Source organism: Flavobacterium sp. LC2016-23 (genome assembly GCF_009674775.1).
Taxonomy (GTDB): Bacteria; Bacteroidota; Bacteroidia; order Flavobacteriales; family Flavobacteriaceae; genus Flavobacterium.
Map to the genome: position 1 here is coordinate 115,343 of NZ_WKKE01000001.1, position 57,671 is coordinate 173,013.

Genomic DNA, 57,671 nt, shown 5'->3' on the forward strand with positions numbered 1-57,671 from the left:
TGGTTGAAGTAAATTATTGTTACTTTCACGAACTTATAAATATAACCAAACGCATTTATGAATAATTTCGACTGGACTCAATTAATTAACCCTGAATTTTATATTACGTTAAGTGTCGGAGGATTTCAGATTGGGTTATATATTGTTTTGTTTATCGTATTCGCTGAGACAGGACTTTTTGCAGGGTTTTTTCTGCCCGGAGATAGTTTGCTTTTTTTAGCGGGTATTTATAGTCGTGATTTGATTCAGAATGTGGTTTCTATTCCAAGCGATTTTATAAACGTATTTTTGCTTTCAACTTTGGTTGCAGTGATGGGCGTTTTGGGTAATATGACAGGATATTGGTTTGGAGCCAAGAGTGGATATTATTTGTTTAAAAAAGAAGACTCCTTCTGGTTTAAAAAGAAATATTTATTGCAGTCAAAAGATTTCTTTGAGAAATATGGGGGTAAGGCTATTATCTATGCTCGTTTTCTTCCGATTTTCAGGACTTTCGCGCCAATCATCGCCGGAATAGTTTCTATGGATAAAAAGAAATTTATGTTTTATAATATTCTGAGTTCATTTCTCTGGTCATTTTTATTGATCTTTTCAGGACACTACTTATATGGCGTTTTTCTAAAAGAAGGAATAGATTTAAAAGAACATATCGAATACATTATTATTATCATTATAATCATCTCTACATTTCCGGTTTTACTTAAATTATTAAAGAAAAGACCAAGCGAAAAAATATAAACATAAAAATATACAAACATAAAAAAAGTCCGAAGCTAAAACTTCGGACTTTTTTTATGTGATACAGTCAGTGATAAAAATACGAATCAGCTACTATATTATTTTGATACTATTTACGTGCTAATTGGGATTTGGAATTTCAGTATTGGAATTTAAAATTACACCCTAGCTTCAGTATTGGAATTTGGAATTTATCCCCATGCTGCGCAATTTGAATTTAACTTGTAAAGTTTACCATTCATTAACCTTATTAGCATCCATTTTTAAGAAGATGAACAATAAGATAGTGAAGCCCCAGAGTCCGGAACCACCGTAGGAGAAGAAAGGCAATGGCACTCCAATAGTTGGAAAAATTCCTGCCACCATGGCAATGTTTACAAAAAAGTGGGTGAATAAAATTCCGGCCACACAATACCCGTAAACCCGGCTGAATTTTGTCTTCTGCCTTTCGGCTAAATAAATGACTCTTAATAACAATCCGACAAAAAGGGCGATAACCACTAAGGATCCGAGGAATCCCCACTCTTCACCAACAGTTGTAAAGATATAATCCGTATGCTGTTCGGGTACAAAGCCACCTTTGGTTTGAGTTCCTTCCAGAAAACCCTTTCCCATCCAGCCACCGGACCCAATGGCAATCTCAGATTGATTGGTGTTGTATCCGATCCCTTTCATATCGACAGTTTTTCCTAAAAGAATATTGAAACGGTCTCTATGGTGTTGTTTGAAAACATTGTCAAATACATAATCAACAGAAAGAACAAAGCCTGAAATTATAGCCAGCAAGATCGCACTTAAAAGAAGGTTTCGATCGACGACTCTTCCCTTGAAATAGATAATGGTTAAGACGGCCAGAGAGATTAAAATTACGACATAAGGCTCCAGGACCAGCGTTAAAACAAACAGTAATATCGCTAAAAAGCCCGTCCATACGTACCATGCCGGTAATCCTTCGCGAAACAAAACGACGATAAAAATACTATAGATTAGCGCACTTCCCGGGTCGGGTTGTGGTAATATCAGAAGAACCGGTAAAAACACAATCGCTAAAGCCTGAATTTGCCTGTTGGTTTCTTTTAAATTAATCTGACTGTCACTCAGGTATTTTGCCAGTGCCAGTGAAGTTGCAGCTTTGGCAAACTCTGAAGGTTGTATCGTGAAACTTCCAATGGCATACCAGCATCTCTGACCGGCAATTGTTTTTCCAAAAAGGAATAAACCTGCCAATGACAGTAAGGACACGCCAAAAATAATACTGGCGTATTTTTCATAAAATTTACCATCTACAAAGAGAACAATAAAAATTAAAGGAATGGTACAGGCAATAAAAATTAATTGCTTTTCATACGTACCATCAGTAGATAATAATGAAGAAGAATAGATGTTTAGCCACCCCAATACCACAAGTACAGCGTAGATAATAACACTTATCCAGTCAATATTATTTTTTACACTTTGATTTCTCATTTGAAATGATCTTTTAATTTTCTTTTGTTGTGTCTACTGTAGTTTTTTTAATCTCTGTTTTTGGGGTTACCGTTTTTGGAACAATAATCTTAGCTTTTAAAACGGAATCTTTTGGTGTAGATTCAATTAAGCTCGCCGGATTTATTCCTCCAACTTTGGCATATTCGCTAACTAAGCTTTTGTTTAAAACCCGAATTTCCAGATCGGTTCTTGAGATTTTTTTTCTTAGGTATTTTTCCACCATCAAACTGGCAATTGGCCCCGCAACCGTTGCTCCAAAACCTCCATTTTCAATCATAATCGCGATTGCGATTTTAGGATTGTCTTTTGGTGCAAAAGCCACAAAAATAGAGTGGTCTTTTAGTTTTGTTCTCACACCATCGATTTTTGCATAGTTTTCAGCCGTTCCCGTTTTTCCGCAAATATCGATTCCTTCCACTCTTAAAGCGTAAGCAGTTCCCTTGTTGTATACATCAAACAAACCACTGATAACCGGAGGAAAATACTTTTTGTCAATTGTAGTCTCGTGTTTCGTGGTAAATTTTGCATCAATTTTTTTGCCTTCAATTTTTTTAATAATATGAGGCGTATAGTAATATCCCTGATTGGCAACAGTCGCCATCATATTGGCTAATTGAATTGGGGTCATTAAAACTTCTCCCTGTCCAATCGCGTTTGATACAATAGTAGTACTTCTCCAGCCGCCATTAGGGTATATTTTTTTGTAAGTTTTCGAGGTTGGAATATTTCCTTTTTTACCGGTTGGTAAATCGTATCCCATAAATTGGCCTAAACCGAAACTTTTTACGTGATTACTCCATACATCTACCGCTTTCGCAGGGTCACCATATTTATTAATCGTCAGCATATACGACTGGGCAAAATAGGTATTACACGAATTGTAAATTCCATTATGCAACTGGTGTGGTCCAAAACCGTGGCATTTCATAAAACGGCCTCTACCATAACTAAAACCATGATGGCACATAAAAGTAGTTTGTTCGTTAATGACACCTTCCTGTAGGGCAACCAGTCCGGTTAAGATTTTAAACGGAGATCCCGGAGGATATTCCGCTAAAAGACCTCTGTCGTACAATGGTTTTGCGATAGAATCGTGATACAAAAGCGTATAGTTTTTAGATCTTTGACGCCCAACCAAAATACCCGGATCATAAGACGGAGCCGTAACCAGTGCAAGGATTTCACCTGTTTTAGGTTCAATTGCCACAATTCCCCCTCTTTTATTAATCATCAATTCTTCCCCATACTTTTGAAGTTCGGCATCTATAGTAAGGTTAATATCTTCTCCTGCTACTGCAATCGTATCGTATTTTCCTTCTTTATAAGAACCAATTTCCCGGTTGTATTTGTCTTTCTGAATGTATTTTACACCTTTTATTCCGCGTAAAATTTCCTCGTAGCTTTCTTCAACGCCTTGTTTTCCAATTAAATCTCCACTATTGTAGTATGGATTTTTGGCAATTAATCGTTCGTTTACCTGCGTGATGAAACCAAAAATATTGGCACCATAATCCACTTCGTAATCACGAAGTGATCTTTTTTGGAAATAAAAGCCTTCATATTTCCTGATTTTCTCCTGAAAAGCAGCAAATTCGGCTTTATTTAATTGAGATAGAAAAACGGAAGGCAATCTCGGACTGTATACCCGGGCCTTGGCAATTCTTTTCTGGTACTCGTCTTTTGTGATATTCAATAACGTACAGAATTCATCCACGTTCAGGTCTTCCTTGATTTCGCGCGGAATAACCATGATGTCATAAGAGGCCTGGTTGGCTACTAATAATTTACCGTTTCGGTCATAGATGTATCCTCTTTCGGGATAATCATAGACTTTCTTAATTGCGTTATTTTCTGATTTTAATTTGAAAGAATCATCAATAATCTGCAAATAAAATATCCTGATCACTAGCAAAGATGCTGCAATAATAATTAAAGAGGGCAGCAGAACTTTTCTCATCTTTTATTGGGCTTAATAAGATATATTATTATAATGGAAACGATTATGGTAAAAATAGAACTGAATAAAGTTCGGAGTAAAATGTCACCAATAAATTTAAACTGGAAAGCTTCAAGCGTAAACAGGATAATGTGGTGCAGTATCACGGAAACTAAAATAAAGGAAAACCTTTCCGGCGTAAGTGATTCGTTTAGTTTTATAGTCTGATATTCGTAACTCAGTCCAAATGAAAATTTGAAAATATAAGGCCTGTAATATGCTAAAATAACACAGGCTGTCGCATGAATTCCGCCTGAATTACAAAACATGTCCATCGTTAATCCCAGCAAAAAACTGGAGATAATTAAACCCGATTTATTACTGTTTACAGGATAGAGAATAATGTATAATATATAAGGAAAAGGACTTATGTATCCTAAGAAATTCATATTATTGAAAATAACAACCTGAATTGCCAGTAACATAATAAATCGAAAAATATTGACTAACAATGCGCTATTCATCTTTCTCCTTTTTTTCTAAATTAATAAGTTCTTCTCTGTCTTTACTTTTAATAATGTAAACATGTCCCAGATTGGTCATGTCATTAAACAGTTTTACGTTGATCACATAGAAACTGGTTTTATCCTTAATGTATATTTTATCTACCGTTCCGATGTTAATTCCTTCCGGGAAAATTACAGATTGGCCACCGGTCACAATCGTATCTCCTTTTCTGATCGAAGCTAATCTTGGAACGTCTTCCAGCTGTACAAATCCGGTACTTTTACCATTCCAGGTCAAAGAACCAAAGTGATTTGATTTCTTGATTTTGGCATTGATCTGCGATTTCATATTCAGAATACTAACCACAGTAGAATAGTTTTTTGAAGTATTGTCTACAACACCAATAATTCCTAGACTATTGATAACCCCCATATCCGGTTTCACCCCTTCTTTTGCACCGGAGTTTAAAGTGATATAGTTTTCATGTGTATTGTAGGAGTTGTGAATCACCTTTGAAACAATAATATCCGCAGGTTTAACACCTTTGATGCTGTCTGCTAAAGGTACCTTTGTGGTATCTTCCTTATTGAATAAAAGACTTTTTAATCTTGCGTTTTCAAGTACCAGTTCGTCGTTTTGTGTTCTTAGATTCAAATATTCGTTTACGCGATTAATTCTTTCATAAACACCTCCGCTTAAAAAATTCGCTGAACTGATTACTCTGCTTCTATGGTACGAATGAGATTGAATTGTGAGAGCCAACGAAATACCTAAAAGCAGCAAAAACAGCAATCGATTACTGTTTCTTATAATGAAATTAAAAATTTGCTGCATTTCTTGTTCGGTTATTTTGTTTCAGGATATGCTATTGGGTTCAAATTTTATTAGAGTCAGATGATTCAATCTGACTCTGATAAAAATATAGGAATTGTTTATTTTGAATCTTATTTTATTAAGATGCTTTTGAATTTTGCAATATTTTTAAGGGCCATTCCTGTTCCGCGAACAACAGCTCTTAACGGGTCTTCAGCAATATAAACCGGTAAATCTGTTTTTTGTGAAATACGTTTGTCAAGACCTCTTAACATCGATCCTCCACCAGCTAAATAAATACCGGTGTTGTAAATATCGGCTGCTAATTCAGGAGGAGTTTGTGATAAGGTTTCCATTACGGCATCTTCAATACGCTGAATCGATTTGTCTAATGCTTTCGCGATTTCACGGTAAGAAACATCTACTTGTTTTGGTTTACCGGTAAGTAAATCTCTACCCTGAACCGACATATCTTCAGGAGGACCGTCTAAATCTTCGATAGCAGCTCCAATCTGAATTTTTATTTTCTCAGCAGTACTTTCTCCAACAAAAAGGTTGTGTTGTGTACGCATGTAATATACAATATCATTTGTGAAAACGTCCCCTGCAATTTTTACAGATTTGTCACATACAATTCCGCCTAAGGCAATAACCGCAATTTCAGTTGTTCCACCACCAATATCAACAATCATGTTTCCTTTTGGCTGCATGATATCGATACCGATACCAATTGCTGCTGCCATTGGCTCATGAATCAGATACACTTCTTTTCCGTTTACTCGTTCACACGATTCTTTTACGGCACGCATTTCAACCTCAGTAATTCCGGAAGGAATACATACTACCATTCTTAAAGCGGGAGTAAACATTCTCTTTTTCAATGCCGGAATACTTTTAATGAACATATTGATCATTTTTTCCGAAGCATCAAAATCGGCAATTACACCGTCCTTCAAAGGCCTTATGGTCTTGATGTTTTCATGCGTTTTACCTTGCATCATGTTGGCTTCCTTACCAACTGCAATGATTTTGCCTGATATTCTGTCACGTGCAACGATTGACGGACTATCAATAACAACTTTATCATTATGTATGATTAAAGTGTTTGCGGTACCAAGGTCTATCGCAATATCCTCGGTCATGAAATCAAAAAATCCCATAAGTTTTTTAGGGGTTTAAAATGTTATAAATTATTTTGAACAAAGTTAAACAAATTAATGTTTAAAATGACGTGTTCCTGTAAATACCATTGCAAGATTATTTTCGTTGCAATAATTTATGCTTAATTCGTCTTTTATTGATCCTCCTGGCTGAATAACAGCGGTTATTCCTGCTTTTTTGGCTAATTCCACACAATCCGGAAAAGGGAAAAAGGCATCGCTTGCCATTGAAGCTCCTGTCAGATCAAAACCGAAAGCTTTAGCCTTGTCAATAGCCTGCATTAAAGCATCAACTCTTGAAGTCTGACCCGTTCCGGATGAGATTAAAGTTCCGTTTTTAGCAAAAACAATCGTATTTGATTTGGTGTTCTTGCAGATTTTCGAAGCAAATATTAAATCTTCTACTTCCTGAGCGGTCGGCGCTGTAGTAGTAACGGTTTTTAAATGCTCTTTAGTATCCGTAATATTGTTTCTGTCCTGAATTAACAAACCGTTAAGACATGTTCTCACTTGTCTTGAAGGTAATTCCACTTCATTCTGAACCAATATAATTCTGTTTTTCTTTTCCTGTAAAACCGTAATGGCTTCCTCATCATAACTTGGGGCGATTACCACTTCACAGAATAATTTGTTGATTTCCTGGGCTGTAGCCAGATCAATTTTAGTGTTTGCAATCAAAACTCCGCCAAACGCAGAAGTAGGATCACAAGCCAAAGCGGCTAAGTAAGCCTCGCTGATCGTTTTTCTTGAAGCTAAACCACAAGCATTGTTATGTTTTAAGATGGCGAAAGTTGGCCCGTCAGTTTTAAACTCATTAATTAAGTTGACCGCAGCATCTACATCCAGCAGGTTGTTGTATGATAACTCTTTTCCGTGCACTTTTTTAAACATCGCGTCAAAATCGCCGAAGAAGAATCCTTTTTGGTGCGGATTTTCGCCGTAACGTAAAATCTGACCGTTATCAATACTTTCTTTATAAATGGTTTCATCTGTATTGAAGTAATTAAAAATCGCACCATCATAATGAGAGGAAACATGGAATGCTTTTGTCGCAAACAACCTTCTGTTTTCAAGCGTTGTTGCTCCGTTTTGTGCTGTAATCAAATCCAGAAGCAAACTGTATTCATTTACCGAAGCTACAATCACAGTGTCTTTGAAGTTTTTGGCACCGGCACGGATTAAGGAGATTCCGCCAATATCAATTTTTTCAATAATATCCTGTTCGCTGGCACCTGAAGCAACTGTTTTTTCAAACGGATACAAATCAACAATCACTAAGTCAATCTGAGGGATATCAAACTCCTTCATTTGCTGAACGTCACTTTCGTTATCCTGACGGTTTAAGATTCCGCCAAAAATTTTCGGGTGTAACGTTTTTACTCTTCCGCCAAGAATTTCCGGAAAAGAAGTGATGTCCTCAACCGGAACTACAGGAATACCTAAATTTTTGATAAAATCTTCAGTTCCTCCGGTTGAATAAAGTGTTACGTTTTGTTCGTGTAATTTTCTAACGATTGGCTCCAGTCCATCTTTCGAAAAAACAGATATTAACGCCGATTGTATTGTTTTAGTTGTGCTCATTGTGTAGTTATGATTTTCAGACTGCAAAAGTAGTTTTTTTAAATATTATTTTAAAGAAAATTAATGTAACATTATGGTAAAAAAATCTACTGATGAGTAACTTAACTTTTGTTAGGTTTTTGATTTTAAATTATTGAATTTTACTTTATTGAAAAATTACGAAATATGATTGTTTATCTAAGGTTACTAAAAGAAAGTTTAAGCTTTGCCATAAATGCTTTACGGAATAATAAATTACGTACTTTATTGTCATTACTTGGTGTAACAATCGGTATTTTTTCGATTATTGCGGTACTTGCTGCAGTAGATTCTTTAGACCGTAAAATTTCCAAGGATTTGAGCAGTTTAGATAAAAATACAATTTATTTGATGAAATATTGTTTTGGGCCTTCTGAAATTCCGCAATGGAAAAGAGAGCAGTTCCCAAACGTGAAGTATGATGAATACATTGCTTTAAAAAATTCGCTTAACAATACACAACAGGTCGGCTATCAGCTTTTTGTCAATCACGAAAGTTTAAAATACGATTCTAAAACCGTTGCCGACGTCAATATTGTGCCGTCTTCTTTTGAAATGGTCGATATTGACGGATTGAGTTTTGATAAAGGAAGGTTCTACAACGAATCGGAATCGAATTCAGGAACCGCCGTTATTGTTTTGGGATATGAAATTGCACAGGGTCTTTTTGGTACAATGGATCCCATCGGGAAAAACATCAGGCTTTACGGACAGCGTTTTACCGTAATTGGGGTGATAACCAAACAAGGGGCAGGTTTTTTTGGCGATAGTAATGATACCTCTGTCTATTTACCGGCCAATTTTTTACGCCGAATGTATGGCGACAGCGATTCGATGACACCGGTAATTGTATTAAAACCCGTTAAAGGAGTTGATATGGATGCTTATAAGGCCGAAATAGCACAAAAAATAAGAGGAATCCGCGGGATGAAGGCGGGTGAAATGGACAACTTTTTTATTAATGTACTTTCCGGTTTTACCGATTTTATTGACGGAATTCTAGGTCAGATGAATGTGGTAGGCTGGATTATCAGTGGCTTTTCGCTGTTGGTTGGTGGTTTCGGTATTGCTAATATTATGTTTGTTTCCGTAAAAGAACGTACCAATCTTATCGGAATCCAGAAATCGTTAGGAGCCAAAAACAGGTTTATTTTATTCCAGTTTTTGTTCGAAGCTATTATTTTATCGGTCATCGGAGGAATCATCGGCTTGCTGATGGTTTGGGGAATTTCGGTTATATTGACCAAAGCACTGGATTTTGAATTCGTTTTAAGCTTCGGAAATATAATTTTAGGAACCAGTCTGGCCGCACTTATCGGATTGATTTCGGGAATTTTACCGGCAATTTCTGCTGCAAATCTGGATCCCGTTGAGGCCATCAGGACCGGAATGTAAATTCAAACCCTAAAAAAAATCATCTTTTTTAAAGCTTCAAATTTTATTTTGATGGAGAATTTATTGTAATTTTAATAGCTTAATTAAAATATGATAACATGATACCAGTAAAAGCTTATGCAGCATACGATGCAGAAAATCCGTTAAAACCTTATACGTTTGAAAGAAAAGAAGTTGGTGCTCATCAGGTTCAGATAGAAATCCTGTATAGTGGTGTTTGCCATTCTGATATTCACACTGCAAAAGGAGAATGGGGTCCGGTAAATTATCCATTAGTTCCGGGACACGAAATCGTAGGCCGAATTGTTGCTGTTGGAAGTGAGGTTTCTAAATTTAAAGTTGGCGAACTGGCCGGAGTAGGGTGTTTTGTGGATTCCTGCAGAACGTGTCCGAGCTGTCAGGCAGGTGAGGAACAATTTTGTGATGAAGGAATGACAGGGACTTACAATAGTGTGGAACGAGGAACTGATATTCCGACAAGGGGCGGTTATTCGACCAGTATTATTGTCGATGAAAATTACACCCTTCACGTTTCTGAAAAATTAGATTTAAAAGGAGTAGCACCTTTATTGTGTGCCGGAATCACTACCTATTCTCCATTACGCTATTTAAAAGTAGGTAAGGGGCATAAAGTAGGTGTTTTAGGCTTAGGCGGCTTAGGGCATATGGCTGTAAAATTTGCGGTTTCCTTTGGTGCCGAAGTGACGATGTTAAGCCATTCTCCGTCTAAGGAAGCAGATGCTAAAAAACTAGGAGCGCATCATTTTGCCCTGACCTCAAATCCGCAAACCATGGAATCATTGGCGAACAGCTTCGATTTTATTTTAAATACCGTTTCGGCTAAACACGATCATAATGCTTATCTGAATTTGCTGAAAACAAACGGAACAATGATTGTAGTAGGAGCACCTCCTGCACCAGCAGAAATCCCTGTTTTTACGTTAATCATGAAAAGAAGAAGTATCATGGGAAGTTTGATTGGCGGCATCAAAGAGACGCAGGAAATGTTAGATTACTGTGCTGAACACAATATTACGTCAGAAGTCGAAATCATCGACATGTCGTACATTAATGAAGCTTATGAGCGTATGAACAAAAGCGATGTCAAATATCGTTTTGTGATTGATATGGCTTCTTTGAAGTAGGTACAAAGGTGCAGAGTGGCAAAGGCACAAAGGTTCTGGGGGACTAAGCTGCTAAGAAGCTAAGGTTTCTGCCTCTTTGTTAGATTTAATTTCAGGACTATATCAAAAGAACCGGAGAATATTTCTTCGGTTCTTTTGATTTAAATGGCCTGGTTCTGAAATATAAGGCCTGGAAAACTTGATGCTTTTGAAAGTAAAAGTTGCTCCTGTTGAAGCGATTCGGGCAGGAAAACAAACTGTTTTTCTTTGGTACTATTTTACAACAAATGTTACGGGATAAAAAAAAATAGATAATTTTGAGAAACGGACAATTTAAATTAGGGAAAAAATGAGCTTTATACTAAAACCTGTCGATGTTGTTGAGTCTATTTCCAGAGAAGATTTTAAGAAGAACTATTTAGATAAAAAAAAGCCTTTAATCATAAAAGGATTAACAAAAGACTGGCCGGCAAGAGAAAAATGGTCAACCGATTATTTTAAGGAAATTGCAGGGGATATTGAGGTCAAATTAGTAGATAACTCCAAAGCAGATCCCAAAAAAGTGATCAATGCCTCTATTGCTTCTATGAAATTTGGGGATTATCTGGATCTGATAAAGAGAGAGCCCACACAACTGCGTATTTTTTTCTTCAATCTTTTTAAACACAAACCTGAGTTGGTTGAGGATGTTAAAATTCCAAAAGAATTAATGGGAGGCTTTATAGAAAGTATGCCTGCCATGTTTTTTGGAGGCTCTCAGGCCGTCACATTTTTACATTATGACATCGATTTGCCTCATCTTTTTCACACGCATTTCGGTGGGAGAAAACATATTATCCTGTTTGACTACAAATGGAAAAAAAGGCTCTATTGTGTGCCCAATACGACCTACGCTTTAGAGGATTATGACGTTTCCAATCCGGACTTCGAGAAATTTCCCGCACTGAAAGGCGTTGAAGGGTATGAAGTTTTCCTGGAACACGGAGATACCTTGTTTATGCCTACCGGTATGTGGCACTGGATGCGGTATATTGACGGTTCTTTTTCGCTGAGTCTTCGCGCATGGGACAGCTCGATAACCCGAAAAATGGCCAGTGTCTGGAGTTTGTTCCTGCACGGCGCAGTAGATAGTGCTGTAAAAATAGTTTTTAGGGAACGTTATGCGATATGGCGTGAGAAATTAGCTTTCAAAATAGCCGAAAAAGAATTAAGAAGGGGAAGACCTAAAAAATAGTACAGCTTTAGCGATATCATTTTTGGACAGGCCAAAGTAAAAAATCCCGGGGAAAAATTTCCTCGGGATTTTTTATTAAAATGCATGGGTTTCGAAAAAGCTTATTTTGCTTTTAGCAGTTTTTCCAAATATTCATTCTTTTCTTTTTCTGACTGTATCAGACGTTCGTACAATTTTCTGTTTTCATCTGCCATTTCCATTATTTTATCTAATGCGTTAAATGTGCAGTGACTTGGGTTAGCGATAAAGCTATTGACAGCACTACTGTTGTCATAAAAATTATTGAAATAACTAATCATATTTTCTTCTTTAAAGTTTTTTACCGCTTCAACACTTACACCAAGTGCTTTCGCTACTTCTTTAAGTTTTTCCTCGTCTATAGTTTCGCTGTTCTCGATAATCGAAATGGCCTGTTGGTCGGTTCCTAAAGCTTTTGCCAGGGCTTCCTGTTTCATGTCTTTCCGTTCACGAATACGGCTAATTTTTCGCCCGATATGATTTGGTTTTGTCGCTGTGCTCATACTTCAAAGATATTTATATTGCTTTAAAAAAAAATGCTTTTGGTAAAAAACAGCTTAGATTTTGTAAGTTACTTTTTTAGCGTTTTTTCGGGGTGAAATGGTTGCTTAAAATTTATAAAGTAAAAATGTAATTTTTTAGGGATTAATAATGAAGTAGTATGTATTGCGTTTTATTGCTGTTGAAAGTTTAGTTGTAATTTTAATTTTTCAACACTTTTGTTGTAAACTAATTGTTGTATTTTTTTTCACAACAGAAATTTTACAACAAAAGTGTTGTAAATAAATTGTTGTAATTTTTTTTACGACAAAAAAATTACAACAGAAATTTTGAAACAGAAAGTCTGACAAACTTAATTGTGATTTTTGTTTTGTCACGGGAATTATTTAATTATTCAATGGATATAAGACTGCTTCTGTCAACCATTTTTACTTCTGCTACTCTTACTTTATGATGAGAAAGATATTCATAATCGATCAAGTATATTTTCTTCTTTTCTAAAAGCAGTTTTTCACTTTCACGAAACCCTAATGTTTTAAGAAAATTATAATTGACCGTAATGTCTTTTCTTTTTCTCAGAAATGAGTGTTTGACAAACTTCACTTCCGGAGTAATTGTGTAATGATTAACCAGTGTTAAATCCTGTCTTATTTTTGTGTTGTCAGCATCAAAAACAAAAGAGTAATTGTAATTATCTCTGTTTACAATGTTGTTTGACTCTTTCATTTGATTCATATTATCGTATTTGAAATAAACATATAAAGTGTCTGATTCTTTTATCTTTTTAATATCCTGCCCATTTGATTTAAAAGGAAGACAGCATAAAACACTTAAAACGAAATAGAAGAAAGTGCTGTTTTGAACGGTAGAGGCTGATATAATTTTAGTATGCTGCATTTTACTTATTCGATAGGATTATTATTATAGTCATTTACCTTAACTTCTTTAAGCTTTATTGAAAACCATCCGGTATCATTGTCATCTATGACATAAATCTTTTTTTTGCTCAATAGCAGCTTTTTAGCATCCTGATAACTGAGCATGTTAATTAGAAAATCGTAATTAATCATAATACTTTTATGTTTTTTTAGAAATGATTTTTTTTCTTTTTTCTCCTCAGCAATATACGGATTATGGTACAGCATTATCTGGGTATGTTTGTAGTATTCATTAAAAACAAAAATATAGTCGCCATATCCCTTCGATTGAGGCATATATATTTGCTTGTACTGATTTTGCTTAAAAAAAACATAAACGGTATCTGATTTTTTTAAAGTAGCATAATCCTGACTATAAATCGTTCCGGATATAGTTATCATAAGTAATACAATTATTGCTTTCATGGCATATGATTTTTATTAAGTTAACTTCTCCAATACGTATAGTTTTTTGAACAATTGGAAGTAATCATTCCCCAATCGGACAGTAATTCAATAGAAACACACTATATAAAACAACTTTCCTTTTTTTCTTTTCGGTGAGATCAATAATATAGAACGTTTGTGATCGGGATAATAATTCGCAAACAATATATTCTTCTGTAAAATTTTTGAGAAAGTCTAAATCAATTATATCTCTTTGATGTTTTTTTAAAAAGGATTTTTTTTCAATTCTCGTATCAATTCTTAAAGAACCTTTTTCTGTCATTGAATTTTTACGATCGGGTTTACTAAATAGTAATTGTTCTGTCCGATTTTCTTTTTTCGAGTTTAAAGACAAGGTATATTCTCTGAAATTGTCAGAATACACCTTTTTTTCCTGATTTTTTCCTTTTGTAAACGCAACGTAAACGGTGTCAAGCGTTTTTATGTGATTAATATCCTCGCAAAAAGCAAAAGTGGAAACAAAAAACAAGACAATTATAGTTTTCATATGGTTTGTAAATAGTTAGTCTTCTTTCGTGCAAGATCTTGATGCCCCGGATGCCTGATATAAAATAACTTTACCTTTTTTTCTCTCGTCCAGGTCAATAATATAAATTGTTTTGGGCTTTCTTGGACTCCTGTAAAGAGAATCGCAAACACCAAATTTTCTGAAATACTTAATTCCTATAATTGCCTTTTTATGCTTCCTTAAAAACTTTTTATTTACGGTTATAATTTGAGATTTCACGAGATCATTTTTAGTGTCAATCCCTAAATATTCGTTGTGATAAAAGGTAAAATTAGTTTCTTCATTATGTGTAAACAAGAAATTGTATTGCCTAAATAGGTAATTGCTCTTAGAAGAACCTTCGTAAATATTTTTTATTTGAAATTTATTTGATTTGAACAATACGTATAAAGTATCTGCCGATGTGATAGCATGCGGCTGACTGTAAGCCTCATTGACAAATAAAAGAATTACGACTATAATTATTTTTTTCATATTTGCTTATATCTGTTTGCGGATACAACCAGTGGTTTGGTTATTAAGATTTAACCATCTCCATTACACACTGTTGTGTTCATTTTAACTTCATACAACTTAATTTTTGTATTCTTTTTTTCAGTGTAATCAATAATATAAATTGTTTTACTATTATTTAAAATTTCAGCAACAATCTTACACAGGCTATTATTCTTTATGAATTTTGGTGTAATAATTTTGGCCTTATTTTTTTTGATGAAACTTTTATCTACTATTTTAACATCAGAGACTATATTGGCTATTTTTCTTTCATATCCAAGATATTTATAATGGAAAAAATATAATGGTTCATCAAAATCAAAAAAATCATAAGACCTATCAACATGATCAGCAGAAACGCCTTTATTCTCCTTTTTTTTACCTTTAAATAGAACGTAAATAGTATCCGATTTTTTTAAAGTGGCATAATCCTGACTATAAATAGTACCTGATATTGATAGTAGAAGTAATACTATTATTGCTTTCATGTTCTAGATTTATAATTTCAGATTTATAAAAGGTATTAGAATTGATAAGATAATATTTTGAATTAACTATGACTACTAGGATTAACCATCTCCACGGCATATTGTGCCGACTTCGACTTCATATAGCTTAATTTTGTTCTCTTTTTTTTCAGTACAATCAATGATGTAGATAACTCTGTGATGATTTAAAATTTCAGCAACGATTTTACAGAGGTTCTTCTTCTTTATGAATTTTGGTGTTATAATTTTGGCTTTGTTTTTTTTAATAAAACTTTTGTTTACCACTTTTACATCAGATACGATATTGGCAACACTATTTTCATAACTTGAATATTTACGATGATAAAGGTCTAATGATTCCTGATCAAAAATAAAAAAAGAATACACTCTGTCGTCATAATTATATTTTGTTTGTGGCTGAATCGATTTTCGTTCGTTTTTTTTACCTTTAAAAAGAACATAAATAGTATCAGATTTTTTTAAACTAACATAATCCTGACTATAAGTCGTTGATGTGATAAGTATTGCTATTATGTATAAAATGTTTTTCATTTAAACTCATTTTATTTTGTCACTCATGCACGGGACAAAAATCTAACAAATAGACTCTGTAAAGAATAATTTTCTTTTTCTTTTTTTCGGTGTAATCTATTATATAAAGTACTTTCGGAGCACGTAACAGTTTGCATGCAATGTATTCTCGATCTAAGTCTTTAAGAAAATCAATCCCAATAATATCCTTTTTATGTTTTTGTAAAAAAGATTGATTTTTAATTTTTGTATAGCTGTTGGAATCACCTTCATTAACTAAAGAATCTTTTACATCAGGTTTCTCAAATACAATTTGTTTGGTTTTATCCTCTTCTGTTTTTAACAAAAAACTATAGCGTCTGAAATTTGCAGCATAAACCTCTTTTTTTTCATTGGCATGTTTTTTAAATGCGATATAGATGGTGTCCAGCTTTTTAATACTATCGACATCCTGACAAAAAGCAAAACTGGAAATAAAAAATAAAACAATTATGGTTTTCATATTAATTTATTATAGCTTATACTCAATATGTTTTTCAGTAAATTATTTTTTTTAATTATCGCCAGTTTTATGTTTGTATCAAGTTTATCAAGCTTTAACCATCTTTACAACATATTATGTATTATTCATTTTTTAAATGTTCTTTGTAAGCAGATTTTGCAATAGAGTCTAATTCTCTGCTTGCATAATAATGTAAACAATTTGACATATAATAATTTTCACCTTCTTTACAATTCTCACACATTTTAGGTTTTGGCATGTTCTTAACAATGTTCTGTCCCATTTTTCTAGTTTCATTCAAGGCTTTAAGACTTAAACCATCGTATGGATTTAATGCATCTTTCTGCTCTATTAGTTCATAAATAGAATCGTTTTTATAGCTTTCCTTAAGACAAGCGAAAAAAACATTATCCTTATAGGCTGTTATCCATGGGTTATTACTTTTGGTATAACTAAACTTTTCATATGAGTTTTTGCTGCAAGAGCAGAAACATAGTAGTATTAAAATGTATTTCATAATTTTTAATTTAAAATCCATATATCTAATCTATAAATAGGGGCGTCATAAAAATGACATTCATTTCCGCAAGTAGCATCACTTTTTAGTAAATCAGCATGTCCTGTTGCCCAGTTAAAATTACTTGAGTAAATAGAGTATATTCCTTTTTTTCCTAATAATAATCTGGGCAAATTTACACCATTAGTACCAGCATCTGCTTCTGAATATTGAGAATGATTGGGATTGTAAGGTGTTTTAGGATTTATCGTTGAGGCAGGGTTAGTGCCAAAAGTTGCTCTCATCCATAAATTAATTTCATAAGCAGCTTTAAAATAAAATTTATTATCTGCTCCCTTAAAAGTTTTACCAGGTAAATTGGGTATTATTACACCAGAATAATTTAATGCTTTTGATAAACGTATAGCACAGGTATTAGTTTTAGGTCCTGAATATAAAGAGGCAACATCACCTCCTATTGAATTATACATTTTTTGAGGAGTATCGTATTTGGGATCAGAATCATAGGGAAAATTTGAGCTAAAATCAGACCATTTAGGTAGATTTTGTTTTGGAAAAGTCAAATTAGGGTTCTCCCAAAATACAGGATCATATGTTCCATCATTTCCTTCTGAACTACCCATGAATTGATTTTTAAATTGTTCGAATGTTACAGATGGATTGTTAATGAAATAATTAATTGCCCAAATACCAAATTTTTTAGCCGCAGCATTAGTATTCTGATCCAGGTAATTTTTTACTTCATTAGCAATGTTATCGTTATTGAATAAAAAGGTCAATTGCTCAAAATTAAGCGTGTTTCCCAATAACACGTTGATGTCGTTGGCCAGTATCGGCACCTCACAATCTACAGACTGACAGGAAGGAGGCAAAGAAATCCCCGTATCTACAGGACCGCTGCCGCCGCTTCCCGGAGTGCTGCTGCTACCACCTCCGGTACCACTTTGGTCTCCGCCCATGCCACCGCCTCCCATGCTTTCTCCGCAAGAGGCAATTTGGTAGGCGACAATCTGATAGGTCGAATAAGGCAAAGAACCTTTACCCTCACAATTGGCTGCTTCGGAAGATCCGGAATGGGCTCCGCTGTAGCACTTATGCGCAGTTTCGATTACAGTATACTCGTATGTATTTTCACAGGCCGATTTAGAAGTCAGGTTGTTAAACGAAAAGGTTTCGCTGTTTACGGCTTTAAACCCTGTTACCTTAAAGTTTTTATGCTCACTCGCGATCCCGTCAGGAAAGAAATAGATAATAATGTACGCTTTGTATTGATCCTCGTTAAAGCGTTTGGTCAGGATGAGGTTCTCAATCGTGTTGTTGGCGGGTGAATAATTATTTCGCTCGATGTAAAAGGTAAACGACTCTTTGGCTTGTTCGTCATTTTTTACATAGGTCAGTTTGTCGGTAAAAATTTTAAAATCCAAAGCCTGAACGGTTCTTTTGGAGCTTGTTTTTTGGGTGCCTGAATTCGTTATGGCATTAAAAAGCGATTCTTTCGATTTAAGGAACTAATAATTTTTATGCAGCATTAATATACTTTTCTTGTCGGAGTTTTCTATTATTTCTGACTCGCTGCTGCAGCCTGAAAGACTTAATACAATGGCAAACACCACTGTTTTAATAAACGGGATGAAGTTTTTGGTTGGCATATAAATGGTTTTATAAATTACAAATTTGGCTTACAGGGGGTATATAGGCGGCTAATTTATAAAAAAAAAGCTACAAAAAAAATGCAGCTGTAATTTTTTTTATAAAAAAGAAACCCGACAGTTTTTAAGGCTGTCGGGTTTGGTATTTTAAAAGTTTTTATAAACTATCTGATGTTATTGTTTTGAATTAAATCAATATATAAGTTGATCTTATCCTTTAAATCTTTTCTTGGCGTAATAAAGTCAAGGAAACCGTGTTCTAAAAGAAATTCGGCAGTCTGGAAACCTTCCGGTAAATCTTTTCCTGTCGTATCACGAACCACACGCGGACCTGCAAAACCAATTAAAGCACCCGGCTCAGAAATATTAATATCTCCCAACATGGCGTAAGAGGCAGTAGTTCCTCCGGTGGTAGGATCTGTACATAAAGAAATGTACGGTAATCCTGCTTCTGCAAGCTGTGCCAGTTTAACAGAGGTTTTAGCCAGCTGCATTAACGAATAAGCGGCTTCCATCATACGGGCTCCACCAGATTTTGAAATCATTACAAAAGGCATGTTGTTTTTGATCGCGTGATCAATTCCTCTTGCGATTTTCTCTCCTACAACAGCTCCCATAGAACCACCGATAAAGGCAAAATCCATACAGCAGATTACCAGTTCTTTTCCTTTCGATTTTCCCACTCCGGTACGTACAGCGTCCTTAAGGTGGGTTTTTTCCATTACATCTTTCAGTCTTTCTGCATATTTTTTTGTATCCACAAAATGCAGAGGATCTTTAGAAGTCATGTTTTTATCTAATTCAACAAACTCATTGTTGTCGAATAAAATCTCAAAATAGGTTGCGCTTCCAATTCTAACGTGAAAATCATCTTCAGGACTCACAAATAAGTTTCGGGCTAATTCGTCAGCATCAATAATTTTTCCTGTTGGAGATTTGTACCACAATCCTTTCGGAACGTCCATCTTATCTTCTGTAGCGGTCGTAATCCCTTTTTCCTGTCTTTTAAACCAAGCCATTTTTTTAGATTTTAGATCTTAGACTTTAGATTTTAGATTTTAGACTTCGAGAAATCTAAAATCTAAAATCATAAATCTAAAATTTATAGTGTATTTACGTTATTCAAGTCTGCAAAAGCCTGCTCCAGTCTTGTATTGAATGTCACTTCGCTTTCACGCACCCATCTTCTTGGGTCATAATATTTTTTGTTAGGAGCTTCAGCACCTTCAGGGTTACCGATTTGTGTTTTTAAATAGTCAATGTTTTTAACCATATAATCACGAATTCCTTCTGTGTATGCAAATTGTAAATCGGTATCGATATTCATTTTGATTACTCCGTAGCTAATTCCTTCTCTGATTTCTTCCAATGTAGAACCTGAACCTCCGTGGAAAACGAAATCTACCGGATTATGTCCCGTGTTGAATTTTTTCTGAACGAAATCCTGAGAATTTTTTAAGATTTTTGGAGTTAATTTTACGTTTCCTGGTTTGTAAACCCCGTGAACGTTACCAAAAGCGGCTGCAATTGTAAATTTAGGGCTTACTTTAGATAATTCCTCGTAAGCATACGCTACTTCTTCCGGTTGTGTGTATAATTTTGAGCTGTCTACATCAGAGTTGTCAACACCATCTTCTTCACCACCTGTAATTCCAAGCTCGATTTCCAATGTCATTCCCATTTTGCTCATTCTAGCCAAATATTCTTTACAGATCTCGATGTTTTCTTCGATTGGCTCCTCAGACAAATCGATCATATGCGAACTGAATAATGGTTTTCCTGTTTCTGCAAAATGTTTTTCAGAAGCATCCAATAAACCATCAATCCAAGGCAATAATTTTTTGGCACAGTGGTCAGTGTGTAAAATTACAGTTGCCCCGTAAGCTTCTGCTAAAGTATGAATATGTTTTGCGCCTGCGATTCCACCAGCGATTGCTGCTTTTTCACCTGCATTAGATAATCCTTTACCAGCGTTAAATTGTGCTCCTCCGTTGGAGAACTGAATGATAACCGGAGCGTTTAGTTTAGCTGCAGTTTCAAGAACGCCATTGATTGTACTTGAACCCGTAACATTTACTGCCGGAAGTGCAAATCCTTTTTCTTTCGCATAATTAAAAATCTCCTGAACCTGATCTCCTGTAGCTACTCCTGGTTTGATATTGTGTGCCATTGTAATTTTTTTTATAGTTGTTTTTAGTTTTTAGGTTGCAAAAATAAGAATTAATTAGCATTAGAACGGATAATTTATTCCAAAATTTAAAACCGAGTGACCAAAATTGTATTCTTTGAACCAACGATTTCCTTCGTCATACGCCGGATTATAGGTCTTGAAGCCTAAATCTAAACGAATCACAAAGAAGCTTAAATCGTAACGTAAACCAAATCCGGAACCCAAAGCAATTTCAGCTAAATCGTTTACGCCAGTGAATTTCGCCTTCTCATCGATGACATTATCGAGCACATTCCAGATATTTCCGGCATCTGCAAAGATAGCTCCTTTCACGTCTCCAAATACCTTAAATCGAAATTCGGCACTAAGCGCTATTTTCATGTTGGCCTCATTAAAATCATTTGAAGCATTGGTAGTCCCCGGACCCAATGAGTAGGGCTGCCATGCACGATTATCATTGGAACCTCCGGAATAATAACTTCGGGAGAACGGAATGTAATTTGAATTTCCGAACGGAATTGCGATTCCAAAGAAGCTTCGTACGGCCAGTACTTTTTCTTTTCCAAAATCCCAGTGTTTGATATAATCAAATTCGGTTTTGATGTATTCTGAATATTCTAAGTTGAATATTTCGTAATTTCCGCTAATATTTTTAGGCAGGTTAGCAATATTTGAAATTGCAGTTAACAGCGTACCTGCAGATTCTATTTTTGTTTTAAACTGATAAAAAGTATTGTCGGCCAGATCTTTTTTGGTGGTTTTGGTGAACGTATAACTGGTGGCCAGAATAAAATCATTCTCGGTCAGACGCACTCTTCGTTCTTCAATACTTTCGACTTGTTTGTAGTCGGCATTCCCGGGTGTTAACAACGTTCGTCCGTTTAAAACATCATCGGTGAAACCTGCGGTTCCTTTTGTGATGATCAGGTTATTACTGAGGTCCAGATTGTCACCGTTTACATTGTAGGTGCTGGCGATATTATTCAGCTCATTATACGACGAAGTATACACGTTGAAGTAATTGTCCGGGTTTAGGTTGCGTACAAACTGAACGTTCAGCAATTCGAATTTTGCAGTGTTGTTTCGCTTCGGAGACCAATTGTAAGCAAGTCCGCCCGTGAAATTTTCTTTATCGAGACCAATGTTCCTTTGTTTGGAGAAACCGCTCGAGATACTTGTGGACGGAATCATTCTTTTCGGAATAATTTTTTCGGTTCCGAAAGGCAGTAAGATTCTTGGGAAATTTAATTTCATATCCAGACCATATTCCGAAACATTAAAGAAATTATTATTCGGATTGGCCATGTCTTTTGAGGACCCGATATTTACACGTGCCGAAATCTCTAAAGTTTCAGCCCTGTTAAAGACGTTTCGGATCGTTTCAGAAATACTGGCGCCGATTCCAAAATCCTGAATATTGGAATGTGTTAAATCTAAAGTGGCTCCGAAACTGTATTTTTTTCGTGGCGTTAAAAAAACATTCGCAATCAGTGATTGTGCCAATGGATCGCGTTTGTCTACTTCATATTGTATCGACGGATAATTGAAAATCTTCAGGTTGTTTAAGTATCGTGTCGAAAGCGTTGTTCTGGTGTCTGAGAAAGTACTTCCTTTTGAAATAAAAACAGCATCTGTAATAGCGCGCGGTTTGTATTTTAATTTTTTATAACTGTACAGATTAAAGTTGTTGTAAGTTGTACTGTCTTTGATCGGGGTTTTTGAGTTGGCCGGTGAATAATCAGTATAGATATTTACATCACTTATTTTATATATTTTAAAAGGCTCTGTTCTGCTGGAATCCCTTTCCTGAATAGTGTTGTTGTTGATGATTAAATTCACATCGGCTTTGTTTTTTTTTCCAATCGTATCAATGTCATAAGTCACATAAGTTGGCTGGAAGAAATAGGCGCCATGATTCCTGAAATAGGTGGTGATGCGGTTTTTCTCGTCTTCGAAATCTGAAGTTTTATATTGGCTTCCTGATTTTAATAAAGAAGGCTCCTTGTTGGTTTTGTACAAGGAATCTAAGGCCGGAGTCATAATACTGGTTCTGATGGAATCCAGAAGAAAAGCCGGGCCTGTGGTAATGTTATAATTGATTTTGGCTTTTTTGCGCCCTACAGTGGTGTCAATGTTATAATCGGTTTTTACATTAAAATACCCATTGTTGAAATAGTAAAATTTCAGGCGCAACAAAGATTTTTTTGTTTTTGTCGTATCAATAATAACAGGGGGTTCTCCGGTACTTTTTAAAAATTCGTGAATTCCTTTGTATAAAAAAGATTGTCCAAGACGGTCTACCTGTTTGGCAGATAATAGTTTTGCCTGACGCTCATATAAGCCCGGATTGTTTTTAAATTTTGCCTGATACGTAGAATCCGGATTTAAATTGGCTAGGTTGTATAAATTCAGACGTAATTTGTATCCCAGTAAGGTACCATTTGGTTTTTGGTACATTTGATTGGATGCCGTTTCATCATTTGTAGACTTTCCATTTACAAGAATATTGTTTTTAGTAAGAAGACTTTTTCCGTCCGGAACTCTTTTTACAGCATTACAAGCGCAAATAAGTATTGCTATTAGAATAAATGCTAGTATTTTTGTGGAATTGTTTTTCAAGTGATATTAAATATTTAATTCAAAAGTACATTATTTTATGGTTAGTAAAAACCAAATAAAGCTTATATCAGGTTTACATCAAAAAAAGCAACGCTTTGCAAATCAATTATTTTTTGCCGAAGGAGTAAAGGTAATTCAGGAACTCTTGCAATCCAACTTTGAATTAGAACATTTATACACCACACAAAATGATTTTGAGGCCGTTCCGTCTTCCAGACGTACGCTTATTAATGAGCAGGAACTTAAAAAAATAAGTGCTTTAGCAACACCGAATTCATGTTTGGCGGTTTTCAAAATGCCTGCCGAAAATAAAATTACCGATACGGGTTTAATTCTGGCGCTGGACGATATTCGTGATCCCGGAAATTTGGGCACCATTTTACGTCTTTGCGACTGGTTTGGTATCAGGCAGATTATTTGCTCTAAAGAAACCGTTGACATTTACAATCCAAAAGTAGTACAGGCCACGATGGGGTCTATTACCCGGGTAAATGTAAATTATGTCGATCTGAAAACGTTTATTTCACAAACGAAGCTGCCTGTTTTTGGAACCTTTATGGACGGAGAAAACATTTATCAATCTAATCTGCCACAAGATGGAATCATTATTATGGGTAATGAAGCCAATGGTATTTCGGAAGAGATTGAAAAAACGGTGACAAGCCGACTCACAATTCCAAGGTTTGGCGAACTGCAAAAAACCGAAAGTTTAAACGTAGCTACCGCAACAGCAATTATTCTTAGTGAATTTAAACGAAATAGTTAGGTTTTTGTTTTAATGAAAAGTGAAATTTATTAAAATCGCCCTCGATTTCATGGAATCAATGTTATCCGTCCACGGACTCGGACCATTCGCCGGATTATCCCTGATTAATTCGTCAGTGATACCAAACATTCCTCTGATCGAAGGAGAGAAAATAAAATACTCTGAGAAAATATCAATTCCAAAACCAAGTTCATAAGCCGCAGTCCAAGGCTTAACCCTGAACTTCTGATCGTGATTATCATCCAGGGATTTTGAATTACTCGAAAGGTTTAATGTGGTTGACATTCCACCTACTAAATACGGACGAATATTTCCGGTACGTAAAGCAGAAAATTTCAATAATAAAGGAAAGTGGATGTACGTACTGTTTACCTCTCTTAAATAATCAGCCTGCTTTTCAAGAGGATAATATAAGTCACGCTTGGTATAATACAAACCGGGTTCAAAACGCAGGTTGATATATTCCTGCAATCTTAAATCGGCCACCACCCCGACATTAAAACCGGTAGTTTTTTTAACCTGAATGTCTTGCTGCACCTTGTTTTTGTAATCAAATTTAAAGTCGAAACTATTAAAACCTAAATAATAACCGAAGTACAGGCGTTGTTTTTGCCAGTTTTCAAGATTAATAATAGGATCTTTGCTAAACATATTTTTAGCAAATTGCGAATATCCTTTTGTCGTTAAGACTAATAAAATTAAGATTACTGTTTTTTTCATACTATTTTTTAGAAGCAGAATAAATGGTTGCAACTCCAAAAGTTTGAGGCATCGCCACAACATCTATAAACCCAATTTTTCGTAAAATATTGTTCAGGGCTTCTCCATAAGGAAAAGCTGCAGCAGATTCGGATAAATATCCGTAAGCTGAATTGTCTTTTGAAAACAGTTTTCCTATTAAAGGAAGTATGTTTTTGGTATAAAAGTTATATCCTTGTTTATAAGGTGTTTTGTCCGGAACCGAAGTTTCAAGAATTACAAATACTCCATTAGGTTTCAAAACTCTTAAGATTTCAGCAAAACCTTTTTCAAGGGTTTCAAAGTTCCGAACGCCAAAACTAACGGTTATAGCATCAAAATAATTGTCCCCGAAAGGCATGTTTTCTGAATCTCCTAAAACCAACTCAATAACATTTGATAGTTTTTTTTCCTCTACTTTCTTTTTTCCCACTTCAAGCATTCCTGCCGAAATATCCAGGCCAATAATTTTTTCAGCATTTGTCTGTGCCATTAAAATAGCTAAATCGCCGGTTCCTGTGGCGATATCAAGGATGATTTTTGGTTTTTTATCAGAAACTATTTTCAAGACCTTTTTTCTCCACTTAATATCAATACCAAATGAAATTACGCGGTTTAAATTATCATAGTTCCCGGAGATCGTGTCAAACATTTGGGCAACCTGTTCTTTTTTGCCTAATGAAGAGTTTTTATACGGAGTTATTTTTTCAGACATTTTTTTTATTTACGCAAATATAATACAAATCTTCTTTAACTGTAATTCAGTTTTTTAATTTGTAAATCAAATGTTTTACAAAAAAAATATTTTTAGCGGAAGGTTCTTTTTTTTGGCTATCCCTAAAACAGGGTATTTAAAAAAAATCATGGTAAATGGGTATTGTGAGTGTAGGATTTTAGAGTCAATTTTGTAGTGTAATAATATTAGAGATTTTACTAATTGCGGTTTATTTAGTGACTTAAACCAAATGAATGTTCCTGCACTGGCTGTAGTTTGTTCGTGAGTAGTTTTAAAATATTGTTGTGGTTAACAATATTCTTTTTTAAAGTGCAAACACGTTCTTAGGATTAAATTTGTTTTTGGAAATTTTAATTTTCTTGTCTTTACGCCTTCGTGGTATTTGGCAGTAAAGACTTTTTTGAGATTACTCTCAGAAAACAATAATGTTATAACAATCACGTCAGGTAATTGTTGTTTTTATCCAATTCTACTCTTGAAAAGCCCAAAACCGTAAATTGTTTTTGTTAAAAAACATCCTCAATCGAGGATGTTTTTTTATTTTATTTCCTAATGTAAGTTTCGTAGGTGTATTCGTATTGATGTTTTTCATCTTTGAGATTCGTTTCCGCTTCAACCAGCTGCCATTCGTTTTTGTTGATTGTTGGGAAAAACGTATCAGCCTCAAAAGTCTGGTGTACTTTGGTTATTTCAATTATATCTGCAAAGGGAAGGGCTAAATTGTAGATTTCACCTCCTCCAATAACATAGGAATCTTCCTCTTCAGGGCATGCAGCAAGTGCTTTTTCGATACTGTCCACAACAATGCAGCCTTCAGGATTATAGTCTTTTTGACGCGTTATAATCACGTGAGTCCTGTTTGGTAATGGTTTTGGGAAACTTTCAAAAGTCTTTCTTCCCATTATAATATAATGGTTGGTAGTTAATGCTTTGAATCTTTTAAAGTCATTTGGCAGATGCCAGACCAATTCATTGTTTTTTCCAAGGGCATTGTTTTCGGCAACCGCCGCTATCATTATAATCATGGTATGCTAAACTAAATTTTGTTTTCGTTATCCTCGTTTATTTTTGATTCTAATTGACTTATCCTTTTTTGCTGCAAGGCAACAAGTCGGTCAATTTGCTCTCTTTCCCAGTTTTTATTCATAAATCTATCCGTAATATAAACTTTTATAAAATGAAGGATAAAAATAAAAAACCATATTGTGATCACCCAGATACACCAATTTTGAGTAGTGTCTGCAGGGGTGACATTGGTAGTGGTACCAAATCCAAAAAATCGATTCGCAATAAATAAAAATAAGCTGCCTAAAAGAAACAAAACAAGATGAAAATATAAAATTTTCTTTTGTCTGATTCTCCTTCTGGCATATTCGTATTGCTCGTGCACTTCTTTTTCCATAAGATTTTAAAAAAATAATGAGATTATAAAGTTAGAATTTATTTTGAAAGCACAATATTTTGAACACAGAATATTTGCTTTTAAATGAGCTAAGAATCTGAAATCCAAAATTTAAGCAGGAATTAATTATGAATGCGACTAAAAAGAGAGCCACTTTTTGATATTATCACAAATCGTTTATTTGGGTATCGAATCTTCTTGTTAAATTGTGTAATTTAGAGGTATCAATCTAAAAATTAAATGGTTATGGCTTTAAAGAAACAATTTGTGAAAACGAAACCAGTTTGTAAAGTTACGTTTTCAATCGATGCCAAAGATGCCAGTGCGGCAGCTGTAGTGGGAGATTTTAACAACTGGAATGCTCAGGAAGGAACTTTAAGTAAGTTGAAAAACGGAACTTTTAAAGCAACCTATGACCTGGTTAAGGACGCGATTTACGAGTTCAAATATGTTATAGACGGAACGTACGTTAATGAACCGGAGGCAGATTCCTATAAATGGAATGATTTTGCAGGAAGTGAAAACAGTGTATTGGTAGTATAAAAAAATCCGCTAAAAAGCGGATTTTGTATTTATACAGCAACACTTCCTTTTATACCGGCATGTGGCTCGTAATCTAAAAGTGTAAAATCATTATAGTCAAAATCAAAAATGTTTTTAATCTCCGGATTTAAAATCATTTTTGGTAATGGTTTGGGTTCACGGGTTAATTGTAATTCTAATTGCTCAAAATGATTATTGTAGATATGGGCGTCTCCAAAAGTGTGGATGAATTCACCATACTCTAAATCACAAACCTGTGCAATCATCATCGTTAAAAGCGCATAGGAAGCAATGTTAAACGGAACTCCCAAAAAGATATCAGCGCTTCGCTGGTACAACTGACACGATAATTTTCCTTTTGTTTCTCCTTTTTCAGGATCAGGACTCGTCACATAAAACTGAAAAAAAGCATGGCACGGAGGCAATGCGGCTTTATTGTTGGCGACATTCTCTTCAAATGACTTTTTGGTATCCGGTAAAACCGAAGGATTCCATGCAGAAACGAGCATTCTTCTGCTGTTCGGATTCGTTTTTAATTCTGTTATTAATTCAGAAATCTGATCGATTTCCTCACTGTTCCAGTTACGCCACTGATGTCCGTAAACAGGTCCCAGGTCTCCGTTTGAATCGGCCCAGGCATCCCAGATTTTAACTCCGTTTTCCTGTAGATATTTAATATTGGTATCGCCCTTTAAAAACCAGAGCAATTCGTAAATGATTGATTTTAAGTGTAACTTTTTGGTCGTAACCATTGGAAAGCCTTCACTTAAATCAAAACGCATCTGGTATCCAAAAACACTTTTTGTTCCGGTGCCGGTTCGGTCTCCTTTTTGGTTACCGTTTTCTAAAACATGTTTTACTAAATCTAAGTATTGCTTCATGATTGCTTTAAGCTTTAGGCTATAAGCTTTAGGCTTTTTCCTAATTGCTTTTAGCTTGTTTTTTATGTTTTGCGCTTTAAGCTTACAGCCTAAGGCTTAAGGCTTATAGCTTTAGAATTATCTTTTCGAGATTTCGTCTCTGATTTTCGCTGCTTTTTCATAATCTTCCTGAGAAACGGCCTGATCTAAAAGATCGTTTAGTTCCTGCAGGCTGTGTTTGGCGTAAACATCACCGGACTGGTTGCTTTCTTCTTCACGTCCAAAAGTCTCCGGGTTTGATAAGACATCATCTATTTCCTGAGCGCCCTGATCTGTCTCTGCAGAATTGGATTTCAGATAAATTCCGGCCTTATCCAGGATGTTTTTATATGTAAAAATAGGAGCATTAAAACGCAATGCCAACGCAATGGCATCCGATGTTCTGGCATCGATGATTTCTTCGATTTTATCCCTTTCACAGATTAAACTGGAATAAAAAACACCGTCGACAAGTTTGTGGATGATAACTTGTTTCACGACAATATCAAATCTTTCTGCGAAGTTTTTGAATAGATCGTGTGTCAACGGACGGGGAGGTTTTATTTCTTTTTCTAAGGCGATAGCAATCGACTGGGCTTCAAAAGCACCAATAACAATCGGAAGTTTTCTTTCGCCATCAACTTCATTCAAAATAAGGGCATAAGCGCCATTTTGAGTTTGACTGTATGAAATTCCTTTTATGGATAGTTTTACTAGACTCATATATGTGGGTAAAAAAGGGCAGTTAATGCCTCATTTTAATACTTTTTTTGATTGAAAAATAAAGGTGCAATTTTAATCAAAAAATATGGAACAAAAAAGCTACCTAAAACAAAGATACGATTATCTTGTTTTTAGGCAGCTATATTTTTATAGAGAATTTTATTTCTAAGAGTGTTGTGCTTTAAAGGCTTTTAATTTTTCAATTAATTGTGGTACAATTTCAAAAGCATCACCTACAACACCATAGTCAGCTACTTTAAAGAAAGGAGCCTCAGGATCATTATTGATTACTACTTTTACTTTTGAGGAGTTAATACCTGCAATATGCTGGATTGCTCCCGAAATACCAATTGCAATGTAAAGGTTGGTGGCAACTGGTTTTCCTGTTTGGCCAACGTGTTCGCTGTGAGGTCTCCATCCTAAATCAGAAACAGGTTTAGAGCAGGCCGTTGCAGCACCTAAAACAGCTGCTAAGTCTTCCACCAATCCCCAGTTTTCAGGACCTTTTAGTCCGCGTCCACCGGAAACTACAACATCAGCATCAGCGATAGAAACTTTTCCGGTTACTTTTTCTACAGATTCTACTTTTACTCCAAAATCGTTATCGCCGATTGAAGGATTAAAATCTTCTTCAGTTGCAGCTCCTGCACTTTCAAAAATTCCGTAAGAGTTTTTAGCCAGACCAAGAACTTTTACATCGGTATCTATTTGTGTGATGTTGAAAGCTTTGTTGGAGAATGCATTTCTTTTTACCTGAAATGGTGAAGTGCTCAGCGGTAATCCAACCACATTAGAAGCAAAACCAGCTTCCAGAGATACTGCTACTAATGAAGAAAGGTAGATACTGTCTGTTGTAGAAGATAGTAAAACTACTTTTGTTCCTTCTTTTTGAGCCGCTTGTTTGATTACATCAGCGTAAGCTTTAGCCGTAAAACCAGCTAGTTTATCGTTGTTTACTTTCAATACTTTATCAACTCCGTATTTTGATAATTCGCTTACATCACTAGTGTTTATCGTTAAAGCGGTTACGGTTGTTCCTAAAGATTCAGCTACCTTTTTAGCATAAGAAGCTAATTCAAAAGCAACTTTTTTAAATTTTCCTTCTGCAGATTCTGCGTATATTAATATTGACATAATAATTTTAGATTTTAGATTTTAGATTTCAGATTTTAAAAATTGAAATCTAAAATGATTATTGATTTTAGATTTGAAGTGAATCAAATGTTGAGTTTTTAGATTTTGCGTTGCTATCAGCAATCTAAAATCTATATTCTACAATCTTAAATCACCTTAGCCTCGTTGTGTAATAAATTAACTAACTCATCCAAATTATCAGGAGAAACTAATTTCACTGCTGATTTAGGAGCTGGTTTTTCAAATTTCACCGCTTTTGTATTTACAGGAGCATCAACCGGCTCAAGGATAGTAAGCGCCTTTGTTCTTGCCGTCATAATTCCTCTCATGTTCGGGATACGTAAGTCTTTTTCTTCAACAAGACCTTTCTGACCTCCGATAATCAAAGGTAAAGTAGTGCTTACTGTTTCTTTTCCGCCATCAATTTCACGAACCGCTTTTACGTTATTTCCTTCAACAGTTACACTTGTACAGGAGTTTAGAAAGTTAGAACCTAAAATTCCTGCAATCATTCCCGGAACCATTCCGCCATTATAATCTAAAGATTCTTTTCCTGCTATTACTAAATCGTAACCACCAGTTTTAATTACTTCAGCCAATTGTTTTGCAACAAAAAAACCATCAGTTGGGTTTGCATTCACGCGAATCGCTTCATTTGCACCAATAGCAAGTGCTTTACGTAAAGTGGGCTCCGTATCAGGACCTCCGACATTTACTACAGTTACAGTAGCACCTTGTTGTTCCTGAAACCAGATAGCACGTGTTAAACCAAACTCGTCATTAGGATTAATCACATATTGTACACCATTGGTATCGAATTCTGAGTCACCATTTGAGAAGTTAATTTTTGAAGTAGTATCAGGCACATGGCTGATGCAAACTAATATTTTCATAAGTATATAATTTATATTTATAATATTCTTTTACAAATTTAGAAATTAAAATCGGAATAATATACTATGCATGCATAATATTTTTTAAAAACTATTACGTTTTCGAAGATTCCGGATTTTTGATGGCTTTTCATCGGAAAACAAAAACAAAAATATATTCATTTAAGTTGATTCTTAGGAATTTTGCAATGCAGAGCGTGTTTGTATTCGCCAGATTAGAGCTGATTATTCCGGTTTAATTTACAAAAATTAATTTGGTACTATTTTAAAATGAAACGAATAAATCAAAGTTTGTGTAAAAAGGAAAGTAAGCACAAAAAAAACTATAATTATATCGATTTCGTAAATAGTATAATATATTTTTAAAAGTTAAAACCTAAAGGGATAGGGAAGTTAGTGTGATTTTAAATTCAATTTATGCTTTTAAGTTATTTAAAATATTTATTTTTGCTCTTCAGAAAATTCAACATACAATATAAATATGAGAACAATACAATTTAGAGAGGCCATTTGTGAAGCGATGAGCGAAGAAATGCGTCACGATGAATCCATATATTTAATGGGCGAAGAAGTTGCAGAATACAACGGAGCTTACAAAGCTTCAAAAGGAATGCTTGCTGAGTTTGGCGAAAAGAGAGTAATTGATACTCCGATTGCAGAGCTTGGTTTTACAGGAATCGCAGTAGGATCAGCAATGAATGGCTGTCGTCCGATCGTAGAATATATGACTTTCAACTTCTGTTTAGTTGGTATTGATCAAATTATAAATAACGCTGCTAAAATGCGTCAGATGACAGGAGGACAATTTAATGTGCCTATCGTTTTCCGCGGACCAACTGCTTCTGCAGGACAGTTAGGAGCGACTCACTCACAGGCTTTAGAAAACTGGTTTGCCAATACTCCGGGTCTTAAAGTGGTTGTGCCTTCAACTCCTTACGATGCAAAAGGACTTTTAAAATCGGCTATTCGCGATAATGATCCTGTAATTTTTATGGAATCTGAGCAAATGTATGGTGACAAAGGGGAAGTGCCGGACGGAGAATATACAATTCCATTGGGAGTTGCTGATGTAAAACGTGAAGGAAAAGATGTTACGATTGTTTCTTTTGGAAAAATCATCAAAGAAGCTTTTATCGCGGCTGATGAATTGGCTAAAGAAGGAATTTCATGTGAAATTATCGATTTAAGAACAGTTCGTCCGATGGATAAAGATGCTATTCTTACTTCTGTTAAAAAGACAAACCGATTAGTAATTTTAGAAGAAGCATGGCCATTTGCAAGTATTTCTTCTGAAATCACTTATATCGTTCAGGAACAGGCATTCGATTTCCTTGATGCGCCAATTCAGCGTATTACAACGGCAGATACTCCTGCGCCTTACTCTCCTGTTTTACTAAAAGACTGGTTGCCAAACGCAGCTGATGTAGTAAAAGCAGTAAAAAAAGTAATGTACAAATAGTTCAATAAACAATACTTATAAAACTTCATCAGTCATATTAATTGATGAAGTTTTTTTTTGCCGGATTATGAAAAGATTAATTTTACTTAGCCTCTTTTTTGTATTTGCATTTGCAAATAGGGTTACTGCACAAACTAAAGTGAGTGGAATTGTTTTGGATAAATCCAATCAGCCGATTCCGTTTGCTAATGTGGTTTTTAAAGGCTCTAATACAGGAATTGTTTCGAATGAGGACGGTCGTTTTTATCTGGAATCACCCATTACTTATACCGCTTTACTGGTTACGTCTGCAGGATTTTCAGATAAGGAAGTTCCTTTGGAAAAAGCAGTGAATTATGATTTTAAAATTGTTTTGGGCGAAGCCGAGGCACTTAATGAAGTTGTAATTTTTACCGGAAAAACATCAAAGAAAAACAATCCGGCCTTAGATATTTTGCGAAAAATCTGGGAACGAAAGCGTAAAAACGGTTTGTACCAATTCAGTCAGTATCAGATGCAGAAGTACGAAAAAGTCGAATTCGATATGAATACGATTGACAGTGCTTTCATGAAAAACAAACTCTTCAAAGGAATGGAGTTTGTCTTTAATCATGTGGATACTTCTGATGTTACAGGAAAAACCTATCTGCCCATTTTCATCAACGAATCGGTGTATGACGTTTACGGCGACAATAAACTTAAAAAGACCAAAGAGAATATTACCGGAAGTAAAACATCCGGGTTTAATGGAAATCAGCAAATTCTGGCTTTTGTAAAAGACCTTTATTCCGACTATAATATTTACGACAATCACCTTAAATTTTTTGATAAAAGCTTTACAAGCCCGCTTTCAAGAACAGGAATTGATGTTTACAATTATGTATTGAAAGACAGTGCTTTTATTGATAAAAAATGGTGTTACAACATTGTTTTTTATCCGAGACGTAAAAACGAACTGACCTTTAAGGGAGATTTCTGGGTTAACGATACGACTTTTGCGATCAAGAAAATAAATATGGGCGTTACGAAAAGCGCCAATATCAACTGGGTAAAAGATATTTATATCGAGCAGGAATTTGAGGTAGAAAATGACTCCGTTTTTCTATTGACGCGCGATTATATGATGTCTGATTTTGCCTTGAATAAAAAAGAAAAATCAAAAGGAGTTTATGGTAAACGTACCACCCTCTTTAGAAATCATAAATTTAATATCCCGAAACCGGAAAAGTTTTATAAGGAGGAGGTCAATTTTATTGATAATGCCGTCTATGACCGGCCGCCTGAATTTTGGGAAGAGAATCGTTTCGAAAAACTGAACAAAGATGAAGCGGGCATTTATAAAATGCTCGATACCCTGCAAACCGTTAAAAGGTTCAAGCAATTGTATAGTTTGGTCTCTATTTTGGGAAGTGGTTACGTCGAATTTAAAAACTTCGATTACGGACCTATTTTTTCCACCTTTGGTTACAATGAAGTCGAAGGTCTGCGTTTACGCGTAGGAGGACGAACCTATTTCGGACCAAATGATCCATGGCGTGTCCAGGCTTATACAGCTTATGGTTTTGATGATCATAAATTCAAATACGGAGCATCCGGAAAATGGATGGTCGATAAGCAAAAACGCGTTATTATCTCCGGAGGAAATAGGCGTGATATCGAACAGATTGGTGCCAGCTTAACCACAACAAATGATATTTTAGGACGAAGTTTTGCTTCTTCTGCCTTGTTTACAACAGGAAGTAACGGAAAACTGACCAATATTAATCTGAGCAATGTTTCTGTGGAAATGGAGCCAATTAAAAACTTTGTAGTTCAGGCCGGTATTTCGTACAGGACCTTAGCATCGGCATCGCCAACGTTTAGTTTAGATTATTATACCACACTGCCCACTGCTGCAAATCCTGCAGGAGTTGTTGCAAGCGAAGTAAAACAGTTTGAGGCCAATGTTCAGTTTGAACTTATGCCGAAACGAAAAACAATTGGTTTTGGAGTAGAACGTGATTTAGTAGACAGTCCTTTCAGTCATTTCTTTATTAATTTCAGCTACGGACTTAAAGGGGTGATGCAGAGTGATTTCGCTTATGAAAAAATACAGTTGTTTTATAAACAGCCTATTATTATAGGACCATTAGGAAGGTCGAATGTTATTCTGGAAACAGGAAAAACTTTTGGAACTATTCCGTTAGGGTTAATGAGCGTAATACCTGGAAACCAGACTTATTTTACGATAGAAAACACCTTTAGTAATTTAAATTTCTACGAATTTATTACAGATCAGTATACAACCTTACAATGGAATCATGATTTTGGAGGAAGATTATTCGCCAGAATTCCATTTATGAGAAAACTAAACTGGAGAGAGTTTGTGGGGGTAAAAGGAGTTTACGGAACCATTTCTAATGCCAACAGAGCGATAAATGCTTCTGACCAGCCTTATGTGGCACCGGAAAATGTATACTGGGAATATAACGCAGGAATCGGAAATATCTTCAAGGTATTCCGTATTGATTTTTCCTGGAGAGGTAGTTATTTAAATAATCCTGATGCTAATAAATTTGCAGTAAAAGGATCTTTCGGGTTCTATTTTTAATATAGGAAAACACAATCTTGTCATTTCGACCGAAGGGAGAAATCGCACTGGAGAATCCGCAATCTTTGTCGATTTCTGAGTATGATTTCTCCCTTCTTCTGTTCGCTGGCAATCGGGTCTGCCTTCGGTCGAAAAATTCGAAAAATTTAAGAGATTTATAGTTTCAGTTTAAAGAAAAAATCTGCCTAATCTGCCAAATCTGCGTGCCAAAAAAACTTTGCGCCTTTGCGTGATTAATTTTAAAAGGCTTAATTTCTCGCAGATCAGGCAGATTCAGCAGATTTTTTTTAGTACTGGTTCTAATTTTATTTTAGCTGTATTTTAAGCATTAACAATTAAAAATCTGCATAATCCGCTAAATCTGCGAGCCAAAAAACTTTGCGCCTTTGCGTGATTAATTTCAAAACGGCTTAATTTCTCGCAGATTTGGCAGATTAAGCAGTTTTTTTTAGTACTGTTTCTAATTTTCTTTTCGCTGTATTTTAAACATTAACAATTAAAAATCCGCTTAATCTGCCAAATCTGCGAGCCAAAAAAACTTTATGTCTCTGCGGGATTTTTATTTAATTTTGGTAAAGACTTAAAATAACTTATGCAGGAAGCTATCGATTTTCTATCCACTAAAAATCCAATATTTCAGGAAATCATCAAAAAGTATGGATTACCACAAATCCCGAAACGCCCTCAGGGTTTTGAAACTTTGGTGTTGCTAATACTCGAGCAGCAGGTTTCTATTGATTCGGCGAAAGCCACATTCTTAAAAATAAAAGCCTGCACAACCTGCAATCCGGAAAACATGGCAATTCTGTCAGACGAAGAATTTAGAAGCCTTGGCGTAAGCCGTCAAAAGACAAAATATATTAAAGTTCTGGCTGATGCCGTTCTGAACAAAGAACTGGATATTGAAAGTTTAGCCAAAAAGTCAGCACAACAGGTCAGGGAAGAACTCATTAAATTAAAAGGAATTGGAAACTGGACAATAGATATCTATTTAATGTTTTGTTTACAGGAACCGGATTTAATTCCGTTAGGTGATATTGCAGTCATCAATACCATCAAAGAATTACTCGATATTCACGACAAACAGGAAATGGAAATCTACGCCGAACAATGGAGTCCGTATCGCTCTTATGCAACCTATTTGCTATGGCATTATTACTTAAATAAGCGAAATCGGAAAATTACCTATTAAATGCTTGTTTTTTAAACGGTAATGCAGATAATTTAACCTGTTTTTTTATTGTAAAAATAGATTCTTTAGTTACTTTTGCAACCGAAATTAAAGATATAATAAAAAACAAAAATGACCGCAGACAAACTAACAACTTTCGATGTATTAATCGAAATACCAAGAGGAAGCAGAAATAAATACGAGTACGATTTTGAAATTAAAAGAATGCGTTTTGACAGAATGTTATTCTCCTCAATGATGTACCCGGCAGATTACGGATTTATTCCGGAAACTTTAGCTCTTGACGGTGATCCTCTTGATGTATTGGTTTTGGTAAACGAGCCAACTTTTCCAGGATGTGTTATGGAAGTAAAACCAATTGGAGTTTTCCACATGGCAGATGATAAAGGACCGGACGAAAAAATTATCTGTGTACCGGTTTCAGATCCAATCTGGAATTCATTGACTGATTTATCAGATATGAATCCTCACCTGGTAAAAGAAATCGAGCACTTCTTTCAGGTTTATAAAGATCTTGAAAACAAAAAAGTTGATGTTGAAGGCTGGGGAGATGTAAACGAAGCATTTGCAATTATTGCGGAGTGTACCAAGCGTTTTAACGATATCGAAAACAAACCAGAGGGATTATTTAGTATTAAATAATTTTAAGCCTCTTATTTTATAAAAAAAGCAATACTCCGTCAGGAGTATTGCTTTTTTGTTTAAATTCGTTTTGTTAGTTTGTTGACTATTAACCAAAACCATTACTATATTATGAATTCATTTATGATTTATTTGCCAATCGTTATGGCAGTTTTAGGATTACTTTTCATGGGAATAAAAAGGAGTTGGGTTTTAAAACAAGATGCCGGCGATGGCAAAATGAAAGAGATTTCAGATCACATTTACGAAGGCGCGCTTGCGTTTTTAAAAGCAGAGTACCGGTTGCTGACTTTTTTCGTAATCGCGGCCAGTTTAGTTTTGGCGGGAATTTCATTTATTGTTCCAACCACACATATATTAATAGTAGTAGCGTTTATTTTTGGCGCTTTTTTCTCGGCGTTAGCGGGAAATATGGGAATGAAAATTGCCACAAAAACAAATGTCAGAACAACACAGGCAGCCCGTACCAGTTTGCCGCAGGCTTTAAAAGTTTCTTTTGGAGGCGGAACCGTAATGGGACTTGGCGTTGCAGGTTTAGCTGTTTTAGGACTTACAGGTTTCTTTATTGTTTTCTTTCAGATATTCATGAATGGCGTCTGGACTTCGTCTGAAGATATGACAAAAGTGTTAGAGACTTTAGCAGGATTTTCGCTTGGAGCTGAATCTATCGCATTGTTTGCCAGAGTTGGCGGTGGAATTTACACGAAAGCGGCCGATGTAGGTGCCGATTTAGTAGGTAAAGTGGAAGCCGGAATTCCGGAAGATGATCCGCGTAACCCGGCAACAATTGCAGATAACGTAGGAGATAATGTGGGAGATGTAGCAGGTATGGGGGCCGATTTGTTTGGTTCATATGTAGCAACAGTTTTAGCTGCGATGGTTTTAGGAAACTATGTCATCAAAGATATGGGCGGAAATATTCAGGATGCTTTTGGAGGAATTGGTCCAATTTTATTGCCAATGGCAATTGCCGGTTTCGGAATTTTATTTTCGATTATCGGAACCACATTGGTAAAAATATCAGATGACAATGCTAAAGAAGCACAAGTACAAAAAGCATTAAATATAGGAAACTGGGTTTCAATTGTGTTAACGGCAATTGCTTGTTTCTTTTTGGTAAGATATATGTTACCTGAAGTAATGACAATGGAATTCTTCGGAGAAGGAGCACAGCAGATTTCTTCCATGCGTGTTTTCTATGCCACTTTAGTAGGTCTGGTAGTGGGTGGAGCCATTTCATCTGTTACGGAATATTACACAGGATTAGGGACAAAACCGGTTATGGCTATTGTTCAGAAATCCTCAACAGGCGCAGGAACCAATGTTATCGCAGGTTTGGCAACCGGAATGATTTCAACTTTTCCAACCGTATTGTTATTCGCAGCAGCCATCTGGATTTCGTATGCTTTAGCAGGTTTTTATGGTGTGGCTTTAGCAGCTTCGGCCATGATGGCAACGACGGCCATGCAGTTGGCAATTGATGCTTTCGGACCCATTTCAGATAACGCCGGAGGAATTGCAGAAATGAGCGAATTGCCAAAAGAAGTTCGTACCAGAACCGATATTTTAGATTCAGTAGGAAATACAACTGCAGCAACCGGAAAAGGTTTTGCGATTGCTTCTGCAGCGTTGACTTCCCTGGCTTTATTTGCGGCTTATGTTACCTTTACAGGAATTGACGGAATTAATATCTTTAAAGCGCCTGTTTTAGCGATGTTATTTGTCGGAGGAATGATTCCTGTAGTGTTCTCTGCTTTGGCTATGAATTCTGTTGGGAAAGCCGCGATGGACATGGTGTACGAAGTTCGTCGTCAGTTTAAGGAGATTCCCGGAATTATGGAAGGAACCGGAAAACCGGAATATGGAAAATGTGTTGAAATTTCGACAAAAGCAGCTTTACGCGAAATGATGCTGCCGGGAATTTTGACAATTGGTTTTCCGATTGCCATTGTATTATTAGGAAAATTGGTTTACGCAGACAACAATCAGTTAATTGCTGAAATGTTAGGCGGATATATGGCTGGTGTTACTGTTTCCGGCGTACTTTGGGCTGTTTTCCAGAACAATGCCGGAGGAGCCTGGGACAATGCTAAAAAATCTTTTGAAGCAGGAGTTCTGATCAATGGTGAGATGACGTACAAAGGTTCTGATGCGCATAAAGCAGCTGTAACAGGTGATACGGTTGGAGATCCGTTTAAAGATACTTCAGGGCCGTCAATGAATATCCTGATCAAACTGACTTGTCTGATTGGTTTGGTAATCGCGCCTATTTTAGGGGAAGGCCATGCTGCTTCGGCTATGGCTGGAAAAGCTTCCTGTTGTGCCAAAACTGAAATGCATGCAGCTGGTGACTCTAAATGTGGAGATTTATCCGGAATGACCAAAGAAGAATGCATTAAAATGTGCAAGGAAAAAGGCTGTACTGCAGAAGAAACGGCAAAATGCCTGGCGCATTACGATGCAAACGGTAAATATGTACACCAAAAAACAGATTGTTTTGATACTACAAAATATGAAAAAAACCGTCTTGAGGTGAATCTCTCTACCGTTAACGGCGTTACCGTGGGAACTGTGACCAAAACGGAGAACGGTAAAACAACAACGGAGGTTTATGAAGGTACTGAAGCTGAAGTAAAAGCAAAAATTGAAGCAGCGAAATAAAATTATTGCTAATTTCCATAAAAAATGCCTCTAAATTTTTAGAGGCATTTTTTATGGATTTAAAGAATATTCTTTGATCAAAGTTGAGGCAGGAATATGAAGGACTTCCGTTAAAACTCTGATTTGTTTAATCGTTAAAGCTCTTTTTCGTTTAAAAATTTCAGAAACCCGTGAGCGGCTGTTTAAAATAATTCCCAAATCGGCATCAGTAAGACCGTTTTGTTCCATCATAAATTTGATGGCTTCGATAGGATCCGGTTCCGGAATCGGGTAATTTATTTGTTCGTATTTTTCTATAAGAGTAACCAATATATCTAATTCGTCACCTTCGTCAGTATTAGGTTTAGCATCAAAAAGAGTATTTACCCTCGCTAGGGCTAGATCATAATCATGTTCTGTTTTAATAGGTCGTATTTCCATGTTACTTATAAGTTTTTAATGTCGCCAAGTTTGTCATAATCATTGTGAGTTCCCACAAATAAAATATAGACAATCTGGGTTTCATAATTAATTTTTGCAATGAGGCGAAAATGATTTCCGCAAATATTAAAAACAACTTTATTATTACCGATAAAATCTGCGGAGCCGAATAATGACTTTACTGCATTTGAATTATCGAAATTACTTTTATCAAAGATTTGATACCATGATAATAATTGTTGTTTGGCATTTGGAAATCGTTCCCAAAAATTTTGCAATGTTCTTTTGGCTATTATTCTCATAATGATACGGCAAATATACTATTTTTTTTCCCAATATGGGAAATTATTTTTAATTCGTTATAAAAGTAAGAAATTATTTATAAATAAAAAATCCTGAAAAAGGTTTTACAAACAAAAATGCCTCTAATTATATTTAGAGGCATTCTTTATTTCGTATAAATCTGTATTCCTAAAACAATCCGTTTAGTTCAGCATCAATTCGATTGATGATGTTTCCTAAGTCTTCCGGATTATCCACGAAATTGATATTGTCTACGTCAATTATTAATAATTTTCCTTTGGTATAGGTTTGAATCCAGGCTTCGTATCTTTCGTTCAGGCGGCTCAGATATTCAATTGAGATGGAGTTTTCATACTCACGGCCGCGTTTGTGAATCTGACCCACCAGATTGGGAATAGAACTTCTTAAATAGATTAATAAATCGGGGGCTTTTACCAAAGATTCCATTAATTCGAATAAGGAAGTGTAATTTTCGAAATCACGGCTTGTCATTAATCCCATCGAATATAAGTTGGGCGCAAAAATATGGGCGTCTTCGTAAATGGTTCTGTCCTGAACAATTTTTTTTCCGCTTTCACGAATCTGCAATACCTGACGGAAGCGGCTATTGAGGAAATAAATCTGTAAATTAAACGACCAGCGTTCCATCTGATGATAGAAATCATCCAGATACGGGTTGTCAACCACGTCTTCATAATGAGGCTCCCACTTAAAATGCTTCGCTAATAATTTAGTTAAAGTTGTTTTCCCTGCGCCTATATTTCCTGCTATTGCTATGTGCATTACGGTGTTACGATTTTATAATTTGTGATTTCTTTAGCTGTAAAAATAGATAAAATTTGGTCTTTGTAACAGAATTTATCAAAGGTTTTTTCTAAAATTTCTATTTCACAAATTGTCGTTGAATTTGTATCAGAAATGTCCTTAAAAAACAAAAAATTGCCCTTACTGAAAATATATTGGTGTGTATTCATAATTTCTATGGTATCAAAATCCGGTATTTTTCCTAGCGCAGTTGTTTTTCCAAAAATGTCACAGGAGAACCAGTTGTTTTTCTTGTCGATCCAATAAAAAGTATTAAAATCGGTCTGGTAATATTTAATGGTTTCGGTTAGCGGAGTAGATACGGTTTTGTATTCATTTTTCAGATAATCAAAAAGCCCAATCTGTTGGTTTAGCGAATTATAAACCCAAAGCTGATTTTGTGTCGACATACCAATAAACGTAACGACGATCGGGATATTGTTTTGGGAAAAATTAATTTCAGCAATTTTATTCAATTGATTGTCGAGTAAGACAACGCTATTAAAGTCTTCATAAAATAATACAATTTTAAGCGGGTTTTGCAAATCGACTTTCGTGATATTTCCAAGCGAAACGTTTTTGTATTCAAAAGTTTCATTTCCTTTTACTTTTCGAAAAACATTGTTTTTGATCAGGTAGCAATATCCAAACGAGTCATATCCCAAAAAAGCATCTGCATCAGTTTTAAAATGGGAAATCGTATCAGGTTTTATTTTTTTATTTTGTGCAAAACTAACTGAGGAGCAACAGCCAATAAAAAGAATAAATAATAAATGGCGCACTGTTCTGCTCATGACGTTAGGGTTTATAAACAGCCAAATTACAAAAACTATAACAGAAACCGCTAAAGCAGAAAGGATTTTGCCGTTAAACCTTTATGATTTCTAACGGTCTAATTAATAGTTCATTCTGTCGAGAGCCTGAAGGTGTTTATATATTTAATTTTTACCTTTTTAAAATTAATGATACATTTGAGGGTAACTTTATCAGATTACCTAACTTTATAAAAAACCAATGAAAAATATATACTACTTTTTGCTCCTGATGTTTGCTTTTACCCAACTGCATGCACAGAAAGATTTTCAGGGAATGGCTGTTTACGAGTCCAAAACGCAGGCTCCTAAAATTGAAGGCATGAGAGGAGGCAACCGGGATATTACACCCGAAATGCAGAAAAACATAGAAGAGCGAATGAAAAAAATGCTCGAAAAAACTTTTATCCTAAACTTTGATAAATCGGCTTCTGTTTATAAAGAAGAAGAGAAACTGGAAGCTCCCGGACAACAAGGCGGCGGAATGCGTGTCATGATGAATTCTTTTATGGGAGGCGGCGGAACTTTCTACAAAGATGTAAAAACAAAATCCTATACCGTTGATAAAGAGTTCATGGGAAAGGAATTTCTCGTAATAGATTCTTTGCCAAAGTTAAACTGGAAATTAGAACCTGAAACCAAGCAAATTGGCGGCTATACCTGCTACAGAGCAACTGCTGTAAAAGAAGCCAGCAAAACCGATTTTAGAAATTTCAGGCCTAAAAATAACGACGAAAAAAAGCCGGAAGATAAAAAAGCCGATCCGAAAAAGACTTCCGGAGAAACGAAAACCAATTTTGAAGATAATTTCGAAATGCCAAAAGAAATCATAGTGACAGCCTGGTATTCGCCGGAAATTCCGGTCAATCAGGGGCCTGAAAATTATTGGGGATTACCGGGTTTAATTCTGGAAGTAAACGACGGAAGAACCACTATTTTATGTTCGAAAATTGTTTTGAATGCTAAAGAGAAAGTAAACATAAAAGCATCCACAAAAGGGAAAGTAGTTTCTCAAAAAGAATACGACGAAACGGTAATTAAAAAAATGGAGGAATTCAGAGAGATGAACCGCGGACGCGCCGGTGGACCTCCAATGATGGGGGGGAGATAAAAAATACCTTTCCTGTAAATTACTTATTCTAATTTTATCTTCATGAACAAAATACTTTGTTTCTGCGCCTTTTTATTTACTTCTATTTCATTTTCGCAAAGCGTTCGTTTTGATGGTTTTATTCAGGACGAACAGAAAAATCCACTGGAAATGGCCAATATTATGGCGGTCAATTCAGCTACAAAAGCAATGGATTCCTACGGGATTACCAATGACAAAGGCAAGTTTCAGTTAACGCTGAAACCCAACAGTTCGTATGTCATCAAGGTCAGTTACCTCGGAATGAAATCAAAGGAAATCACAATTGCGACACAAACCGCAAATATAGCTCAGAATATCGTAATGGATGGCTCCGGAATTGAACTGGAAGGCGTTGAAATTGTGCGCGAAATGCCTGTTTCGATAAAAGGGGATACCATTGTATACAATGCCGATTCGTTTAAATCCGGGACGGAAAAGAAACTCGAAGATATTCTTAAAAAACTGCCTGGTGTTGAGGTAAATGCCGATGGCGAAATAGAAGTAGAAGGAAAAAAAGTCTCTAAATTAATGGTGGAAGGCAAAGATTTTTTTGACGGAGACACCAAATTGGGAGTCAAAAATATTCCGGCGGATGCTATTGATAAAGTGCAGGTCTTGCGAAATTATAACGAAGTCGGCGCTTTGAAAGGCCTTGAAAACGATCAGGATAATGTGGCTATGAACATTAAACTGAAAGAAGGTAAAAAGAACTTCTGGTTTGGAGATGTGACAGCAGGAACCGGAGTCGGAGAGCTGGACAGTCGGTACATTATTAATCCCAAGTTATTTTATTACAGTCCGAAATACAGCATTAACCTAATCACCAATTTTAATAATATTGGGGAATTGCCACTTACGGCACAGGATTATTTTAAGTTCACCGGAGGGTTTAAGAATATGATGAAAAAAGGCGGCAGTAATTTTAATGTGTCATCAAACGATTTGGGCATTTCAATTTTACGAAACAATCGCGCGAAGGAAATTGAAACCAAATTTGGCGCGACCAACTTCGCTTATTCGGTTACCAAAGAATGGAATATTAGCGGTTTCGGCATCCTTTCGTCCTCGAAAACAGATTTGGAGACCAAGTCACAGACGACTATTTTAGATTCCGGCAACAAACAAAATAGAGATGAAGTAACCCATCAGAAGAATGACCTGGGGCTGTTTAAGCTAAGCTCAAGCTACAAGCCAAACGAAAAACTTCAGTTTGATTACGATATCCTGACCAAATTATCCAAACAGGATGAAGATACTGATTTACTCCGTGAATCGGTTGTAAATACTATTGCTGCATCCGAAACAATTCTGACCCATAAAAAACAGGATCCTACTTCCATCAATCAGAATTTGAGTTTGTACTATACGCAAAGTGATAAAAATATTTTTGCCTTTGAAATGCAGCATTTGTATCAGGACGAGAATCCGTTTTATAATGCGAATCTGCAATCCCGCCCCTTTGTTTTGTCCGGTTATGATCCCAATCAGGCCAGAAATGATCTGAATCAGGATCGTTTTGTGAAAACCAACAAAATAGATGCTAAGCTGGATTATTACTATATGGTGACGCCAAAAAGTAATATAAATGTTACTTTGGGAAATACCTATTCGTATCAGGATTTTAACTCCCATATTTTTCAGATGTTAGATAACGGAGCTAAAAATGACCTGAATAATACCGAAAATAATAATCAGGTGAACTATAATTTTAATGATACATTTTTGGGCTTTCATTATAAAATACTGGCAGGGAAATTTACTTTGACACCCGGGATTAGCGCACATTCATACGCTATGAAAAACACCCAGTTGGGAACGGATTATTCACAGAATTTCACAAAAATATTGCCGGACTTTTTTGCTTTATACCAAATCAAAAAATCAGAGTCGTTAACATACAATTTTTCGCTGTCCAATGATTTTACAGACATTAACCAATTGGCTGCGGGCTATGTGATATCTGATTACAGCAGTTTGTTTCGCGGCGATCGTTCCCTGGAAAATGCGACTTCTCAGGTTCATTCCCTGCGCTATTTTAAATACAATATGTTCAATTTTGAGAATATTTTTGCAAATGCTACCTATACTAAAAAAGTAAAAGCCATAAAAACAGAAGCAGATTTTACAGGAATCAACCAGTCTTCTACGCCTTACAATTCGAATCTTGCCGATGAAACTTTTTCAGGAATTGGAAACTACGGACGATCGTTTCTGAAAAACTATAAAGCATCTGTAAACGCTACTTTCAACTGGTCTAAATTCAATAATATCCAAAATGGTAAATCGGCCACAACGGAAAGTTTTAGTCAAAGTTATACCATAAAAGCTTCTACAAATTATAAGAACCTGCCGAACATCGAATTTGGATATAATGCCTTAATCAATCAATATAGCGGCTCTACATTTTATACCGATAAGCCTTTTGCGCGATTGGATTATTACTTTTTAGAAAGTTTTGCATTTGTTTCCGAGTATGAATTTTATCATTATTACAACTCAGGCAAAACTGTAGATAATGAATATGATTTTTTAAGTGCGAGTTTGATTTATCAGAAAAAAGACAGCAAATGGGAATATAAAATTGCCGCGACAAACCTTTTAAATACAAGGTATCTTAACGATGACAACTTTTCCCAGTTTTCCACAAGAGTTTCACAATATACTGTACAGCCGCGTTACATCATTTTTTCGATGAAATACAACTTATAGTATTTTGATTACTAAAAATTAAATATTTTGTTACTTCATTTGTAATCAGAATAAAATATCTTTGTGCTAGTATTAACAACCAAAAAAGGTAAGCATGCGCAATTTTATATGGAGTTTCTCCGCGTTTTTTTGTTTAATATCGGTTTCTTTTTCTCAGACAAAAAGTATTGAAAAAGGCACTTATATATCAACAAACAAAGGGCAAAAAATCAAATTAAATTTATTGGATGACGGTAAATACGAACTGGTATTTTATTCCGGCGATTACAGGATCAAGGGAGATTCGTTATTGTTTTCTCAAAATAAAAAAGCAGATAATACTTTCGATTTAACTTTTGCAAGGGATAAAAAAGCAGAAAAAATTAAAATTAAATTCTTAGACCCTTCTTATAATCAATTTTACATTGGAACCCAAAAAGGATCCGAGGCGGTTCAGTACCAAAGGCTTTCAGATATTAAAACAAAGGAAGATCCCGATTGGAAAAATATAGACGTAGCCTTCGAAATTGACCGTGCCGATTATCTGTATCTGGTTTTGGAAGGATATGAAACCGACTCTAAGCTTTATAAATACGCTTTACCAAAAGATGTTTCAGAAGTAACTATTAAATACGAATTGGATGTATTAGGGGATCTAAACATTTCAGGCGTATACGATCAGAAAACAAATAACCTCAAAATTTTTGGCCCGGGAGGAAAAGACCCAATTCTTTTTTTGAGCGATAAAGAAACACAGCCCGTAACAACTTCGAATGTTACCCCGATTGAAAAGCAAAACATTTCAAACTGGACGTATCCCGGAAAAGACGCTTTAGTAAACGATGATTTCGGTACTGCTGCTGACAGTACTATAGTTACTGTTGACAGTGCTTATGCTTCTCCTAAAATTAATTTTAAATTTAAGATTGAAAACAGCTTAAAAGAAGCAATCGCTGCAACTAAAAAGGCAAATACAAAATTTCTGGTAGTGTATGCAGATAGTAAAAATCCAGCGGCAAAAGCTGAGTTTGATGCTTTTGTAAAAGAGCAGGAAGTACAGGTGGGATATAATATGTATGATGTTTACGATCCGCAGTACGATATCTTTAATTATTATCTGGCTACCGCCGATGATAAAAAATGGCTAAAAGCAAACAAAATGGACAATCCGAGTGTCATTATTTTAAATGGTGACGGTGATGTTCTGACCAGTGCGAAGTCACCGTTAAACGATCAAAAATCCAAATTCAATTATTATGATGAATTTTGTAAAAAAGTACAGCGCGTAAATGCTTTTAATGCGTTTAATAAAGTTGTAAAAAATAAAAAAGCAACAGATGCCGATCTGATTGCCACTTTTAACAGAGCGGCATTGCTTGAATTGCCTTATGATTATGAAGCGGATTATGAGGTAGCTGTTGTTGCAGAAAACAATGCAGCCGATTTTAAACTGCCAAAAGTTACTTTAGATAAAAAAGAGGTTTTACAAACCTGGAAAAAATTAATAGAAGCCCATCAGAAAGATACCAAACCGAATATGCTTTTGGTAGAAACCATTTTGAAAGAAATTAAAAACCAGGGCTTTTCGAAACAGTTTTTCAAGGAAGACAGAGTGTTGAATGATACAGATTTTCTTTCTATAGATTATTTAATCAAACATTACGACGCTATTGAAAAAGCCAAAACAGAAGCTGTTGCTCCGGCTGTACCGGCTATGAACGTTACGAACTTAAGCGCTGATATTTCGTCTGCTTTGCAAATAAACAGTTACGTTTCGCAGGAAGGCGTTGAAGGAACTGCCAATCAGAATAAGATAATCTCGACCTATAAGAAATTAATAGCAATAGGAAAAGGCGGGTTTGAATGTTATAAAAATTATTTTGCCTACCTGAGTCAGGATACAGATGAAAGTGCCGATACTACGACTTTTTTAAAAGAATTCAGTACATACTTTAATACCTATTTAGCTGCGGAGAAAGGAAATGTAATCGAGACCTTAGATCAGTTGTTTGCGACAATCGATGCCAATTCCGAGTATTCTTATAACGGATGGAATTCATTTAAGGAATACCATTCTAATTTAGCCAATACAGCAGCCTGGTCTGTGGTAGAGAAACCTGCAAATGCAGCTTTTATGAAATCAGCAATTGTATGGTCGGAATACAGTCTGGCTGTGACGAAAAACAATCCGTATTATTTAGATACGCTGGCGCAGCTGTATTACAAAGACGGACAGAAAGAGAAAGCAATCGGGTTACAGAAAAAAGCATTGCAATATTCCGCTACAGTTTATGAACCGGAAACATTAAACGACATGAAAGAAGTATTGGAAAAAATGCAAAACGGAACGTATTAAAAACACAACCAATTAAAAATAAAAGCCCGATTTCTAGAAATTAGAAATCGGGCTTTTTTATGTTTAAAAGTAAAGATTGTCAAAAAATCCAACAATCTAAAAATCTAAGACAGTCTAAGAATCTAAGACAGTCTAATAATCTAAATTTACAATCCAAATTCAGCTTTTACTTTATCTACGAAATCAAGTTTTTCCCAGGTAAATAACTCAACAGTAACTGTTTTTACATGTCCTCCAGGAGCAGAAAAAGTTTTGGTTACCACTTCCGGCGTACGTCCCATGTGTCCGTAAGCAGCCGTTTCGCTGTAAATAGGGTTTCTTAATTTCAAACGCTGTTCGATAAAGTAAGGACGCATATCAAAGATAGCTTCTACTTTTTTAGCGATTTCACCGTTTGTTAAGTTCACTTTAGAAGTTCCGTAAGTATCAATAAAGATTCCCATTGGTTCAGCCACACCAATTGCGTAAGAAACCTGTACTAAGATTTCGTCAGCAACACCTGCAGCCACTAAGTTTTTAGCGATATGACGGGTAGCGTAAGCCGCACTTCTGTCTACTTTACTCGGGTCTTTTCCGGAGAAAGCACCACCACCGTGAGCTCCTTTTCCACCGTAAGTATCCACGATAATTTTTCTTCCTGTCAAACCAGTATCTCCGTGAGGTCCTCCGATTACGAATTTTCCTGTTGGGTTAATGTGATACTGAATTTTATCATTGAATAAATGAGCGTGAGCCGGGTTTTTAGCAATGATTCTCGGAATCAAAATCTCGATAATATCTTTTTTGATCTTAGCAAGCATCGTAGCTTCTTCTTCAAAATCGTCGTGTTGAGTCGAAATTACAATCGCATCAATACGCGTTGGTTTGTTATCATCACTATATTCTAAAGTAACCTGTGATTTTGCATCAGGACGCAAATACGTGATTTCTTTGTTTTCGCGTCTTAAGATCGCTAATTCCTGTAATAGTTTATGAGATAAATCAAGTGCCAGTGGCATGTAGTTTTCGGTTTCGTTAGTGGCGTAACCAAACATCATTCCCTGGTCTCCTGCACCTTGCTCTTCTGGCTTAGCTCTGTCAACACCCTGATTAATATCGGCAGACTGTTCGTGAATAGCCGAAAGAATTCCACAAGAATTCGCTTCAAACATATATTCACTTTTAGTGTAACCGATTTTACGGATTACCTCACGGGCAATTTGCTGAACATCAAGATAGGTATTTGATTTTACTTCACCGGCCAAAATTACCTGACCCGTTGTAACTAAAGTTTCACATGCTACTTTTGAGTTAGCATCAAATGCCAGAAAGTTGTCAATTAATGCATCCGAAATTTGATCTGCAACTTTGTCTGGATGCCCTTCACTAACAGATTCTGACGTAAATAAATAAGCCATAATAATTTATTAAATTAAAATTAAGCGAGGTAAAAAAATTGCTAAAAAAGGCTAAAGGAGAATGTCTGCTTTAGCATTTTTTACTACCGAAACAAAAACGTTTCAGTATTCATAACGAACCATTTCATTATGAAGAGGTTGCAATCAGTTCAAATTTTTCCTCTGTATTTGCGTGCAAAGGTATAAAACCATTTTGATTTGCAAATTAAACTTATGCTTTTTTTATTTTAATACGGATAAATTTAACATAACATACTACTTTGATAGGGTAATAGAAATATTTTTAAGTTTTCTTTGGCGGTTTCAAAAAAAGTTCTCAAATTTGCCGGAAGAAAATGTAAGAAAAAATGAAATCAATCTCTAAGAATATGTCTTGTATGATGCCGGAAACTTCCGCAGAGAGACTATTGTAGATTGTTTTAAAACTATAAACAAAGAACCTCTGCCAAGCTGCAGAGGTTTTTTTTTGCTCTAAAGTGTAAGAAATAAAGAATCAAATGCAATTATAAACCAGAATGCTAATATCCAATTAAATCAGATGAAAAATAAATTAATAGTACTTTTTGGCTTGGCTACATTCTCCGGATTGTACGCTCAGGAAAACAAAACAGAAAAAGATAGTTTGCAGAACAACGAATTGTCTGAAGTGACCATCGTAGGTTCCAGAAGTAAAAACAGGGTAAAAACAGATGTACCGGTTCCTGTTGATATCTTCAACATTTCAGAAATAACCAAAGGCGCCCCGCAAACAAGCGTTACTCAGATCTTAAATTATGTAGCACCCTCTTTCACCAGTAATCCGACGTCTACTGCGGATGGAACAGACCACGTTGATCCTGCACAATTAAGAGGTTTGGGACCCGATCAGGTTTTAATTCTGGTCAACGGAAAAAGAAGACACACCAGTGCTCTCGTAAACATAAACGGATCTCCGGGAAGAGGTTCTGTGGGTACCGATTTAAATGCTATTCCGTCTTACGCGATTGAGCGAATAGAAGTTTTAAGAGACGGAGCTGCCGCGCAATATGGTTCTGATGCCATTGCAGGAGTAATCAATATTGTATTGAAAAAGAATGCCAAATATGTTTCAGGGGATATCCAGTACGGAGCAAATTTGTCCTCTGGTTCCAATAATTTTGAAGGCGGAAGCGACGGACAGTCGTTACAGGTAGATTTAAACTACGGCACCTCTTTGGGAAAAGAAGGAAGTTACCTGAATTTCACGGGAAGTGCGGTGACCAGACAAGCCACAAGCCGCGCCGGAATTAGGAATAATGTTATTTTTAACGCCTACAATGCTGTGGAAAACAGAGCAGCCCAAAATGGAGTGCAGGTGAATTCTTTGTTCAGTAATATTAATACGACTCCCAATTCAGCTCAGATTATAAGTACTTTGCAGCAATATGCTCCGCAAGTGAGTTATTTTACACCGGCACAGCAAACCGCTATTTCCTCTGCGACTACCATTGCCCAGCTGCAAAGCGCCTTGAGTTTTGACGTTACCAATAACGAACTTAATTACAGAGGCCAGCAAAGAAGCGACTATAATATGAGCGTTGGTCAGTCAGAACTGGCTACTGGACAATTGTATTATAATGCTAAGTATCCTTTAACAGAGCTTACATCACTCTATTCTTTTGGGGGCGTTTCATACAGAAACGGAAAATCGTATGCTTTTAACAGGCTTCCAAACGGTTCGGGAACTTTCACGCAAGTGTATTCCAACGGATTTTTGCCGGAAATAGAATCAGACATTCTGGATGCTTCTGCGGCAGTAGGAGTTACCACGCAGTTATTCGGATTTGATACCGATATCAGTTCAAACCTTGGAACAAACTCTTTTAAATATGGCGTAAACAATACCATAAATGCCACTTTAGGAACCGCATCACCCACTAGTTTTGATGCCGGTAAGGTTTCGTTTTTACAAAGCACGACTAATTTGGATTTCACAAAGAAATTAGATGTTTTACAAGGTTTGAACGTTGCTTTTGGAGGCGAATTCAGATATGAAAATTATCAGATTAAAGCCGGAGAGCAAGCCTCGTACGGATTGTATGATGTAAACGGAAATTTTGTTTCCGGCACATTGCCAACAACCTCACCCTTAATTGTGACCGATTTCTTCGGTAACAAACGTGGAGCGGGAGCGCAGGGATTTTCAGGTTTTCAGCCTGCAGATGCTAAAGAAAAAGACCGAAAAAGTGTTGCGGCTTATGTCGATTTAGAACTCAACCCGACAGAAAACTGGCTTTTAAACGGAGCAGCCCGCTTTGAGAACTATTCGGATTTTGGCAACACGGTGATTTTTAAACTGGCTTCCCTTTTAAAATTAAATGATTTTATCAATTGGAGAGTTTCAGGACAAACCGGATTCAGAGCGCCATCGTTGCAGCAAAAATATTTTGAAACCAGCTCCACTCAGTTTATTAATGGTTCACCTTATCAGGTAGGTTATTTTACCAATGACTCTGATGCAGCAAAAAGTATTGGGGTAGAAAATTTGAAACCGGAAAAATCTAAAAGTATAAGTACAGGTTTTACATTCAAAATTCCCGATGCCAATATTACGATTGCTACAGATGCCTATTTTACAAGAATCGATGACAGAATCGTTTTAACAGGGCAATATTCAAGACCGACAGATGCACAAATTGCAGGGGCGACATCACCGGAACAGACAGAAGCCTTAACGTTATTCCAGGAAGCCTTTGATTTGAAAGGGGTAGAAAGAGCTTCTTTCTGGACCAACGGGATCAACTCTGAAACCAAAGGAGTAGATGTGGTGATTTCCCAGAAATACGATGTGATCCAGGATTTCACCATCAGAAATGATTTTGCCATCAGTTATAATGAAACCAAACGAGTAGGCGATTTAAATGTGCCGCAGTCTATTATTAATGCCGGCGGAGAACCTTTTAAATACTCCTTTTTTCCGGAGTCCAGCAGGGTGTATTTAGAAGCAGCCATTCCGAAACTGAAAGCCAATTTAACAACGACATTCAACATCAAAAAACTGGATATTTATTTAAGAAACAGTTATTTCGGAAAAGTGACCGATCCGGGAGCGACAGATGTAAACTTAGACGGATTTTCTTCTGTGTACGAGCATCCGGAATACAGCGCCAAAATTGTAACTGATTTGTCTTTCGGATATCAGATCAATGAAAAATTCAGGGTAACACTTGGGGTTAATAATATAGGAGATGTTTATCCGGACCGAAATAATCCGTCTACTCCGGCCTTTACAAACACAACCCCAACATTATCACCCGCTCCGAGTGCAGATTTAACGAATGCCAATCAGTTTGCGTATTCCAGAGCCGTTTCACAATTCGGATTAAACGGAAGATTTGGTTTTGCACGTTTGAGTTTTAAATTTTAATAAAAAAATCTCTTTCAGGTCAAAATAGCTGAAAGCCTGATCTGAAAGGGGTTTACAAAGAACTTCAAAACAATTTCCGGCCTTGAATTCTTTTTTAAATGTTAAATTATATATTTCTGTTTGGTGGTTAGAAAATAGTTATTATATTTACTCTATCAAATTAGTAGAATTAAAAATAAACTGTTTTTTAAATTAATACAATTTTATAAAATGAAAACAATTGCAGATAAAATGACGATATGTTGTATGATGCGCAAATGCGCCCCAATCTGCTGTTGCCAAAAGTGAAAGATAAATCTTTGTTATAGTTAAAACTATAAACCCTTTTGGTCAGCCAGCCAAAAGGGTTTTTTATTGCAACATTTAAAAAAAATATATAAACATGAAAACAACAAATAGAAATTCAGCAACAATACAGTGGTTATCGGATGTCGAGTCACAAAACAGCATCCATTCAATAAAAGGTTTTCAGGCAGAAAAAACGCCGCGCAGGGAAGACTCTTCTTTAAGAAGACAGAAGTCAGCACTGTTCCAAATTTATGAGCTGGGAGTAAAATCTTCCAATTAAAATAAACCAATCACAAGTCAACATACTATTTACTACTATAAAAAAATACGAAATCATGAGCACACAAAAATTTGCAACCAACGCATTACACGCAGGACACGATGTTACTAAAAATGGCGGAACGAGAGCAGTGCCTATCTATCAGACATCCTCTTATGTATTTAATAATTCAGATCATGCCGCCAATTTATTTGGTCTTGCCGAAGCCGGATTTATCTACACCCGGTTAAACAATCCGACAAATGATATTTTAGAACAACGACTGGCAGCGCTTGAAGGCGGTATTGCAGCTGTTGTTACTGCTTCAGGCGCATCGGCAATAGCAACCACTTTCCTGACTTTGCTAAAAGCAGGCGATCATATTGTAGCATCAAATAGTTTATATGGCGGAACGTACAACTTATTGAAAGTGACTTTGCCGAGATTAGGAATCACAACAACATTTGTTGATCCGTCTGATGCCCAAAACTTCACCAAAGCGTCAAAAGAAAACACAAGGGCTTTCTTTGTAGAATCGTTAGGGAATCCAAAATTAGATGTATTGGATCTGAAAGCGATTTCAGCAGAAGCTAAAGCTTTCAAAGTGCCTTTTATTGTAGACAATACCGTGGCCACTCCTTATTTATTAAAGCCAATCGAATATGGGGCGAATATCGTCATTCACTCTCTGACCAAATACATTTCAGGAAACGGAACTTCATTAGGAGGTGTCATTATTGATGCCGGAACTTTTGACTGGTCCAACGGAAAATTCCCTGAATTTACAGAACCCTCCGCAGGATATCACGGGTTGGTTTACCATGAAGCTCTGGGAAATGCAGCTTTTATTGCAAAAGCAAGAATAGAAGGGCTGCGTGATTTTGGTTCTGCCTTAAGTCCGTTTAATGCTTTTCAGATCATTCAGGGACTGGAAACACTGCCCATCCGAATTAAGAAACACAGCGAAAATGCTTTGGCCCTGGCCGAATGGCTGGAGCAGCAGGACGAAGTGGTCTGGGTAAACTATCCGGGTCTGAAATCCAATAAATATTTTGATCTGGCTCAGGAATATCTTCCTGAAGGACAAAGCGGAATTATCACTTTCGGATTGAAAGGAGGTTTTGATGCTGCTAAAAAAGTAGTGGACGAAACGAAATTGTTCTCTCTTTTGGCGAACATCGGTGACACCAAATCACTGATTATTCATCCGGCAAGCACTACACATCAGCAATTGACAGATGCGGAACAACTGGAAACGGGAGTTTCTAAAGATTTGGTTCGTCTTTCTGTCGGAATCGAGGATATCGAGGATTTGATTGCCGATCTGCAAACTGTTTTTGCAAGCGTTACAAAATCGCAATACAGTATTAAAAATTAGGTTTTTTTGTTTTTTGTTTGAAAAATTGCCTTTAGCAATGTGAGTTTTGCTAGAGGTGATTTTTTATGAAAAACGTTCATTATAAAGGTTTGAAAAATAAAATTTTAAACCCTGTAAGTAGTATAAGTTCATTTAAAATGGGGCTTGCTTTACTTAACTGAACTTATAATCTTATTTGGTTTAATTAACCTAAAAATGGTTTTTAAAAATTAAAATTATGTCAAAGCTTAAAATTAATATTATCCTTTTCGGGATCGGCAATATCGGAAGCACTTTAATCAATCAGATTATCGAAAGTCAGGAGTTTTTTCTTCAGAACAAAAATATTGATTTTCATTTTCCGATTATCACGAATTCAACCGTTGCTTTTTTCGAGAAAGAAGGCGTTGGATATGCCTGGGAAACCAATTTTGTTCAATTGGCAGTGCCTTTCAGAGTAGAGGATATTGTTGAATTTGCCAAAGAAAACGAATTCGAAAATTTAATTGCCGTTGATGCCACAGCGAGCGATGAACTGATTAGCCATTACAACACTTTAATTCAGAATGGTTTTAATATCGTTGCGGTAAATAAAAAAGCCAATACCTTACCTATTGGGCTTTATAAGGAAATAAGGGAGAATCTTAAAAAGTACGATAAAGAGTTTTTATATGAAACTTCCGTTGATACGGGATTTCCGGTTTTACAGACGTTACGGGACTTATATTCTTCAGGAGAAAAAATCACTAAAATAAGAGGGGTTTTTTCAGATAACCTGAGTTATGTTTTTAATCGGTTTTCATCAGATGAAACTTCTTTTTCGTCAATCTTAAAAGATGCCAGCCTTTTAGGTTTTATGCGGTCTACTTTCAAGGAAGATTTATCTGGAAATGATACGGCAAGAAAATTACTGATCCTAACGAGGGAAATAGGGAAAGATTTTGAGCTTTCGGATATCAAAATCAATTCCCTGATAAAAGAAGAGTACCTCGAGAAAAACGGTACCCTCAATAAAGAAGCGATTGACAGATCTTTCAAGATTGCTAAAATCACCCAGGCCGATAATCATGTGCTCCGATACGTAGGGGAATTTGACATTCAGAAAAATACACTGGAGGTGAAATTGGTCTCCGAACCGGTCACATCGGCAATAGGGCAATTAAAAGGCTCGGATACGATTTTTGAAATTTTCACGCAGTCGTATGCAGATGTCCCAATTGTAATCAAAAGTGCTTCAGCATGTAAGCAGGCCATCTCCCGCGGAATTATTAGTGACATTTTAAAAGTAGCAGAGAAAATCAAAAATAAAGAAGCAGTTTGGTTGTAAAGTGTTCTTAATGAGTGAATAAGTTATAAAATGTTCTTTGATAAACTGATTTGAGAAGATAAATTAGAAAGAGAAAAGTCTTAAATTGTAAGTTTTAACTTGTTTTTAGTGAAATTATTTTTTTGTAAGATGTTTTTTAACGTTAAAATGATGTTTTTTAACGTTTTTTGTAATTAAATTCTTCATTTTTATTTGTGTATTCAAAATAATATTTGCATATTTGTTAAACCCAAAAGCTACTAAATCAAATGAATTTAAATGTCTACAAAATGTTTTGTGCCATTTCGGTTAAAACCGTTGGGAAGTCTATTGCTTAAAATTGTAAAACAATAAAAATATAGCAAAGCCTCCCGAATTTTTTTGAGAGGCTTTTTAAATTTATATAAATGCAGAAATTTTTTAAAATAACAAATAATTCACAGATGAATAAGTCCCTACAGATGAACAAGATGTTTAACGTCGCACGTATTTGTGTATGCGTCTGTTGATACTAAAAGAATATATGAGTTGTAAAAAACTTAAACCCTTTTGGTATTCTGATCCAAAAGGGTTTTTTTATTCCTTCTGGTCCGGATAACAATAAAATAAACAAATAATAAAGATAAATACGATAACTTACTTAAACTTAAATACTATGAGCACATTAAACTACCTGACAAAGAAATTTTCTGCATTGAAAAACCTTAGAGAAAAAAGAAACAATCCGCCACCGCCGGTAAATGAATTGGCTCATCCAAGCTTTGGAATTACCGAAACAGAGAAAAACGCAGAAAAAAAAGCACCAAATTCATTACTGTTTTTGATGTATTCTAAAGAAAATGAAACACTTTTCATTTAAATCGAAAAGTAGCATCAGATAGGGGCAATCCCGCTTAATTTTACTGGGCGCAGCGTTCGGTAATTTTTCGCGTACCGTAGTTTGAGATTGAATTATATTCAGGAAACTGAAGAATCAATTCAGATAAATTTGCTTGTTTAAGAAAATAGTAGTTAATTTGCACCGTTAAGTTCACAAACGTATTGAAATGTTATAAAGAAAGGACGAGGGATTAGACCCGATGAATCCTTAGCAACCCTTCGTTAATTCGAAGAAGGTGCTGCATTCTACCACGCCCAAACGTGGAAAGATAACAACAAGAACTTGTCTGGTTACGTCCGGACTTTCTTTCTAATATTTCCTCATACAAATCAATAATACAACAGATTTGAAATTGGAAAATAGACCAAACCCTATAAACATTCAGAATTTCACCACGGAAAATGGTGCAGTTTACACTTCGTTACCCTTAAGTTTTACTATTGCAGGCTTGCCTTTACACAGCGCGCCCGTTGTTCTGGTCAATCATGCACTGACAGGAAATGCTGAGGTAACCGGTGAAAATGGATGGTGGAATGACTTAATCGGACCC

General features: G+C 35.8%; 51 protein-coding genes and 1 riboswitch (1 of these 52 cut by a window edge). Of the genes, 20 read left to right on the forward strand and 31 right to left on the reverse strand.

Going from position 1 to position 57,671, the window contains the following annotated elements; all coding sequences use genetic code 11:
• The first annotated feature begins 57 nt into the window (after window positions 1–57).
• Window positions 58–738: a DedA family protein gene (locus GJU43_RS00515; protein ID WP_154338916.1), complete on the forward strand. Its 681-nt coding sequence runs from the start codon at window positions 58–60 to the stop codon at window positions 736–738.
• Window positions 739–969: 231 nt separating this feature from the next.
• On the opposite strand, the gene rodA is transcribed toward GJU43_RS00515, so the two are convergent.
• The 6 genes from rodA to purH all read right to left on the reverse strand — a co-directional run bounded on the left by rodA (window position 970) and on the right by purH (window position 8,223).
• Complete coding sequence (gene rodA / locus GJU43_RS00520) at window positions 970–2,205, reverse strand: rod shape-determining protein RodA (RefSeq protein WP_154338917.1); 1,236 nt, start codon at window positions 2,203–2,205, stop codon at window positions 970–972.
• Window positions 2,206–2,218: 13 nt separating this feature from the next.
• Window positions 2,219–4,183, reverse strand: coding sequence for a penicillin-binding protein 2 (gene mrdA, locus GJU43_RS00525; RefSeq protein ID WP_154338918.1), 1,965 nt, complete (start codon window positions 4,181–4,183; stop codon window positions 2,219–2,221).
• Window positions 4,180–4,686, reverse strand: coding sequence for a rod shape-determining protein MreD (locus GJU43_RS00530; RefSeq protein ID WP_154338919.1), 507 nt, complete (start codon window positions 4,684–4,686; stop codon window positions 4,180–4,182). Before GJU43_RS00530 ends, mrdA begins: the two co-directional genes overlap by 4 nt.
• The gene (gene mreC / locus GJU43_RS00535; protein WP_154338920.1) at window positions 4,679–5,503 is read right to left on the reverse strand and encodes a rod shape-determining protein MreC; all 825 of its coding nucleotides are present in this window, start codon (window positions 5,501–5,503) and stop codon (window positions 4,679–4,681) included. The genes GJU43_RS00530 and mreC overlap by 8 nt, the downstream gene beginning before the upstream one ends.
• A 110-nt stretch (window positions 5,504–5,613) precedes the next feature.
• On the reverse strand, window positions 5,614–6,642 hold the full coding sequence (locus tag GJU43_RS00540) for a rod shape-determining protein (RefSeq protein WP_007804822.1): 1,029 nt from the start codon (window positions 6,640–6,642) through the stop codon (window positions 5,614–5,616).
• Window positions 6,643–6,696: 54 nt separating this feature from the next.
• Window positions 6,697–8,223 carry a bifunctional phosphoribosylaminoimidazolecarboxamide formyltransferase/IMP cyclohydrolase gene (purH, locus tag GJU43_RS00545; protein WP_154338921.1) on the reverse strand — a complete coding sequence of 509 codons (1,527 nt, stop codon included), beginning with the start codon at window positions 8,221–8,223 and terminating at the stop codon, window positions 6,697–6,699.
• A gap of 165 nt (window positions 8,224–8,388) precedes the next feature.
• Between purH and GJU43_RS00550 the strand changes: the two genes are divergently transcribed.
• From GJU43_RS00550 to GJU43_RS00560, 3 genes are all read left to right on the forward strand, one after another.
• Window positions 8,389–9,636, forward strand: a complete 1,248-nt coding sequence (locus GJU43_RS00550; protein ID WP_154338922.1) for an ABC transporter permease — start codon at window positions 8,389–8,391, stop codon at window positions 9,634–9,636.
• A gap of 98 nt (window positions 9,637–9,734) precedes the next feature.
• Window positions 9,735–10,781, forward strand: a complete 1,047-nt coding sequence (locus tag GJU43_RS00555; RefSeq protein ID WP_154338923.1) for an NAD(P)-dependent alcohol dehydrogenase — start codon at window positions 9,735–9,737, stop codon at window positions 10,779–10,781.
• 328 nt (window positions 10,782–11,109) lie between these two features.
• Window positions 11,110–11,994, forward strand: coding sequence for a cupin-like domain-containing protein (locus GJU43_RS00560; RefSeq protein WP_154338924.1), 885 nt, complete (start codon window positions 11,110–11,112; stop codon window positions 11,992–11,994).
• Between the two features lie 101 nt (window positions 11,995–12,095).
• Here GJU43_RS00560 and GJU43_RS00565 read toward each other — a convergent pair whose 3' ends face one another.
• The 12 genes from GJU43_RS00565 to GJU43_RS00620 form a co-directional block, all read right to left on the reverse strand.
• On the reverse strand, window positions 12,096–12,515 hold the full coding sequence (locus tag GJU43_RS00565) for a helix-turn-helix domain-containing protein (RefSeq protein WP_154338925.1): 420 nt from the start codon (window positions 12,513–12,515) through the stop codon (window positions 12,096–12,098).
• Between the two features lie 388 nt (window positions 12,516–12,903).
• Window positions 12,904–13,410, reverse strand: a complete 507-nt coding sequence (locus GJU43_RS00570; protein ID WP_154338926.1) for a hypothetical protein — start codon at window positions 13,408–13,410, stop codon at window positions 12,904–12,906.
• A gap of 5 nt (window positions 13,411–13,415) precedes the next feature.
• The gene (locus GJU43_RS00575) at window positions 13,416–13,856 is read right to left on the reverse strand and encodes a hypothetical protein (RefSeq protein ID WP_154338927.1); all 441 of its coding nucleotides are present in this window, start codon (window positions 13,854–13,856) and stop codon (window positions 13,416–13,418) included.
• Window positions 13,857–14,400: 544 nt separating this feature from the next.
• Complete coding sequence (locus GJU43_RS00580; RefSeq protein ID WP_154338928.1) at window positions 14,401–14,880, reverse strand: hypothetical protein; 480 nt, start codon at window positions 14,878–14,880, stop codon at window positions 14,401–14,403.
• Window positions 14,881–14,930: 50 nt separating this feature from the next.
• Window positions 14,931–15,389, reverse strand: coding sequence for a hypothetical protein (locus GJU43_RS00585; protein WP_154338929.1), 459 nt, complete (start codon window positions 15,387–15,389; stop codon window positions 14,931–14,933).
• 81 nt (window positions 15,390–15,470) lie between these two features.
• Window positions 15,471–15,941, reverse strand: coding sequence for a hypothetical protein (locus tag GJU43_RS00590; RefSeq protein WP_154338930.1), 471 nt, complete (start codon window positions 15,939–15,941; stop codon window positions 15,471–15,473).
• A 19-nt stretch (window positions 15,942–15,960) separates the two neighbouring features.
• Window positions 15,961–16,422, reverse strand: coding sequence for a hypothetical protein (locus tag GJU43_RS00595; RefSeq protein ID WP_154338931.1), 462 nt, complete (start codon window positions 16,420–16,422; stop codon window positions 15,961–15,963).
• Between the two features lie 121 nt (window positions 16,423–16,543).
• Entirely contained in the window at window positions 16,544–16,939 is a 396-nt protein-coding gene (locus tag GJU43_RS00600) for a hypothetical protein (protein WP_154338932.1), read from the reverse strand.
• Between the two features lie 5 nt (window positions 16,940–16,944).
• On the reverse strand, window positions 16,945–18,363 hold the full coding sequence (locus tag GJU43_RS00605) for a T6SS effector amidase Tae4 family protein (RefSeq protein ID WP_154338933.1): 1,419 nt from the start codon (window positions 18,361–18,363) through the stop codon (window positions 16,945–16,947).
• Between the two features lie 389 nt (window positions 18,364–18,752).
• Window positions 18,753–19,607 (reverse strand): acetyl-CoA carboxylase, carboxyltransferase subunit beta, encoded by an 855-nt coding sequence (gene accD, locus GJU43_RS00610; RefSeq protein WP_042566115.1) that lies wholly within the window; start codon window positions 19,605–19,607, stop codon window positions 18,753–18,755.
• A gap of 83 nt (window positions 19,608–19,690) precedes the next feature.
• Window positions 19,691–20,758 carry a class II fructose-bisphosphate aldolase gene (fbaA, locus tag GJU43_RS00615; RefSeq protein ID WP_154338934.1) on the reverse strand — a complete coding sequence of 356 codons (1,068 nt, stop codon included), beginning with the start codon at window positions 20,756–20,758 and terminating at the stop codon, window positions 19,691–19,693.
• A 60-nt stretch (window positions 20,759–20,818) separates the two neighbouring features.
• Window positions 20,819–23,377 carry a BamA/TamA family outer membrane protein gene (locus tag GJU43_RS00620; RefSeq protein WP_154338935.1) on the reverse strand — a complete coding sequence of 853 codons (2,559 nt, stop codon included), beginning with the start codon at window positions 23,375–23,377 and terminating at the stop codon, window positions 20,819–20,821.
• 37 nt (window positions 23,378–23,414) lie between these two features.
• Between GJU43_RS00620 and GJU43_RS00625 the strand changes: the two genes are divergently transcribed.
• Entirely contained in the window at window positions 23,415–24,143 is a 729-nt protein-coding gene (locus GJU43_RS00625) for an RNA methyltransferase (RefSeq protein WP_154338936.1), read from the forward strand.
• 9 nt (window positions 24,144–24,152) lie between these two features.
• Here GJU43_RS00625 and GJU43_RS00630 read toward each other — a convergent pair whose 3' ends face one another.
• The 4 genes from GJU43_RS00630 to GJU43_RS00645 all read right to left on the reverse strand — a co-directional run bounded on the left by GJU43_RS00630 (window position 24,153) and on the right by GJU43_RS00645 (window position 27,019).
• Complete coding sequence (locus tag GJU43_RS00630; RefSeq protein ID WP_154338937.1) at window positions 24,153–24,863, reverse strand: porin family protein; 711 nt, start codon at window positions 24,861–24,863, stop codon at window positions 24,153–24,155.
• Between the two features lies 1 nt (window position 24,864).
• Window positions 24,865–25,596 carry a bifunctional demethylmenaquinone methyltransferase/2-methoxy-6-polyprenyl-1,4-benzoquinol methylase UbiE gene (gene ubiE / locus GJU43_RS00635; RefSeq protein ID WP_154338938.1) on the reverse strand — a complete coding sequence of 244 codons (732 nt, stop codon included), beginning with the start codon at window positions 25,594–25,596 and terminating at the stop codon, window positions 24,865–24,867.
• 563 nt (window positions 25,597–26,159) lie between these two features.
• Window positions 26,160–26,642 carry a dihydrofolate reductase gene (locus GJU43_RS00640; protein ID WP_154338939.1) on the reverse strand — a complete coding sequence of 161 codons (483 nt, stop codon included), beginning with the start codon at window positions 26,640–26,642 and terminating at the stop codon, window positions 26,160–26,162.
• Between the two features lie 11 nt (window positions 26,643–26,653).
• Window positions 26,654–27,019 (reverse strand): 2TM domain-containing protein, encoded by a 366-nt coding sequence (locus GJU43_RS00645; RefSeq protein WP_154338940.1) that lies wholly within the window; start codon window positions 27,017–27,019, stop codon window positions 26,654–26,656.
• Between the two features lie 246 nt (window positions 27,020–27,265).
• Between GJU43_RS00645 and GJU43_RS00650 the strand changes: the two genes are divergently transcribed.
• On the forward strand, window positions 27,266–27,562 hold the full coding sequence (locus GJU43_RS00650) for an isoamylase early set domain-containing protein (RefSeq protein ID WP_132031985.1): 297 nt from the start codon (window positions 27,266–27,268) through the stop codon (window positions 27,560–27,562).
• 29 nt (window positions 27,563–27,591) lie between these two features.
• Here the strand turns inward: GJU43_RS00650 and GJU43_RS00655 are convergent, their stop codons facing one another.
• The 4 genes from GJU43_RS00655 to GJU43_RS00670 form a co-directional block, all read right to left on the reverse strand.
• Entirely contained in the window at window positions 27,592–28,443 is an 852-nt protein-coding gene (locus GJU43_RS00655) for a thymidylate synthase (protein WP_078006304.1), read from the reverse strand.
• A gap of 117 nt (window positions 28,444–28,560) precedes the next feature.
• Entirely contained in the window at window positions 28,561–29,184 is a 624-nt protein-coding gene (locus tag GJU43_RS00660) for a bifunctional nuclease family protein (protein ID WP_127337866.1), read from the reverse strand.
• A gap of 165 nt (window positions 29,185–29,349) precedes the next feature.
• Entirely contained in the window at window positions 29,350–30,318 is a 969-nt protein-coding gene (locus tag GJU43_RS00665; protein WP_154338941.1) for an electron transfer flavoprotein subunit alpha/FixB family protein, read from the reverse strand.
• A 146-nt stretch (window positions 30,319–30,464) separates the two neighbouring features.
• A complete protein-coding gene (locus tag GJU43_RS00670) occupies window positions 30,465–31,211 on the reverse strand; it encodes an electron transfer flavoprotein subunit beta/FixA family protein (protein WP_154338942.1) in 747 nt (248 codons plus the stop codon).
• 481 nt (window positions 31,212–31,692) lie between these two features.
• Here GJU43_RS00670 and GJU43_RS00675 point away from each other — a divergent pair, with 481 nt between their 5' ends.
• From GJU43_RS00675 to GJU43_RS00695, 5 genes are all read left to right on the forward strand, one after another.
• Window positions 31,693–32,670 (forward strand): pyruvate dehydrogenase complex E1 component subunit beta, encoded by a 978-nt coding sequence (locus GJU43_RS00675; RefSeq protein WP_127337862.1) that lies wholly within the window; start codon window positions 31,693–31,695, stop codon window positions 32,668–32,670.
• 67 nt (window positions 32,671–32,737) lie between these two features.
• Window positions 32,738–35,239: a DUF5686 family protein gene (locus GJU43_RS00680; protein ID WP_154338943.1), complete on the forward strand. Its 2,502-nt coding sequence runs from the start codon at window positions 32,738–32,740 to the stop codon at window positions 35,237–35,239.
• A 592-nt stretch (window positions 35,240–35,831) separates the two neighbouring features.
• Window positions 35,832–36,431 (forward strand): DNA-3-methyladenine glycosylase, encoded by a 600-nt coding sequence (locus GJU43_RS00685; RefSeq protein WP_154338944.1) that lies wholly within the window; start codon window positions 35,832–35,834, stop codon window positions 36,429–36,431.
• Between the two features lie 111 nt (window positions 36,432–36,542).
• The gene (locus tag GJU43_RS00690; protein ID WP_055097158.1) at window positions 36,543–37,073 is read left to right on the forward strand and encodes an inorganic diphosphatase; all 531 of its coding nucleotides are present in this window, start codon (window positions 36,543–36,545) and stop codon (window positions 37,071–37,073) included.
• Window positions 37,074–37,184: 111 nt separating this feature from the next.
• Complete coding sequence (locus GJU43_RS00695) at window positions 37,185–39,734, forward strand: sodium-translocating pyrophosphatase (RefSeq protein ID WP_154338945.1); 2,550 nt, start codon at window positions 37,185–37,187, stop codon at window positions 39,732–39,734.
• Window positions 39,735–39,785: 51 nt separating this feature from the next.
• Here GJU43_RS00695 and GJU43_RS00700 read toward each other — a convergent pair whose 3' ends face one another.
• The 4 genes from GJU43_RS00700 to GJU43_RS00715 form a co-directional block, all read right to left on the reverse strand.
• Window positions 39,786–40,154 carry a type II toxin-antitoxin system HigA family antitoxin gene (locus tag GJU43_RS00700; protein ID WP_154338946.1) on the reverse strand — a complete coding sequence of 123 codons (369 nt, stop codon included), beginning with the start codon at window positions 40,152–40,154 and terminating at the stop codon, window positions 39,786–39,788.
• Between the two features lie 5 nt (window positions 40,155–40,159).
• A complete protein-coding gene (locus GJU43_RS00705; protein ID WP_154338947.1) occupies window positions 40,160–40,456 on the reverse strand; it encodes a type II toxin-antitoxin system HigB family toxin in 297 nt (98 codons plus the stop codon).
• A gap of 169 nt (window positions 40,457–40,625) precedes the next feature.
• The gene (locus GJU43_RS00710; RefSeq protein ID WP_154338948.1) at window positions 40,626–41,240 is read right to left on the reverse strand and encodes a deoxynucleoside kinase; all 615 of its coding nucleotides are present in this window, start codon (window positions 41,238–41,240) and stop codon (window positions 40,626–40,628) included.
• On the reverse strand, window positions 41,240–42,055 hold the full coding sequence (locus GJU43_RS00715; RefSeq protein ID WP_154338949.1) for a hypothetical protein: 816 nt from the start codon (window positions 42,053–42,055) through the stop codon (window positions 41,240–41,242). Before GJU43_RS00715 ends, GJU43_RS00710 begins: the two co-directional genes overlap by 1 nt.
• A gap of 220 nt (window positions 42,056–42,275) precedes the next feature.
• Here GJU43_RS00715 and GJU43_RS00720 point away from each other — a divergent pair, with 220 nt between their 5' ends.
• From GJU43_RS00720 to GJU43_RS00730, 3 genes are all read left to right on the forward strand, one after another.
• Window positions 42,276–43,184, forward strand: a complete 909-nt coding sequence (locus tag GJU43_RS00720; protein ID WP_154338950.1) for a GLPGLI family protein — start codon at window positions 42,276–42,278, stop codon at window positions 43,182–43,184.
• Between the two features lie 42 nt (window positions 43,185–43,226).
• Window positions 43,227–45,914, forward strand: coding sequence for a carboxypeptidase-like regulatory domain-containing protein (locus GJU43_RS00725; RefSeq protein WP_154338951.1), 2,688 nt, complete (start codon window positions 43,227–43,229; stop codon window positions 45,912–45,914).
• A 94-nt stretch (window positions 45,915–46,008) separates the two neighbouring features.
• Entirely contained in the window at window positions 46,009–48,249 is a 2,241-nt protein-coding gene (locus GJU43_RS00730; RefSeq protein WP_154338952.1) for a hypothetical protein, read from the forward strand.
• A 146-nt stretch (window positions 48,250–48,395) separates the two neighbouring features.
• Here the strand turns inward: GJU43_RS00730 and metK are convergent, their stop codons facing one another.
• The gene (gene metK, locus GJU43_RS00735; protein ID WP_127337849.1) at window positions 48,396–49,646 is read right to left on the reverse strand and encodes a methionine adenosyltransferase; all 1,251 of its coding nucleotides are present in this window, start codon (window positions 49,644–49,646) and stop codon (window positions 48,396–48,398) included.
• A 538-nt stretch (window positions 49,647–50,184) separates the two neighbouring features.
• On the opposite strand from metK, the gene GJU43_RS00740 reads away from it, so the two are divergent.
• The 6 genes from GJU43_RS00740 to GJU43_RS00765 all read left to right on the forward strand — a co-directional run.
• Window positions 50,185–53,031, forward strand: a complete 2,847-nt coding sequence (locus GJU43_RS00740) for a TonB-dependent siderophore receptor (protein WP_154338953.1) — start codon at window positions 50,185–50,187, stop codon at window positions 53,029–53,031.
• Between the two features lie 382 nt (window positions 53,032–53,413).
• Window positions 53,414–53,599 (forward strand): hypothetical protein, encoded by a 186-nt coding sequence (locus GJU43_RS00745; RefSeq protein ID WP_154338954.1) that lies wholly within the window; start codon window positions 53,414–53,416, stop codon window positions 53,597–53,599.
• A gap of 55 nt (window positions 53,600–53,654) precedes the next feature.
• Window positions 53,655–54,956 (forward strand): O-acetylhomoserine aminocarboxypropyltransferase/cysteine synthase family protein, encoded by a 1,302-nt coding sequence (locus GJU43_RS00750; RefSeq protein ID WP_154338955.1) that lies wholly within the window; start codon window positions 53,655–53,657, stop codon window positions 54,954–54,956.
• A gap of 217 nt (window positions 54,957–55,173) precedes the next feature.
• Window positions 55,174–56,262 carry an aspartate kinase gene (locus tag GJU43_RS00755; protein ID WP_154338956.1) on the forward strand — a complete coding sequence of 363 codons (1,089 nt, stop codon included), beginning with the start codon at window positions 55,174–55,176 and terminating at the stop codon, window positions 56,260–56,262.
• 634 nt (window positions 56,263–56,896) lie between these two features.
• A complete protein-coding gene (locus tag GJU43_RS00760) occupies window positions 56,897–57,100 on the forward strand; it encodes a hypothetical protein (RefSeq protein ID WP_154338957.1) in 204 nt (67 codons plus the stop codon).
• Window positions 57,101–57,287: 187 nt separating this feature from the next.
• A riboswitch (SAM riboswitch) is annotated at window positions 57,288–57,396 on the forward strand.
• 77 nt (window positions 57,397–57,473) lie between these two features.
• Window positions 57,474–57,671 carry the 5' end (the start) of an alpha/beta fold hydrolase gene (locus GJU43_RS00765; protein ID WP_229654978.1) on the forward strand. It continues 786 nt past the right edge of the window, so only the first 198 of its 984 coding nucleotides appear in the window; the start codon lies at window positions 57,474–57,476; its stop codon lies beyond the right edge, outside the window.

Bases quoted from the DNA above. Each gene is read 5' to 3' on its own strand.
- GJU43_RS00515 (WP_154338916.1), top strand. From the start codon at position 58: ATGAATAATTTCGACTGGACTCAATTAATTAACCCTGAATTTTATATT.
- rodA (WP_154338917.1), bottom strand. From the start codon at position 2,205: ATGAGAAATCAAAGTGTAAAAAATAATATTGACTGGATAAGTGTTATT.
- mrdA (WP_154338918.1), bottom strand. From the start codon at position 4,183: ATGAGAAAAGTTCTGCTGCCCTCTTTAATTATTATTGCAGCATCTTTG.
- GJU43_RS00530 (WP_154338919.1), bottom strand. From the start codon at position 4,686: ATGAATAGCGCATTGTTAGTCAATATTTTTCGATTTATTATGTTACTG.
- mreC (WP_154338920.1), bottom strand. From the start codon at position 5,503: ATGCAGCAAATTTTTAATTTCATTATAAGAAACAGTAATCGATTGCTG.
- GJU43_RS00540 (WP_007804822.1), bottom strand. From the start codon at position 6,642: ATGGGATTTTTTGATTTCATGACCGAGGATATTGCGATAGACCTTGGT.
- purH (WP_154338921.1), bottom strand. From the start codon at position 8,223: ATGAGCACAACTAAAACAATACAATCGGCGTTAATATCTGTTTTTTCG.
- GJU43_RS00550 (WP_154338922.1), top strand. From the start codon at position 8,389: ATGATTGTTTATCTAAGGTTACTAAAAGAAAGTTTAAGCTTTGCCATA.
- GJU43_RS00555 (WP_154338923.1), top strand. From the start codon at position 9,735: ATGATACCAGTAAAAGCTTATGCAGCATACGATGCAGAAAATCCGTTA.
- GJU43_RS00560 (WP_154338924.1), top strand. From the start codon at position 11,110: ATGAGCTTTATACTAAAACCTGTCGATGTTGTTGAGTCTATTTCCAGA.
- GJU43_RS00565 (WP_154338925.1), bottom strand. From the start codon at position 12,515: ATGAGCACAGCGACAAAACCAAATCATATCGGGCGAAAAATTAGCCGT.
- GJU43_RS00570 (WP_154338926.1), bottom strand. From the start codon at position 13,410: ATGCAGCATACTAAAATTATATCAGCCTCTACCGTTCAAAACAGCACT.
- GJU43_RS00575 (WP_154338927.1), bottom strand. From the start codon at position 13,856: ATGAAAGCAATAATTGTATTACTTATGATAACTATATCCGGAACGATT.
- GJU43_RS00580 (WP_154338928.1), bottom strand. From the start codon at position 14,880: ATGAAAAAAATAATTATAGTCGTAATTCTTTTATTTGTCAATGAGGCT.
- GJU43_RS00585 (WP_154338929.1), bottom strand. From the start codon at position 15,389: ATGAAAGCAATAATAGTATTACTTCTACTATCAATATCAGGTACTATT.
- GJU43_RS00590 (WP_154338930.1), bottom strand. From the start codon at position 15,941: ATGAAAAACATTTTATACATAATAGCAATACTTATCACATCAACGACT.
- GJU43_RS00595 (WP_154338931.1), bottom strand. From the start codon at position 16,422: ATGAAAACCATAATTGTTTTATTTTTTATTTCCAGTTTTGCTTTTTGT.
- GJU43_RS00600 (WP_154338932.1), bottom strand. From the start codon at position 16,939: ATGAAATACATTTTAATACTACTATGTTTCTGCTCTTGCAGCAAAAAC.
- accD (WP_042566115.1), bottom strand. From the start codon at position 19,607: ATGGCTTGGTTTAAAAGACAGGAAAAAGGGATTACGACCGCTACAGAA.
- fbaA (WP_154338934.1), bottom strand. From the start codon at position 20,758: ATGGCACACAATATCAAACCAGGAGTAGCTACAGGAGATCAGGTTCAG.
- GJU43_RS00625 (WP_154338936.1), top strand. From the start codon at position 23,415: ATGGTTAGTAAAAACCAAATAAAGCTTATATCAGGTTTACATCAAAAA.
- GJU43_RS00630 (WP_154338937.1), bottom strand. From the start codon at position 24,863: ATGAAAAAAACAGTAATCTTAATTTTATTAGTCTTAACGACAAAAGGA.
- ubiE (WP_154338938.1), bottom strand. From the start codon at position 25,596: ATGTCTGAAAAAATAACTCCGTATAAAAACTCTTCATTAGGCAAAAAA.
- GJU43_RS00640 (WP_154338939.1), bottom strand. From the start codon at position 26,642: ATGATTATAATGATAGCGGCGGTTGCCGAAAACAATGCCCTTGGAAAA.
- GJU43_RS00645 (WP_154338940.1), bottom strand. From the start codon at position 27,019: ATGGAAAAAGAAGTGCACGAGCAATACGAATATGCCAGAAGGAGAATC.
- GJU43_RS00650 (WP_132031985.1), top strand. From the start codon at position 27,266: ATGGCTTTAAAGAAACAATTTGTGAAAACGAAACCAGTTTGTAAAGTT.
- GJU43_RS00655 (WP_078006304.1), bottom strand. From the start codon at position 28,443: ATGAAGCAATACTTAGATTTAGTAAAACATGTTTTAGAAAACGGTAAC.
- GJU43_RS00660 (WP_127337866.1), bottom strand. From the start codon at position 29,184: ATGAGTCTAGTAAAACTATCCATAAAAGGAATTTCATACAGTCAAACT.
- GJU43_RS00665 (WP_154338941.1), bottom strand. From the start codon at position 30,318: ATGTCAATATTAATATACGCAGAATCTGCAGAAGGAAAATTTAAAAAA.
- GJU43_RS00670 (WP_154338942.1), bottom strand. From the start codon at position 31,211: ATGAAAATATTAGTTTGCATCAGCCATGTGCCTGATACTACTTCAAAA.
- GJU43_RS00675 (WP_127337862.1), top strand. From the start codon at position 31,693: ATGAGAACAATACAATTTAGAGAGGCCATTTGTGAAGCGATGAGCGAA.
- GJU43_RS00680 (WP_154338943.1), top strand. From the start codon at position 32,738: ATGAAAAGATTAATTTTACTTAGCCTCTTTTTTGTATTTGCATTTGCA.
- GJU43_RS00685 (WP_154338944.1), top strand. From the start codon at position 35,832: ATGCAGGAAGCTATCGATTTTCTATCCACTAAAAATCCAATATTTCAG.
- GJU43_RS00690 (WP_055097158.1), top strand. From the start codon at position 36,543: ATGACCGCAGACAAACTAACAACTTTCGATGTATTAATCGAAATACCA.
- GJU43_RS00695 (WP_154338945.1), top strand. From the start codon at position 37,185: ATGAATTCATTTATGATTTATTTGCCAATCGTTATGGCAGTTTTAGGA.
- GJU43_RS00700 (WP_154338946.1), bottom strand. From the start codon at position 40,154: ATGGAAATACGACCTATTAAAACAGAACATGATTATGATCTAGCCCTA.
- GJU43_RS00705 (WP_154338947.1), bottom strand. From the start codon at position 40,456: ATGAGAATAATAGCCAAAAGAACATTGCAAAATTTTTGGGAACGATTT.
- GJU43_RS00710 (WP_154338948.1), bottom strand. From the start codon at position 41,240: ATGCACATAGCAATAGCAGGAAATATAGGCGCAGGGAAAACAACTTTA.
- GJU43_RS00715 (WP_154338949.1), bottom strand. From the start codon at position 42,055: ATGAGCAGAACAGTGCGCCATTTATTATTTATTCTTTTTATTGGCTGT.
- GJU43_RS00720 (WP_154338950.1), top strand. From the start codon at position 42,276: ATGAAAAATATATACTACTTTTTGCTCCTGATGTTTGCTTTTACCCAA.
- GJU43_RS00725 (WP_154338951.1), top strand. From the start codon at position 43,227: ATGAACAAAATACTTTGTTTCTGCGCCTTTTTATTTACTTCTATTTCA.
- GJU43_RS00730 (WP_154338952.1), top strand. From the start codon at position 46,009: ATGCGCAATTTTATATGGAGTTTCTCCGCGTTTTTTTGTTTAATATCG.
- metK (WP_127337849.1), bottom strand. From the start codon at position 49,646: ATGGCTTATTTATTTACGTCAGAATCTGTTAGTGAAGGGCATCCAGAC.
- GJU43_RS00740 (WP_154338953.1), top strand. From the start codon at position 50,185: ATGAAAAATAAATTAATAGTACTTTTTGGCTTGGCTACATTCTCCGGA.
- GJU43_RS00745 (WP_154338954.1), top strand. From the start codon at position 53,414: ATGAAAACAACAAATAGAAATTCAGCAACAATACAGTGGTTATCGGAT.
- GJU43_RS00750 (WP_154338955.1), top strand. From the start codon at position 53,655: ATGAGCACACAAAAATTTGCAACCAACGCATTACACGCAGGACACGAT.
- GJU43_RS00755 (WP_154338956.1), top strand. From the start codon at position 55,174: ATGTCAAAGCTTAAAATTAATATTATCCTTTTCGGGATCGGCAATATC.
- GJU43_RS00760 (WP_154338957.1), top strand. From the start codon at position 56,897: ATGAGCACATTAAACTACCTGACAAAGAAATTTTCTGCATTGAAAAAC.